We start from the raw sequence: 56926 nt of genomic DNA, 5'->3' as shown, positions 1-56926 counted from the left end.
CCCCGGCCGAGTCCGCGGCCGAGGACGACTGCGTGGCGGGCGTCCTCGCACTCGCCGACGTACTGGAGGGCCTGGCGTGTCGCTGACGACGTACTGGCTGGAGCACGCCTGGCTCGGCGACCGGGCCGAGCCCGGGGTGGTCCTGGAGGTCGGCGCGGACCGGATCGACGCGGTGGTGACGGGGGTCGAGGCCCCGCCGCCGGGTGCCGTCGTCCTGCGCGGCTTCACGATCCCCGGACTCGCGAACGCCCACTCGCACGCCTTCCACCGGGCCCTGCGCGGCACGGTGCAGGTGGGGTCCGGGACCTTCTGGACGTGGCGCGAGGTCATGTACGGGGTCGCCTCCCGGCTGACCCCGGACTCGTACCACGCGCTCGCGCGCGCCGTGTACGCGGAGATGGCGCTCGCCGGCGTCACGTCCGTGGGCGAGTTCCACTACGTGCACCACGCGCCGGACGGCACCCCGTACGCCGACCCCAACGCCATGGGCGAGGCGCTGATCGCGGCGGCCGCCGACGCGGGCATCCGCATCACGCTGCTCGACACGGCGTACCTGTCCGCCGGCTTCGGCGCGGCGCCCGAGCCGCACCAGGTCCGCTTCTCCGACGGCACCGCGGACGCCTGGGCGGAGCGCGTCTCGCGGCTGAAGGAGCGGGACGGCGTACGGCTCGGGGCGGCGATCCACTCCGTACGGGCCGTCCCGGCGGCGCAGCTGTCGACGGTGGCCGACTGGGCGCGCGAGCGCGAGGCACCCCTGCACGTCCACCTGTCCGAGCAGACCGCCGAGAACGAGGCGTGCCTCGCGGCGCACGGCCGCACGCCCACGCAGCTGCTCGCCGAGCACGGGGTGCTCGGGACCCGGACGACGGGCGTCCACAACACGCACCTCACGGACGAGGACGTGGCGCTCATCGGCTCGTCCGCGACCGGCACCTGCATGTGCCCGACGACGGAACGGGACCTCGCCGACGGGATCGGCCCGGCCGTCGCGCTCCAGCGGGCGGGCTCGCCGCTGTCGCTGGGCAGCGACAGCCACGCCGTGATCGACCTGCTGGAGGAGGCGCGGGCCATGGAGCTGAACGAGCGGCTCCGTTCCCGCACCCGCGGCCACTGGACCGCCGCCGCGCTGCTGCGCGCCGCGACCGAGGACGGTCACGCGGCCCTCGGCTGGCACGAGGCCGGCCGCCTGGAGGCGGGCGCGCTCGCCGACTTCGCGACGATCGCGCTGGACTCCGTCCGCACGGTCGGCGCGCTGCCGCGCCTCGCGGCGGAGACGGCGGTCTTCGCGGCGACGGCCTCGGACGTCACGGACGTCGTCGTCGGCGGCCGGCGCGTCGTCCGCGACCGGGCGCACACCCGCATCCCCGAGGCGGCCGCCGCGCTGTCCGAGGCGATCGCCGCGCTCCGCGCCTAGGGGATGTCCGGCGGATCAGGGCCGGGGCCGGCCCTGATCCGCCGGACAACCCCGAGCAGCCCCACGACCGGGGCGGCGCCCACGACGGGGGCGGCGTCCACGGCCCGGGGCGGCCGCCCCCGTCACCACTCACCGAGAGGGACCATGACCACCACGCTCGTCACCAACATCGGACGACTCGTCACCAACGACCCCGCCCTCAGTGACGGTCCCCTCGGGCTCGTCGAACGGGCCGCGTTCGTCGTGGACGGGGAGCGCGTCGTGTGGGTGGGCGCCGCCACCCACGCGCCCGCCGCCGACCACCGCGTCGACGTCGGCGGACGCGCCGTCGTCCCCGGCTTCGTCGACTCGCACTCCCACCTGGTCTTCGCCGGCGACCGCACCGCCGAGTTCAACGCCCGCATGTCCGGGCAGCCCTACGCCGCCGGCGGCATCCGGACCACCGTCGCCGCCACCCGCGCCGCCTCCGACGCCGAGCTGGAGGCCAACCTCACCCGGTACCTCACCGAGGCCCTCCGCCAGGGCACGACGACCTTCGAGACCAAGTCCGGCTACGGCCTCACCACCCACGACGAGGCCCGCGCCCTGCGCATCGCCTCCGCGTACACCGACGAGGTCACCTACCTCGGCGCGCACATCGTGTCCCCCGACTACGCCGACGACCCCGCCGGCTACGTCGCCCTCGTCACCGGCGAGATGCTCGACGCCTGCGCCCCGCACGCCCGCTGGGTCGACGTGTTCTGCGAGAAGGGCGCCTTCGACGGCGACCAGGCCCGCGCGATCCTCACCGCCGGCATGGCCAAGGGCCTGCACCCGCGCGTGCACGCCAACCAGCTCTCGTACGGCCCCGGCGTGCAGCTCGCCGTCGAGCTCGACGCGGCCAGCGCCGACCACTGCACCCACCTCACCGACGCCGACGTCGACGCCCTCGCGAGCGGCAACACCGTCGCCACGCTGCTGCCCGGCGCGGAGTTCTCCACCCGCGCCGCGTGGCCCGACGCCCGCCGGCTCCTCGACGCGGGCGTCACGGTCGCGCTCTCCACGGACTGCAACCCCGGCTCGTCCTTCACCTCCTCCGTGCCCTTCTGCATCGCCCTGGCGGTGCGGGACATGCGGATGACGCCCGACGAGGCGCTCTGGTCCGCCACCGCGGGCGGCGCGGCGGCCCTGCGCCGCACCGACATCGGCCGGCTGAGCCACGGCGCGTACGCGGACTTCGCCGTCCTCGACGCCCCGTCCCACGTCCACCTCGCCTACCGGCCCGGCGTCCCGCTGGTCACGGAGGTCTGGCGCAGGGGCGTGCGCGCGGTCTGAGCGTGATGTCATCGGACGCATGACCAGCCTCACCGAACGCGCCCGGGGCCTCTGGCCGGAGGAACACCGGCCCGGGAACCCGGACGCGAGCACGAGCGCCGCCCTGTCCGGCTTCCTGGAGCAGCTGACCTTCGCCGGCGCCGACGAGATCGTCGCCATGCTCCGGGACCAGGCGCCGTACCTCGTCGACGGCCAGATGTCCGTCTGGGCGCGCAACCTCGCGTACCGGCTCGCGTGCCTGCAGCGCCCGGACGACCCGGAGCTGCTGCGGGCCGCGGGCCAGAGCCTGTATTCCCACGGCCCCGACTGGGACGACATCGCGGAGGAGTTGCAGCGCCGGGCGGACCAACTCGACGGGCAGGGAGAGAAGTCGGAGGCCGGGTAGCCGTCTGCGTGCCTACGATCGCCTCATGGCGATCATCCACCGCACCACCATGTCCCCCACCAAGCTCGAACTGCTCGCGGACTGGCTGCCCCGGCAGCCCTGGTACGAGGCCGGCGGCGGGGCGCCGGAGCCGGTGAAGGCGGGCGGGTTCCGGCTCGACGACCCGGAGGGCGAGGTGGGCATCGAGTTCATGGTGGTCACCGACGCCTCGGCGGCGTACCTCGTCCCCCTGACGTACCGCGGCGCGCCGCTCGAAGGGGCCGCCGGGGAGGCGCTGATCGGCACCTCCGAGCACGGCGTCCTCGGCACCCGCTGGATCTACGACGGCGTCCACGACCCGGTCCTGGCCGCGCAGGTCCTCGCGCTGTTCCGGGGCGAGGCCGAGCCGCAGGCGCAGAGCGAGTCCGACGCCCCCGACCCCACGGTCCTGCGCGCCGGGGCCGAGCTGCCCGCGGCGGCGGCCTTCGCGGACCTGACCGTCTCCCGCCGCCTCACCCCGCTCACCGGGCCGGCCCCGGCCGCCGCCCACGTCACCGCGCCGTGGCGGGCCCCGGACGGCGCCGAGGCGCGCGGCGTGTTCTTCACGGCGGGCTGAGGGAGGCGGGCGGCCGGCTCAGGAGTCCGTGGGCGCCACGGCGCGGATCAGCGTCTCCGCCGCGTCCAGCCGGGCCACCTCCTGCTCCGACAGGTGGGGGTCGGCGGCCCGGCGGGCGAGGGCCTCGGGCAGGTGGGGCAGGACGGGGGCGCCGAGGCGGGCCAGCAGGCCGGTGAGGGCCTCGCGGGCCGGCGCGGCGAGGGGGAGCGGGGCGACGGCGGCCTCCGCCAGGAGGATCGCCGACATCGCCCGGTCCAGGCCCGCCGGGCCCTCGTCCGCGGTGCGCCAGTCGATGACCACCGGGCCCTCCGGGGTGAGCATCACGTTCCCGGGGTGCAGGTCCAGGTGGATCACCGGCGTGGTGGTGTGGAGGCGGTGCAGCAGCTCCGCGCAGAGCGCGCCCGCCTCCCGCGGGGCGACGTCGCCCGCGAGGGCCGCGTCCAGCAGCGACGGGCCCCGCAGGCGCTGCAGGACCAGGTCCGGGCCCTGGGCCCGCAGCACCCGCGGGACGGGGAAGCCCAGCTCGGCCACCCGCCGCATCACGGCGGCCTCCCGTTCGGCGCTGCCGCCGTCGCGGTACCGCCGCAGCGCCCACTCCTCGTCCAGCGCGTGCACGTCGGCCGTCCGTCCGGTCCCTATGAGCATGCGCCGAGCGTAACGGGAGGCTCACTCCTCCAGGGTCAGTCCCTTCCGCAGCCGGCCGAGGGTACGGGCCAGCAGCCGCGAGACGTGCATCTGCGAGATGCCGAGCTCCTCGCCGATCTCGGACTGCGTCATCCCTGCGGTGAAGCGCAGGGAGAGGATCTTCCGGTCGCGGGCGGGCAGCGCCGCGATCATCGGCTTGAGGGACTCGACGTACTCGATGCCCTCCAGGCCGTGGTCCTCGTAGCCGATGCGGTCGGCGAGGGTGCCCTCGGTCTCGTCCTCCTCCGGCTGGGCGTCGAGCGAGCTCGCGGTGTACGCGTTGCTCGCGGCCATGCCCTCGACCACCTCCTCCTGGGAGAGGTTCAGCTCGGCGGCGAGTTCCTCGACGGTGGGCGCGCGGTCCAGCCGCTGGGCGAGTTCGTCGCCGGCCCGGGCCAGATCGAGGCGGAGTTCCTGCAGCCGGCGCGGGACGCGCACGGACCAGGAGGTGTCGCGGAAGAAGCGCTTGATCTCGCCGATGATGGTCGGCATCGCGAACGTCGGGAACTCGACGCCGCGGCTGAGGTCGAAGCGGTCGATGGCCTTGATGAGGCCGATGGTGCCGACCTGGACGATGTCCTCCATCGGTTCGCTGCGGGTGCGGAACCGGGAGGCGGCGAACTTGACCAGGGCGAGGTTGAGTTCGACGAGGGTGTTGCGGACGTAGGCGTACTCGTGGGTGCCCTCTTCCAGCGCTTCGAGCCGGGCGAAGAGGGTCTTCGACAGGGCGCGCGCGTCGAGCGGGTCGATCTGCTCGAACGGCGGGATCTCGTCGAGTCCGGTGATCTCCGCAAGGTCGGCGATCGGCGCGGTCTCGGCGGGATGCGAGGGGGCGGTGGGAGTCGTCGACGGCGCGTGGGGGGAACGCGAGGCGTCGAGCCGGGGTGACATGGTCTCCTCCATCATCGATTCGTTCGCTGCGGTTTGCGGCGCCTCCAAAGCCGGCCGTGTTTCGGATGTTCCCTACAAGCCCTACCGGCTCGAAGGGGGCCGTTGCAAGTCCCAAATGTCGGGATTGGTGCAGTTCATGGCGGAGTCCGGGTGTCGATCGGCGCGGTTGACTTGTATGGTTCTCCGAGCATCAACCGGCATCCGGAGAGCGAGAAGAGGCACGGGCATGGACCGCCAGACCGTGGGCCACGCACGACCGGCCCGGCTTCGGGTCGAGGCACGGACCCTGGGTGTCAGCGAGATCGTGAAACCGGTGGGTGAGCTCGATCACCACACCGCCGAACTGTTGCGCACGCCACTCGAGGGCGCCCTCGACGGGGGCCGCGCACGGCTCGTCGTCGACTGCTCGGCGCTCGAGTTCTGCGACTCCACCGGGCTCAACGTGCTCCTCGCCGCCCGGCTGAGGGCCGAGGCCGAAGGGGGCGGGGTGCATCTGTCCGGGATGCGGCCGGCCGTCGCCCGGGTCTTCGAGATCACCGGCGCGGACGCGGTCTTCACCGTCCACGAGTCGCTGGAGGCGGCGCTCGCCGACTGAGAAAGCGGGTGTTGTCGTGACACGGCGGGGCAGGAGAGCCCCGGTTCCGACTGGTCCCGGTTCGAGGGTCCGGTCTCTTGGTCGATGGGTGAATCGGTGAGGTGAAGCGCTGATGGACACTGCTGCCGGTGCCGGCGACGTCGCCCTGGAGGTGCGCACGCTCGCCCTCGGCGACGTCCCCGGCGTCGTACCGCTCGCCCGCGACTTCGCGCGGCAGGCGCTGCGCGACTGGGGCTGGCTGCCCGCCGCCACCGCCGAACGCCGGGCCGCCGCCGAGGACGTGCTGCTCGTCGTCTCCGAACTGGTCACCAACGCCTGCCTGCACGCCGAGGGCCCCGAGTCGCTCCGGGTCTCCCGCCGTCACAAAGTGCTCCGCCTGGAGGTCGTCGACCGCGGGGCGGGGCAGCCCGCGCCCCGCACCCCGCACCGCGCGGGCCGGCCCGGAGGGCACGGCATGTTCATCGTGCAGCGGCTCTGCCTCGACTGGGGCGTGGAGCGGGTGCCCGGGGCGCCCGGCAAGACGGTGTGGGCGGAGCTCGCCGCTCCGGCCTGAGCCGCCGCCTTTCGGGGCCCGTGTGCGAACGAGGCCCGGGGCTTGTGGAGTTGTCGAGGAGCGCGTCGATACGGCGCGCTCTTTGTCTTCCCTCCATCAGGCCCCGGGCGTACCTTGAGCGCCCAATCTGATGTGCCGTCAGTAACTTCGGCGGCGCGAGCCCGGCGTGAGGGGTGCTCGAAGTGTCCAACCGGAAGAGGACGGCCGCGGCCGCGGCACTGGCCGCGGCGCTGGCGGGCCCGGCGGTGCTGGCGGCCGCCTCCGCCGCGCACGCCGACGTGGTCGACGTGGACTACGGCTGCCAGACGAAGATCGGCCCGAAGAGCGCCGTGTCGCCCGTCGACGTCACCGCCGTGAAGAGCGGCGACGGCTACACGGTCACGATGTCCTTCGACAAGGGCGTCTCCGACAGCCCCATCGAACTGCCCAAGGGCGTGATGAAGCCGCGCGCCGAACTGGTCCTCGGCGGCGCGGACAGCGGCAGCGTGAAGGTGACGGGAGTGCCCAACGCCGAGAAGATACCGCCCAACACCCCCATCAAGATCGGCAAGTTGACGGGCACGTACAAGCCGAAGAAGAGCGGCAAGGTCACCTTCACCGCGGGCGTCCTCGTCGTCCACGCGCTCGGCATGGACGCCGCGACCTGCACCCCCGAGAACAACCCGAAGCCCTCGCTGGAACTGGACGTGACGGCCGCGGGCGGCGGGGGCGGATCGGACGGGGGCGGCTCCGGCGGCCCGGGCGAACTGCCCAGGACCGGCCCGCTCGACTCCGCCATGGCCCTCGGCACCCTCGGCGGCACCGTCCTGCTGACCGGCGCGGCCGGAGTGCTCTGGCTCACCCGGCGCACGGCGCGCTGATGCGCGCGCGGGACGCGGCCGCCCCCGCCGCCGCGCTGCTCTGCCTCGCCGTGCCCGCCCCCGCGGCGGCCGACGCGGGGCCGGCGTGGACCGCGGGGCCGGCCGCCGGACGGCCGTACGTCTACCTGGAGGGCGCGGCGGGCAGCGTGCTGCAGGACACCCTGGCGGTCACCAACCCCGGGACGCGGCCGGTGACCGTACGGCTCACGGGCGCCCCGGCGCCGGGCGGTACGGGGCACGGGGCCGCGGTCCCGCTCGCGCTCGCCGCCCGCGCGGTCACCGTCCCGGCCCGCACCCGCGCCGACGTCCCCTTCGCGGTGACCGTCCCCGCCGACGCCGCGCCCGGCGAGCGGACCGGCACCATCCTGGCCGCCGCCGACGGCCGCGCCCTGCCGGTGCCCGTCCATCTGCGGGTCGCCGGCCCGCGGCTCGCGGCCCTCACCGTGGAACGGGTCCGCGTCGACACGGCCGGAACCGTGCACTACACGCTGGTCAACCGCGGCAACACCGCACTCGCGCCCCGGCTCTCCGTGCACGCCGACGGCGTCCTCGGCACCGTCCTCGACCGCCCCGCCCGCACCCTGCCCCTGACACTGCGCCCCGGCGAGCGGCGGGCGCTGAGCGAGCCCTGGCCCGGCCGGCCCGCCCTCGACGCGGTCACCGTCCGGCTGCGCGTCACCGCCGACGGCGGCGCCCGGGCGACGGGCCGCGCCGACGCGCGGTTCGCCTCGCCCACGGCGCTGGGCCTGCTCGGCGCGGCCCTGCTCGCGGCGGCGGGTGTGGCCGGACGGGCGTGGCGCCGCCGCCGTACCCCGGCCGGACTCCCCGACGAGAAACAGAGCTTGACGGCGACGGGAGCGACCCGATGACACGTTCCCCGCGGGCGGCCGCGCTGCTGCTGGTCCTGGCGGCCCTGGCCGCGTCCCTGCTGCCGGCCGGCACCGCCGCCGCTGCCGCCGCGCCGAAGGTCACCCTCTCGCAGCAGGAGGCCGGCGCGGGCGGCGAGCTCGTCGTCGGCGGGACCGGCTGGAAGCCCGGCGCGCTGCTGATGCTGCTGATCTGCGGGCAGTCCACCCCCGCCGCCGGCCTGACCGGCGGCACCAACTCCTGCGCCAACGCCGACGGCCGCGCCGCCACCGCCGACGCGAAGGGCGCGTTCCGCCAGAAACTGCCCGTCGCCGAACCGCCCGTGCCCTGCCCGTGCGTGGTGCACGTCGCGGGGGTGACGGGCGGCGAACAGGCTTCGGTGGATGTGGCGTTCACGGTCGCCGGGCACCCGACGGAGCCGCTGCCCGCGCGGACCGGCGGCGGCCGGCTGGCCGTGCTCGCCGCCGTACGCCTGGAGGGATCGAGCGGCGTCCTCGTCTGGTTCGGCGCCCCGGCCCAGCGGCGCATCGTCTTCACGGTCGGCAATCTCGGCTCCGGCCCGGTCCGGGACCCCGTCTTCCAGGTCGGCACCGCGCACGGCGTGTTCGCGCCGCAGTACGAGGAACGGCAGTGGCGCGGCACGGTCGCGCCGGGCCGCAAGGCGCTGGTCGAGCTCCCGGTGGAGCTGCCGGCCGGCGCGCACGGCGACTACCGGGTGACCGTGAAGTACGGCGACCGGGTCCTGGTCGAGCAGCCGTGGGGGGTCGGCCGGCCGTGGGGCGTGGTCGTCTTCTGGGTGCTCCTCGCCGTGGTCGTGCCGACGGCGCTGTTCCGCGCGGGCATGGCGGTCGTCGACCGGGCCCGCCCGGCGCGGGCGGCACGGCACCGCGCGACCGAGGCCGTCGCCCCCGAACCCACGGCCCTGCCGTGGTTCACCCCGGACTCCGCACCGTCAGAGAACCCATCCACGACGAAGGGACATGCGTGAGCACGCAACGGAGGGTGAGCGCGGCCGGCGTCGCGCTGATGCTCGGCGGCGCGGGGATCCTGCTGGCCGCCGCCCCTGCCCAGGCCGCCGAGGTCTCGTTCAAGACCGAGTGCGTTCCGCCGGCGATCTCCGGCATGCCGCCGGTGCAGGGCACGACGAAGGTGCAGATCACCGCCCCGGCCGAGGCGAAGGTCGGCGACGAGGTGGAGGTGGTCTGGAAGACCGTCGAGGCGGCGTCCAAGAACCCCGACGTCCTCGACCTGGAGAAGGACACGGTCAAGCCGACCGGCGTGATCAAGGTCGGCGGCGCGGTGACCGCCACGCTGGCCATGGAGGGCCCGCGGCAGAACCCGCCGATCCCGAAGAACAGCCCGATGGTGCTGCCGGACATGAAGGGCACGCTGAAGCTGGAGAAGGCCGGCGAGATCACGCTGACGCCGGACAAGTACACCATCAACGTCTCCAAGCCGATGTCGACGGACACCAAGTGCTCCCCGAAGGAGACGGTCGCGGTCGGCGCGACGATCAAGGTCACGGACGGCGGCGGAGGTGCGACGACCTCGGGCGGCAGCACGAGCGGTTCGAGCACGACGGGCAGCTCGGGCAGCACGACGGCGGGCGGCAGCACCTCCTCCTCCGGCGGAGGCGGCGGAGGAGGCGGAGGGGGCCGGACGGACTTCCCGGGCAAGGAGGTCTCGGTCCAGTTCGCCTGCCAGTCGCCCGGCCCGGCGACCATCACGTCGAAGGTCACGATCGACGCGAAGAAGAACGGCGGGAGCTACGACCTCACCGTCAAGACGGCCAAGGGCGTCATGAACAGCCCCGCCCCGCTCCCGGCGGGCGCGCTGAAACCGTCGATGGCGGTGAAGCTCGGCGGCGCGGACAGCGGCACGGTGAAGGTCGAGGGCCCGGGGAACCCGGCCCCGCTGGAACAGGGCAAGCCGGTGGACCTGCCGGACATGAAGGGCACGTACAAGCCCGGCGCCACCGGCACGTCGACGCTGAGCCCCGGCACGCTGACGATCACGGTGAACCTCGGCGGCTCCCCGATCGTCATCCCCTGCCAGGTGAAGGGCTCGGTCCAGGCGTCCCTGGAGCTGGACACCTCGGAGCAGCCCGGCGGCGCGGCGGGCGGCGGTGACGCGGCGGGCGGCACCACGTCGGGCGGCACCGCCTCCGGCGGCGGCCTGGCCGACACCGGCGCCGAGGACGACGGCGCCCTGCGCGCCCTGGCCCTGGTGGCGGGCACCGTCATCCTCCTCGGCGGCGCCGTCTTCACCTTCACCCCCTGGACCCGCCTGCGGAGGTGACCCGCCCCCGCAACGGCGGAGGGCCGCCGCACCGTACCGGTGCGACGGCCCTCCGGCCCCAGAGGGGGTGCGTCAGTGGACGCCGCCCATGAGGGCCTTGACCTTCTTGCGGTACATGAAGATCGCGACGCCGGCGAGGGCGGCCAGGACGCCCTGGCTGGCGAACCACGCCTGGGTGTCCGTCGGCGCGCCGATGAGCTGGAGGAGGGCGATGACCGAGTCGCCCGCCGTCACGGCGAGGAACCAGACGCCCATCATCTGCGAGGCGTACTTCGCGGGGGCCAGCTTCGTCGTCAGCGACAGGCCGACCGGGGACAGGCAGAGCTCACCCACGGTCTGGATGAAGTACACGCTGACCAGCCACATCGGGGAGACCTTGGTGTCGCCCGCGGCGAGGCCCTGGGCGAGCATCATCACGCCGAAGGAGCCGCCGATGAGCACCAGCGCCGCCGCGAACTTCGACAGCGTGCTCGGCTCCTTGTCGCGCTTGAACAGCGCCACCCACAGCATGGCGAACAGCGGAGCCAGCGCCATCACGAACAGCGGGTTCAGGGACTGGAACCAGCTCTCCGGGAAGCTGAAGCCGAACAGCGTCGACTCCGTGTCGTTCTTCGCGAACAGCGACAGCGTCGAACCGGTCTGGTCGTAGATGCCCCAGAACACGGCCGCGGCGACGAAGAACCAGATGTAGCCGGACATCCGGCCCTGCTCCACCTGCGACAGGTCCTTGTCGCGCTTGATGCGCAGCAGGTACCAGGCCGGCAGGACCAGGCCGAGGATCGTCAGCGGCCACAGCACCCAGTCGATGGTGAAGACGCCGGCCAGGGCGACGATCGCGTACGCCGCGGCGGCGACGCCCAGCCAGATCAGCGCCTTCTTGACGAGAGCGGAGCGCTCGGCGGCGTCCAGCGGCGACGGGACCTTGCTCGACTCCTCGTTCAGGAAGCGGGAGCCGATGAAGTAGAAGATCAGACCGATCGCCATGCCGACACCGGCCATGGCGAAGCCGAGGTGCCAGTTCACCTTCTGGCCGACCCAGCCGATCGTCAGCGGGGCGACGAAGGCACCGAGGTTGATGCCCATGTAGAAGATCGTGAAGCCGCCGTCGCGACGGGGGTCGTTCTTGTCCGGGTACAGGTGGCCGACCATCGTCGAGATGTTGGCCTTCAGCACACCGGAACCGGCCGCGATCAGCGCCAGGCCGATGAAGAACGACGCCTCGGCGGGCACGGCCAGCAGGAAGTGGCCGGCCATGATGATCACACCGGCGACGCCCACGGCCTTGCGGGCGCCCCACACGCGGTCGCCCAGCCAGCCGCCCGGCAGGGCGAGCAGGTAGACCATCGCGTTGTAGACCGAGTAGATCGCGACGGCCGTCGCGTCCTCGAGGCCCAGGCCACCCTCGGCCGCCTTCGTGGACAGGTACAGCACGAGCAGAGCCCGCATGCCGTAGAAGCTGTAGCGCTCCCACATCTCGGTCATGAAGAGAAAGGCCAGGCCCATCGGGTGGCCGAGGAACGTCTTCTCGGAACCCGAGGTTCCGGGAGAAGTCGTCAGGCTGGACGCCATGTCGATCCTTGCTCTGTCGGGACGCGCGCCTTGTGAGCACTGGCGCCCGGTGGGGGAGGCCGGCACCGGAGGGAGACGGATCCCCCGCCGGGATCCACGCCCCGGACGCGCTCGCGCGCCCCGGGACCCGGCCCACAGGTCATTCACATTCCACCAAGGTGGCAGCGCCGCCTTGGGCAGGAAAGAGACCCTTGGCGGGGTTATCTGGCCAAAGGTCCCATCGTCAGAGGTACAGACGTCTCGCCACCATACGACACGACAGTGCCGCATATGGAAGGACTTGAGAGATGGATCACAGGTGACGAAGGAACCAATAGGCAGGTTTCGAAGGTCATCCGCTGGATAAGGCCGCGACTCTTAGGCGTACCCGAGCACCCTCCGGGCCGCCCCGCCCGCGGACTACCATCACCCCATGACCCGTGTACTGCTCGCCGAGGACGACGCATCCATCTCGGAACCGCTGGCGCGCGCCCTGCGGAGAGAGGGGTACGAGGTCGAGGTGCGCGAGGACGGGCCGACCGCGCTCGACGCCGGACTCCAGGGCGGCGTCGACCTGGTCGTCCTCGACCTGGGCCTGCCCGGCATGGACGGCCTGGAGGTCGCCCGCCGGCTCCGCTCCGAGGGCCACACGGTCCCCATCCTGGTGCTCACCGCCCGCGCCGACGAGGTCGACACCGTCGTCGGGCTCGACGCCGGCGCCGACGACTACGTCACCAAGCCCTTCCGGCTCGCCGAACTGCTCGCCCGCGTCCGCGCCCTGCTCCGCCGCGGCGCCGCCGAACCCGTCGTCCCGCCCGCCACCCACGGCGTCCGCATCGACGTCGAGTCGCACCGCGCCTGGATGGGGGACGAGGAGCTCCAGCTCACCGCCAAGGAGTTCGACCTGCTGCGGGTGCTCGTCCGCGACGCCGGCCGGGTCGTCACCCGCGACCAGCTGATGCGCGAGGTCTGGGACACCACCTGGTGGTCCTCCACCAAGACCCTCGACATGCACATCTCCTGGCTCCGCAAGAAGCTCGGCGACGACGCGGCCAACCCGCGCTACATCGCCACCGTCCGCGGCGTCGGCTTCCGCTTCGAGAAGAGCTAGGACCCACGGGCCGTGCGCCGCAGGCTGATCAACTCCACCCTGGCCGTGGTGCTCGTCGTCATCGGCGTCTTCGGGGTCTCCCTCGTCATCGTCGAGGCCCGCACCATCTCCGCCGCCGCCCAGGAGTCCGTGGACGTCGAGGCGCTGCGCCTGGTCTCCATCGTCGACAGCCGGCTCATCGGCGGGGAGCCGGTCAACCCGGACATCCTCGCCGAGCAGAGCGGGGCCCGGCGGTACGCGCTCATCGAGATCCCCGGCCGGCCGGACATCGAGATCGGCGAACGCCCCCGCGGCAGCGTGATCCGCGGCACCGCGACCGGCGAGCGCGGCGAGACCGTCACCGTCGAGGTCTCCCGCTCCGCCATCACCTCCGAGGTCGGCCGCACCCTGCTGATCATCTGCGCGGTCGCCCTGCTCGCCGCGCTCGCCGCCGTCGCCCTCGCCGTACGCCAGGCCAACCGGCTCACCTCCCCGCTCACCGACCTCGCCGAGACCGCCGAGCGGCTCGGCTCCGGCGATCCCCGCCCCCGCCACAAGCGGTACGGCGTCCCCGAGCTCGACCGGGTCGCCGACGTCCTCGACGGCTCCGCCGAGCGCATCGCCCGGATGCTCACCGCCGAACGCCGGCTCGCCGCCGACGCCTCCCACCAGCTGCGCACCCCGCTCACCGCGCTGTCCATGCGCCTGGAGGAGGTGGCGCTCGCCGACGACCTCGACACCGTCAAGGAGGAGGCGCAGATCGCGCTCACCCAGGTCGAGCGGCTCACCGACGTCGTCCAGCGGCTGCTCACGAACTCCCGCGACCCGCGGACCGGCTCCGCCGTCGCCTTCGACCTGGACGAAGTGATCAAGCAGCAGATGGAGGAGTGGCGGCCGGCCTACCGCAGCGCCGGCCGCGCCCTCGTGCACTCCGGCAAGCAGGGCATGCGGGCCGTCGGCACCCCCGGCGCGGTCGCCCAGGTCCTCGCCGCGCTCATCGAGAACTCGCTGATGCACGGCGGCGGCACCGTCGCCCTGCGCACCCGCGTCACCGGCAACCAGTCCGTGATCGAGGTCACCGACGAGGGCCCCGGCGTGCCCGCCGACCTCGGCGCGCGGATCTTCGAGCGGGCCGTCAGCGGCCGCAGCTCCACCGGCATCGGCCTGGCCGTCGCCCGCGACCTCGCCGAGGCCGACGGCGGCCGTCTGGAGCTGCTCCAGCAGCATCCGCCGGTCTTCGCGCTCTTCCTCGGCCGCGAGGTCCGCGGCCGCGCCCAGGAACGCGAACGCCCGGTCCGCTGAGGACCGGGCGTGGGCGTGGGCGGGGCGTCTCTCAGCCGACCCTGTCCGGCTGCGGCCGTACCGCCTGCTTCGGAGTTTTCTCCAGGAACGATTCCGCCGCCTCCACGGCCGCCGCCGCGACCGGCTCGGGCTCCGGCAGCGCCCGGAACACCCACGTCCGGTAGGACCAGAAGCGGAACAGCGTCGCGACGCCGATGCCGAAGAACTTGAAGAAGTTGCTCTGCAGCGGGCTGTCCCAGTGGAAGCCGTACGTCGCCACGAACAGCACCCCGTTCTGGATCACCAGCCCGATCGCGCTGAAGACGAAGAACAGCGTGACCTCGCGGGCCCGCCCGCTCTTGTCGCGGTCCCGGTAGGTGAAGTACCGGAAGCCCACGTAGTTGAAGGCGATGGCCACGACCGTCGCGACGATGCTCGCCCGGACCACGGGCAGGTCCGTGAAGTGGCGGACGAGGTTGAAGACGCCGAGGTCCACCAGGAGCCCGACACCGCCCACCGCGCCGAACTTCGCGAACTCACGGGTGAGCCGGTCGAGCCGCACCCGCAGTGCGCTTCGTTCACTCATGGTGATCGCTCAGCCCCGTTCGTTCGGTTTCGTCAACCCAGCCATGCTAACGAGCCGCACGAGTGACCGCCCGAGGACACCGCAATGACCCCCGATCGCCCCGCCGGGGCTGTCGTAAACCACAGGGGGACGGTGCTTCCCCGCTCGGCGGATACCCTAAGAGGGTGACGTTCCCGGTAGTCGGCATGGTCGGTGGCGGACAGCTCGCTCGTATGACACACGAGGCAGGCATCCCCCTCGGCATCAGGTTCAAGCTCCTCAGTGACACTCCCCAGGACTCGGCGGCCCAGGTGGTGAGCGACGTCGTCATCGGCGACTATCGCGACCTGGACACGCTGCGTGACTTCGCGCGCGGCTGCGACGTGATCACCTTCGATCACGAGCACGTGCCCGCGGAGCACCTGCGCGCCCTGGAGGCGGACGGCGTCGTCGTCCGCCCCGGGCTCGACGCCCTGGTGCACGCCCAGGACAAGGGGGTGATGCGCGCCAGGCTCGACGCGATCGGCGCGCCCAGCCCGCGGCACCGCATCGTGGCCGACCCGGCCGACGCGGCCGCGTTCGCCGCCGAGGTCGGAGGCTTCCCCGTCATTCTGAAGACCGTGCGCGGCGGCTACGACGGCAAGGGCGTGTGGTTCGTCCGCTCCGAGGCGGACGCCCACGAGCCGTTCAAGGCCGGGGTGCCGGTGCTCGCCGAGGAGAAGGTCGACTACGTCCGCGAGCTCGCGGCCAACATCGTCCGCTCCCCGCACGGCCAGGCCGTCGCCTACCCGGTGGTCGAGTCCCAGCAGGTCGACGGCGTCTGCGACACCGTCATCGCCCCCGCCCCCGGGCTCTCGGACGAGCTGGCCGGCGAGGCGCAGGAGCTGGCGCTGCGGATCGGCAAGGAGCTCGGCGTCGTCGGCCACCTCGCCGTCGAGCTGTTCGAGACCTCCGACGGCCGGATCCTCGTGAACGAGCTGGCCATGCGGCCGCACAACTCCGGCCACTGGACCCAGGACGGCGCGATCACCTCGCAGTTCGCCAACCACGTCCGGGCCGTCCTCGACCTGCCGCTGGGCGACCCCCGCCCGCGCGCGAAGTGGACGGTCATGTGCAATGTCCTGGGCGGCGACTACCCGGACATGTACACGGCCTACCTGCACTGCATGGCCCGGGACCCGCAGCTCAAGATCCACATGTATGGCAAGGACGTGAAGCCCGGCCGCAAGGTGGGGCACGTCAACACCTACGGCGACGACCTGGACGACGTGCTGGAGCGCGCGCGTCACGCCGCCGGCTATCTGCGAGGAACGATCGTTGAGTAATCCGCTCATTGGCATCGTCATGGGGTCGGACTCCGACTGGCCCGTCATGGAGGCCGCGGCGCAGGCCCTGGACGAGTTCGAGATCCCGTACGAGGTCGACGTCGTCTCCGCCCACCGGATGCCGCGCGAGATGATCGCGTACGGCGAGGAGGCGGCCGGCCGCGGTCTGAAGGCGATCATCGCGGGCGCCGGCGGCGCGGCCCACCTGCCGGGCATGCTCGCCTCCGTCACGCCGCTGCCGGTGATCGGCGTCCCGGTGCCGCTGAAGTACCTCGATGGCATGGACTCGCTGCTGTCGATCGTGCAGATGCCGGCCGGTGTGCCGGTCGCCACGGTCTCGGTCGGCGGCGCGCGCAACGCGGGCCTGCTCGCCGCCCGGATCCTCGCCGCGCACGACGCCGACCTGCTGGCCCGGATGCGCGAGTTCCAGCAGGAGCTGAACGACCAGGCGACGGAGAAGGGCAAGCGGCTGCGGGCGAAGGTCGACGGCTCGAACGCGTTCGGCTTCGCGAAGTGACCGCGGCGGACGGCCCGTCGGCGTACCTGGACGAGGCGCGGGAGCTGCTGGCCGCGCACCCGGTGGCCGACGGCCACAACGACCTGCCCTGGGCGCTGCGGGAGCATGTCCGCTACGACCTGGACCGGCTGGACATCGCCCGTGACCAGGCCGGGAAGCTGCACACCGACCTCGGCCGGCTGCGGGCCGGCGGGGTCGGCGCGCAGTTCTGGTCGGTGTACGTGCGCTCCGACCTCGCGGGGGACCGCGCGGTCAGCGCGACGCTGGAGCAGATCGACGTCGTCGACCAGCTCCTCGTGCGGTACGCCGGCGATCTCGCGCCGGCGCTCACCGCCGACGACATGGAGGCGGCGCGGGCGGGCGGCCGGATCGCCTCGCTCAAGGGCGCCGAGGGCGGCCACTCCATCAACGACTCCCTCGCCACCCTGCGGGCGCTGTACGCGCTGGGCGTGCGCTACATGACGCTCACGCACAACGACAACATCGCCTGGGCGGACTCGGCGACGGACGTCCCGGCCGTCGGCGGCCTGTCGGCCTTCGGCCGCGAGGTCGTCCGCGAGATGAACCGGCTCGGGATGCTGGTCGACCTCTCGCACGTGGCCGCGACGACGATGCGCGACGCGCTGGCCACGACCGAGGCGCCCGTGCTGTTCTCGCACTCCTCGGCCCGCGCGGTCTGCGACCACCCGCGGAACGTCCCGGACGACGTCCTGGAGGCGCTGCCGGCGAACGGCGGCGTGGCGATGGCGACCTTCGTCCCGAAGTTCGTGCTGCCGGCGGCGATGGAGTGGACGGCCGCCGCGGACGAGAACCTGCGGGCGCACGGGCTGCACCCCCTCGACACCACGGCGGAGGCGATGCGGCTCCACGCGGCGTTCGAGGAGGCCCACCCGCGCCCGGTGGCGACCGTCGCGACGATCGCCGACCACCTCGACCACATGCGCGAGGCGGCCGGCGTCGACCACATCGGCATCGGCGGCGACTACGACGGCACGGCGTTCACGCCGGAGGGCCTGGAGGATGTCTCCGGGTACCCGAACCTGATCGCCGAACTGCTGCGGCGCGGCTGGTCGCGGTCCGACCTGGCCAAGCTGACGTGGGGCAACGCGGTGCGGGTGCTGCGGGACGCGGAGGCGGTGGCCCGGGACGTCCGCACCCGGCGCGGCCCGTCGAACGCGACGATCGAGCAGCTGGACGGCACCACGGCGTAGGCCGGCGGGGGTACCCGAACGGACCGGCCCACCGCGCCGGTGCGGGGGCACGGTGCCACGGTGGGCGGTCTGCGCGCCGTGGCGGGGCCGGAGGCGGTCGGCCCGGTCAGGCCGACGGGCGGCCCATGGCGCGGTACGTCCAGCCCGCCTCGCGCCAGCGGACCGGGTCCAGCGTGTTGCGGCCGTCCAGGACGACCCGGGACGAGGCGACCTCGCCCAGCTCCGCCGGGTCCAGGTCGCGGAACTCGCTCCACTCCGTCAGGTGCAGCACGACGTCCGCGCCGCGCACCGCCTCCAGCGCCGAGTCCGCGTAGACCAGCGTCGGGAACAGCCGGCGGGCGTTCTCCATGCCCTTCGGGTCGTACACGGTCACCTGGCCGCCCTGCAGCTGGATCTGACCGGCCACGTTCAGCGCGGGCGAGTCGCGGACGTCGTCGGAGTCCGGCTTGAAGGTCGCGCCGAGCACCGCCACCCGCTTGCCGAGGAACGAGTCGACGCCGAGCGCCTCACGGGTCATGGAGACCATCTGGGCGCGCCGCCGCATGTTGATCGAGTCGATCTCGCGCAGGAAGGTCAGCGCCTGGTCCGCGCCCAGCTCGCCGGCCCGCGCCATGAACGCGCGGATGTCCTTCGGCAGGCAGCCGCCGCCGAAGCCGATGCCGGCGCGCAGGAACTTCGCGCCGATCCGCTCGTCGTGGCCGATCGCCTCCGCCAGCTTGGCGACGTCGCCGCCGGCGGCCTCGCAGACCTCCGCCATCGCGTTGATGAAGGAGATCTTGGTGGCGAGGAAGGAGTTCGCCGCCGTCTTCACCAGCTCCGCCGTCGGATAGTCCGTCACCACGAACGGCGAGCCCTCCGACACGGGCCCCGCGTACACCTCGCGCAGCAGCTTCTCCGCGCGCTCGCTGCGCACGCCGACCACGATCCGGTCCGGGTGCAGCGTGTCGTCCACGGCGAAGCCCTCGCGCAGGAACTCCGGGTTCCAGGCCAGGTCCACGCCCTCCGGCAGCAGCGCGGAGAGCCGCTCCGCGGAGCCCACCGGCACCGTCGACTTGCCGACGACCAGCGAGCCGCCGCGGACCACGGGGGCCAGGGAGGCGAAGGCGGCGTCCACGTACGACATGTCGCAGGCGTACTCGCCGTGCTTCTGCGGCGTGTTCACGCAGACGAAGTGGACGTCGCCGAAGGCGCCGACCTCCTCCCAGGAGGTGGTGAAGCGCAGTCGGCCGGTCGAGCCCTCGATCCCCGCGACGTGCTTCGCGAGCAGTTCCTCGAGACCGGGCTCGTACATCGGCACCCGGCCGGACGACAGCAGCTCGATCTTCTCGGGGACGACGTCGAGCCCGAGGACCTCGAAGCCCAGTTCCGCCATCGCCGCTGCGTGCGTGGCGCCGAGGTAGCCGGTGCCGATCACGGTGATCTTGAGGGCCATGCGGGGACTCCAGTACGTCGGGCGGAATGCCTGCCCGAGCATAGTCGGGCCCTGGCCCGGGACCCCGCCACGCCCTACCATTTGAGTTACTTAACGGTAGTTAGCAAGTGGGAGTGACTGAGCGTGGCTGGTTCCGCTGATTTCGACCTGTACCGGCCGTCGGAGGAGCACGACATGCTCCGGGAGACGGTCCGTTCGCTCGCGGAGGCGAAGATCGCCCCGTTCGCGGCGGAGGTGGACGAGGAGGGCCGGTTCCCGCAGGAGGCCCTGGACGCGCTGGTCGCGTCCGACCTGCACGCCGTGCACGTCCCGGAGACCTACGGCGGCGCCGGCGCGGACGCCCTGGCCACCGTGATCGTGATCGAGGAGGTCGCCCGCGCCTGCGGTTCGTCCTCGCTGATCCCCGCGGTGAACAAGCTCGGCTCGCTGCCGGTGATCCTGTCCGGCTCGGAGGAGCTGAAGCACAAGTACCTCGCCCCCCTCGCCGCGGGCGAGGCGATGTTCTCCTACTGCCTGTCCGAGCCGGACGCCGGCTCCGACGCGGCGGGCATGAAGACCCGCGCGGTGCGCGACGGCGACTTCTGGGTGCTGAACGGCGTGAAGCGGTGGATCACCAACGCGGGCGTGTCGCAGTACTACACCGTGATGGCCGTCACCGACCCGGAGAAGCGGTCGAAGGGCATCAGCGCGTTCGTGGTGGAGAAGGACGACGAGGGCGTGTCGTTCGGCGCGCCGGAGAAGAAGCTCGGCATCAAGGGCTCCCCGACCCGCGAGGTCTACCTCGACAACGTCCGCATCCCGGCCGACCGGATGATCGGCGCCGAGGGCACCGGCTTCGCCACCGCGATGAAGACCCTGGACCACACCCGCATCACCATCGCCGCCCAGGCCATCGGCATCGCCCAGGGCGCCCTCGACTACGCCAAGGGCTACGTCACCGAGCGCAAGCAGTTCGGCAAGCCGATCGCCGACTTCCAGGGCGTGCAGTTCATGCTCGCCGACATGGCCATGAAGCTGGAGGCCGCCCGCCAGCTCACCTACGCCGCGGCCGCGAAGTCCGAGCGCGTCGACGGCGACCTGACCTTCTTCGGCGCCGCCGCCAAGTGCTTCGCCTCCGACGTCGCCATGGAGGTCACCACTGACGCCGTCCAGCTCCTCGGCGGCTACGGCTACACCCGCGACTACCCCGTCGAGCGCATGATGCGCGACGCCAAGATCACCCAGATCTACGAAGGCACCAACCAGGTCCAGCGCATCGTCATGGCCCGCAACCTCCCGTGACGGAAACGGGCCCGCCGAAGGATCGGCGGGCCCTTTCGATCAGGTGACGCGGGGTCAGCGGTTCGACGTCACCGTCACCGGCTCGTCGTTCTGGATCTGCGAGACCAGCTGCTTCACCTTCGGCATGTCCCACTTCAGGGAGCCCTGCGGCGCGCTGCCCGAGATCGGGATGTTCATGGACTTGCCGTCGCCGCCGCTGATCCCCTTCATCGCGAAGAACATCTTCGCGAGGTCGTACAGCGACATGTCCTTGTCCACGATCAGCGTGTCCAGGCCCGCGCCGAGCGTCGGGTACAGCGTGAACGGGTTCAGGATCGTGCCGGGCGTCGCGGCCTGGTTGGCCAGCGCGGAGAGGAACTTCTGCTGGTTCTTCGTCCGCGCGAGGTCCGACTCGGCGAAGGCGTACCGGGTGCGGACGAACGCCAGCGCCTGCTCGCCGTTCAGGGTCTGCTTGCCCGCCTGGAAGTCCGCGCCGGACTTCTTGTCCTTGAAGCCCTTCTCGATGTTCATCTCGACACCGCCGAGCGCGTCCACGATGTTCGCGAAGCCGGCGAAGCCGATCTCCGCGTAGTGGTCGATGCGCAGCCCGGTGTTGTACTCGACGGTCCGCACCAGCAGCTCGGGGCCGTCCATCGCGTACGCCGCGTTCAGCTTGGAGCCGCCGCGGGCCTTGTACGTCCTGCCCGACTCGGAGCCGACGAACGAGGGGATCGTCACCCACGAGTCGCGCGGCAGCGAGACCATCGTGTTCCCGCTGGAGCAGGCGGCGAGGATCATCATCGAGTCGGTCCGCTTGCCCTCGGCGGAGCCGGTGTGCAGCTTCTTCTTCTCCTCGGCGGACATGCCCTCACGGCTGTCCGAGCCGACGATCAGATACGTGGTGCAGTCGCCCTCCTCGGGGCGCTCGATGACCTTGGCGAGGTCGACCTCGCCCCGGAGCTTCGAGCTCGCCCAGGCGTACGTGCCGATGCCGTACGCCAGCACCGCGACGACGAGGACGATCGAGCCGACCTTGATCCGGCGGCGCCAGTCCGGCGCGGGGCGGCCGTAGCCGTCGTCGTACGGCTCGCGCGGCGGCGGTACGGTGCCGCGGCCCCCGCCCTGCGGGCTGCCGTAGACCTGGCCGGTGCTGTACCCCGAGTCGTACCCGGAGGCCTGCGCCTGCGTGTAGTTCGGGTTGTACCCCTGGCCCGGCTGCTGCGGGGGCACCGGCGGACGCTGCCGCTGCCGCTGCACGTGACGCATCACACGCGGGCCCTCGGGCTCGTCACCTGCGCTGCCGTGGCCGTAACCGCCTTGCCAGTCATTCATGCGCAACAGTGTGCCGTTCGCCCAGGCGGCGCCGACAGGCCGGGTGGACAATCGCACCGGCCCTGTTGCCAAGCTGATGCAAAGGTGACCGGGCCGAGGCACGCCGCAAAGCTCGGCATAAGGTGGACGACATGACAGATCAGGGCGATATCCCGGGCAAGCCCACCGCCGCGTCGCGGACCACGCTCAGCCACATCATGACCAGCCACGACACCAACCTCCTGGGCACCGTGCACGGCGGTGTGATCATGAAGCTGGTCGACGACGCCGCCGGGGCCGTCGCCGGCCGCCACTCGGGCGGCCCGGCCGTCACCGCCTCCATGGACGAGATGGTCTTCCTGGAGCCGGTCCGCGTCGGTGACCTCGTCCATGTGAAGGCGCAGGTCAACTGGACCGGCCGGTCCTCCATGGAGGTCGGCGTCAAGGTGCTCGCGGAGCGCTGGAACGAGTCCACGCCGGCCCAGCAGGTGGGCTCCGCGTACCTGGTCTTCGCCGCCGTCGACGCGGACGGCAAGCCGCGGCCGGTGCCGCCGGTGATCCCCGAGACGGACCGGGACCGGCGCCGCTACCAGGAGGCCCAGATCCGCCGCACCCACCGCCTGGCCCGCCGCCGCGCCATCAAGGAGCTCCGCGAGGCCCGCGCGGCCGAGGGCTACGAGGACTGAACCGTCCCCTTCCGAGCCGCCCGGCGGGACCTGCCCGCCCGGCGGGACGGTCTACCCGCAGACGACCTGGTCCCCGGTGACCGCGTCGAACTGCCCGCTCTGCGTCTGCTCCGGCCGTACGGGCGTCACGCCCTTGTAGTCCGCCCCCGCGGTCACCCGCATAGTCCGCCCCTGCCCCGGCACCGCCTTGAGCTGCGCCCCCGGCAGCGCCGCCGCCAGGGACTTCGCCGAGCGGTCCCAGCGGGGGTCGTACGTGATCAGGGTGCGCCGCAGCGCGGGGCCGGTGCCGTTCTGCGGGGCCCCGGTGGTGTCGAAGCCGGTGCCCCGCAGCGCCGCGTCCACCTTGCGCCCGAGCCCGTCGGTCTTCGTCCCGTTGTAGACCTGCACCCGGATCTGCCGCGGCGGCACGTCCACCACGACCCGCCGCACCGCGGGCCCGCGGTGCGGGGCGAGCGGCTTGTCCTCCCGCAGCGCCCGGAACAGCCCGCTCGCCTTCTTCGCGTCCCACTTCACCGTCGAGCCGATCCCCTTCACCGGGAAGCTCACGTCCCCCACCGGCACCGAGACGAACTCCGACGAGGCCGGACCGAAGCCCCGCATCGCCTTCGCCAGGGCCACCATGCGGTCCGCGCCGAAGCCCTGGTCGGCCCGGACCGAGCCGAGCACGCTCGTGGTCACCTCCCGGAACCGCACCGGGTTCAGCAGCACCCCGTTGCTCGTGATCCGGTGGATGAGCGCCGCCACGAACCGCTGCTGGCGCTGCATCCGGCCCAGGTCCGCCGCCCCGTCGACATGCCGTGAGCGCACGTACTGCAGCGCCTGCCCGCCGCTCAGCCGGTGCCGGCCCGCGGCCAGGTTCAGCCCGGTGTACGAGTCCTTCACCGGCTTCGCGGTGCAGATCTCCACCCCGCCGACCGCGTCCACCGTCTTCATGAAGCTGGTGAAGTCGACCTCCAGATAGTGGTCGATCTTCACCCCGGTCATGTTCTCGACCGTCCGCACGGTCAGCGCCGGCCCGCCCTCCGCGTACGCGGCGTTCAGCTTCACCGGATGCGCGTCGTGGTGCCGGCCGGTCGTCGCGTCGACGTGCTCGGGCATCTCCGCGTACGAGTCGCGCGGCAGGCTCACCACACTGACGCGCTCGCGGTCCTCGGACAGGTGCACCAGCATCACGGTGTCGGTGCAGTGGCAGGGTGCCCCGCCGAGCCGGTACTTCTCCTTCTCCGCCGGGGTGATCTTCTCCCGTCCGTCCGTGCCCACGACCAGCACGTTCATCCCGTGCCCGGCCTGCGGCCGGTTCTTCATGTCCTTGAACGGGTCGACCCGGTCGATCCCCGTGTCGAGGCCCGTCATCAGGGCGTGCCCGATGCCGCCCGCTCCCAGCACCAGCACCGACAGGGCGGTGGCCACCCGCATCCCCCAGCGGGGCCGCTCTTCCCGTCTGACGCGGCGGGCCGGGGCGGGACGGCGGCCGGCCGGCCGGGGACGGGGCGGGCGGGGCGGTGTGGGCACCGGGGACACCTCCGCGGGGGTGAGGGAGAGCGAGAGAACCGTAGGCCCATACGATCAGCGACAGCGGGTGCCGCACCCGGCGGCGCGCGACCATGTCCCCCGTTCGCGGTAACGTGGCGGGCGATGAATGCCACGCCCGTCTCCGTGATCATGCCGGTCCTCAACGAGGAGCGGCACCTGCGCGACTCGGTCCGTCACATCCTCCAGCAGGAGTACGACGGCGAGATGGAGGTGGTGATCGCGCTCGGGCCGTCCACGGACCGCACCGACGAGATCGCCGCCGAGCTCGTCCGCGAGGACCCCCGCGTGCACACCGTGCCCAATCCCACGGGCCGTACGCCCGCCGCGCTGAACGCGGCGATCAAGGCGTCCCGTCACCCGATCGTGGTGCGCGTCGACGGTCACGGCATGCTCTCCCCGGACTACATCGCCACCGCCGTCCGGCTCCTGGAGGAGACCGGCGCGCAGAACGTCGGCGGCATCATGCACGCCGAGGGCGAGAACGACTGGGAGCACGCCGTCGCCGCCGCCATGACCTCGAAGATCGGCGTGGGCAACGCGGCCTTCCACACCGGGGGCGAGGCCGGCCCGGCCGAGACCGTGTACCTCGGCGTCTTCCGCCGGGAGGCCCTGGAGCAGCAGGGCGGCTACAACGAGGAGTTCATCCGCGCCCAGGACTGGGAGCTGAACTTCCGCATCCGTGAGGCGGGCGGCCTGATCTGGTTCTCGCCCGAGCTGCGCGTCCAGTACCGGCCCCGGCCGAACGTGCGCGCGCTGGCGAAGCAGTACAAGGACTACGGCCGCTGGCGGCACGTGGTGGCCCGCTACCACCAGGGCTCCATCAACCTCCGCTACCTGGCCCCGCCGACCGCGGTCTGCGCCATCGCGGCCGGCCTCGTGACCGGCGTCACGCTCAGCCCGCTCGGCTTCGTGATCCCGGCCGGCTACCTCGCCGCGATCACCGCCGGCTCGATTCCGGCGGGCAAGGGCCTCCCGCTGAAGGCCCGTCTGCAGATCCCGGTGGCCCTGGCCACCATGCACATGTCCTGGGGCTTCGGCTTCCTCACCAGCCCCCGCTCCCTGGCCCGGAAGGTCATCGCCAGCCGCCGCCCGGCGGTCAGGGCGACGACCGTCTGAGCCACGGCCGACGCGACGAGGCCGCCCGGTGCGTCACGCACCGGGCGGCCTCGTCGTGTTCCGGGAGGGGCCGGGTCAGCTCTTGCCGTCCCAGCGGTAGACCGAGTAGACCGGCATGCAGTGCTTCTCGTCGGCCCGGACCACGTCCGAACCCTCCGGCAGGTCGCCGGCCTCCGTCTTCGCCGGCTTGAACACGGCGCCCTCGCGCCAGTCCTGGCCGACCACCACGGTGATCCCCTCGGCCGCGGCGTCCGCGCGGACGGCCGTCGCCGGCAGACCGAGCGCCGTGGCGACCGACACCGCGTCGGCCTTCCCCTGCTCGCCCTCGGCCTTCGGGTACTTGACCACCGAGTCCTTGCGCGGCTCCGCGCCCTGCGAGGACCTCGCCTTCGTGAAGCCCTTGCCCTGCAGGGTCTCCGAGATGCTGCGGGCCCGGCCGCCGATCGGGGCCTCGGTGTCGGAGCCGGTGCCGTTGACGACCGTCACGCCGATCGAGCCCGGCGCGGCCGCCGTCGGTCCCGGCTTCGCGGAGGGGGAGGGGGACGGCTTGGCGTCCTTCGGGTCGCCGTTCTTGTCGAAGGCGACGTCCTCGCGGAGCATGCGGAAGATCTTGTCCGCGGCGCTGGGGACGAGCTGGAGCTTGTTGCGGTCGATCCGGGACTCGACGGTCGGCACCGTGGCCGTCGTCATCCGGTTCAGCTTCACGTTCTTGAGCTGCATCGACAGGTCGAACAGGCCCTTCACGGAGGCGATCTCGTCCGAGACCTGCAGCGCCTTGGTCGCCGTCTCGGCGAGGCTGAGCAGCTGGCCGGTGTCGGACCAGGCGTTCTGCTTCTGCAGCTTCTCGAACATGCCGTTCATGTACATGTGCTGGGCCTTGGCCCGGCCTTGGTCGTTGCCCCAGGCGTGCCGGGTGCGCAGCCACTGCAGGGCCTGCTCGCCCTTGATCTCGGTGGTGCCTTCCTTCAGCTTCAGGCCCGAACCGCCGGGCACCTGCCGGGTCGGCTTGTCGTGGACGCCGGTCTCCACACAGACCGGGACGCCGCCGACCTCGTCCGCCATCGCGACCACACCGGCGAAGTCGATCATCATCCAGTGGTCGATGTAGACGCCGGTCAGCGTCTCCCAGGTGGTGAGGGTGCAGCCCGGACCGCCGCGTCCCAGCGTCTCGTTGATCGGCCGGTTGCTCGTCGACGGGTAGGTGTTGCCCTCGTCGTCCTTGCACTTCGGGATCGTGACGATCGTGTCGCGGGGGATCGTGACGGCGGAGGCGTTCTTCCGGTCGGCCGAGATGTGCAGCAGCATCTGCACGTCCGCGAGCGGCTTCTGGTCACGGAGGTTCTTGCCGCCGCCCAGCTTGACGTTCTTCGGGTCCTTCCGGCTGTCCGAGCCGATCAGCAGGATGTTCAGCGGGGTGTTGCCCAGGGCGTTCGGCGCGGCCTTCTTCACGCCGCTGTCGCCGCCGCTGCGGCCGCCGGAGCGCAGGTTGCTGTTGAGGTGCTCGTAGTACCAGTAGCCCGCGCCGGCGGTGCCGAGTATGAGCAGCGACACCGTGGCCGCCGTCCACTTCAGCACCTTGCCCTTGCCGGACTTCTTGGCACGGCGGCGCGGACCGCCGCGGCGGTGGCCCGGGCCGCTGCCCGCGTCGCCCGAACCGCCGCCGTCGCCGGAACCCGGCCGTACGCGCAGGCCCATCGTGCCCGCGTCCTCGTACAGGCTGTCGTCCCAGCCGTGTTCACGGGCGCGCGGAACGCGCTCTCGCGCTCCCTCCCCACGCACGCTGCTCTGTCCCACCCCTGGGCCCCCCTCGGATACTCAGATGCGGCCGTCGGCCCGGAACATCCGGGTCACGAGGCGCACACCTTCTTGTCGGCTTCTACCTTGTCGATGTCCGGCACCTTCGCCGGCCCGGTGAGGGGCACCCCCGCGCCCTTGAAGTCAGAGCCGAGAATCAGCGTCATCGGTTCCCTCTCACCGGCCTCCTGCGTCCCCTGCTTGAGCGCCGCCGCGGGCAGGCCCATCAGGTCCGCCAGCTTCCGTGCCTGGTCGGCCTGGTTCGGGGCGTACTCCAGCGTCGTCGTGACCTGCTTCTGCGGTGCGTTGCTCTTGTTCGTGGAGCGGAACACCCCCGCGTCGTTCTGCAGCCAGTTGATCGTGTTCTGCGCCGCGCCGCGGATGCCGCTGCCGTTGTAGACGTCCACCCGCACCTGCGACGCCTCGGCGCGCGGTCCCTTCAGGAGCGCGGCCTGGGCGTTCGCCTGCGCGTTCTTGGCGTCCTTCTCCTTCTTCTTCACCTCGGTGAGCGAGGTGTCGGACTTCAGCAGCGCGAAAAGCTGCGGCGCCTTCGTCGGATGCGGGACGACCGTCGCCTTGATCTTCTCGTTCGGGTTGTCGATGACCGGCAGCGTGGCGAACGTGATGTTCTTCGGGTCGATCGGGGTGAGTTCCTTCGCCAGGTCCGAGAGCTTGGCGATGCTCCCTATGCCGGTGTCGACGGTCAGCGCGTTGGTGGCCGCCTCGGCGAGCCCGTACAGCTTGGTCGGGCTGGTCAGCGTCTCGTCCGACTTCATCTGACGGATCATCGAACTCAGGAACTGCTGCTGGATCTTGATGCGGTCCAGGTCGCTCTCGTTGCCGAAGCTGTGCCGGGTCCGGACGAAGGCCAGGGCCTGTTCGCCCATGACGACGGACTCGCCCTTCGGCAGGTTCAGCTTGGAGTCCTTGTCCTTGACCGGCTTGGCCACGCAGACCTTCACGCCGCCGACGGCCGTCGTCATCTCCTTGACGGCGTTGAAGTCGGCCATCATGAAGTGGTCCACGGTCAGCCCGGTCAGCTCGGTGACCGTGCGCATCGTGCAGCCGGGGTCGCGGCCCGCCTGGCCGAGGCTGGTGTTGAACCGGACGTCCGTCTCGCCGGGGATGACCTTCGTGCCGTCCGCGGTCTTGGTCTCGCAGTCCGGGATGTTCGTCTTCAGGTCGCGCGGGATCGACATCGCCGTCGCGTTGGTGCGGTCCGCGGAGACGTGGAACAGGATCGTGGTGTCGGCGTGCCCGGGGCTGTTCTTGTCGCCGTAGCCCTGGTTGCCGGAGCCGGTGCGCTTGTCGGTGCCGATCAGCAGGATGTTGAAGGCCTTGCCCTTCTTGAACCCGCCGCCGCTCGCCCCGGCCACGTCGACCGTCTTGATGTTCCCGTTGAAGTGCTCGTACAGCGCGTACGCGCCCACGGCGCCCGCGGCGACGACGAAGGCCGTCACGCCGCCGGTCCACATCAGGGCCTTCTTGCGGCGGGACTTCGCCGGGCGGCGCTTGCGGCGGCCCGCCGGGCCTTCGCCGCCGTGGCCACGGCCCTGGCCCTCCGCGACCCGCCGTCGGCGCTGCCCGGGTACGGGTGCGGCCTCGGTGGCGCCGGAGCGGCGCTCGCCGTCAGGGGCGCGGCCGGCGGCTCTGGGGCTCGGCGGGGTGGTGCCGCGCGGACGCGAGACGGGTGCCGACTGCCCAGCGGAACGGTCCAGTCGCAGTTCGTAGTTGCCGGTGCGCGGGTTGAGCACCCACTGGTCGGCGGGGTCGATCTCGTCCGCCCGTCCACGGCTGTGCGCGTCCACGGTTGCCTGAGTCCTCCGTCGGTGCCACGCGGCGCCTCCCCCGGCAGGCGCTCGATTTCTTTCGATCTCTCCGTGCGCGACACGCGGTCGCAGCACCGGATCGCGTCACACTATCCGCCCAGTTCAGCGCGGGGCGACGTCCGTGACAAATTCCACGCACCTTACAAGCGGGCAATTCGCTCAAACACCGTTTCCTGCGAGAGCGGGTTTGGGTGGCGCTTTACCTGACCGCCGGAGCGTGACCGGGCGGTCACCTCACGAGCACACGCCCTCGGCCGCGTTGCGTCCCGAGAACGTGGGGGTCGGCTCGGCCTCCGGTTCGTCCTCCTTGTACCGTCCGTCGTCGCTCTCCGCGTCCGGGACGACCTCCACGGGCAGGTCCTCGCGCAGCCGCTTGAACAAGGCGTTCGCGGCAGGCTGCACCAGTTCGTCCCGGTTCGGGTCGTACGCGTACGGGCGCCGCGGCACCGTGAGGAACTGCACCTTCTCCGTCGGCACGCTGCGCATCGAGCGGGCCAGGTCGTACAGGTCCCGCAGCGAGTCGAGCCCCGGATCGGTGGTGAGCGCCTTGGTCGCCGCGTCCAGGACCGGGTACAGCTTCGCCGGGTTCAGCAGGACGCCGTTGCTCTGCACCTTGTTGACCAGCGCGCCGAGGAACTGCTGCTGCCGGTCCATGCGTTCGGTGTCGCTGCCGTTGCCCAGCGACTTGCGGGCCCGTACGAAGCCCAGCGCCTGCTCGCCGCGGAGCGTGTGCCGGCCGGCCGGCAGCTTCAGATGGGCGTCCGGGTCGTTCACCGGCTCCTTCAGGCAGACCTCGACGCCGTCCACGGCGTCGACCATCTTCTTGAAGCCGCGGAAGTCCACCACCATGTGATGGTCGACCCGGATCCCGGTCAGCCGCTCCAGGGTGCGGATGGTGCAGGCGGTGCCGCCGAACTCGTACGCCCAGTTGAACTGCGCGAACTGCTCACGGGTGCGTGTGCCGTCCGCCGTGCGGCAGCTCGGGATCCGCACCATCAGGTCGCGCGGCACCGACACCGCCGTGGCGCTGGTCCGGCCCGCCGCCAGGTGCAGCAGGATCGTGGTGTCCGAGCGCTGCGTCCCCTTGTCCCGGCCGTACTTGCGGTTGCCGCTGCCGGCGCGGGTGTCGGAGCCGATCATCAGGATGTTCCGCGCCCCGAGCGCCCCCGGGCGGGGGCGCTCCTTCTCGTACCGGCGCAGTTCCGCCTCGGCGGAGGTGTCGGTCGTGATGTTGGAGTCCAGCTTGCGGTACAGCCACCAGCCGGTGGCGGCCGCGACCAGCACGACCACCGAGCAGCCGACGGCCGTCCACCGTGGCCAGCGCCGCTTCGGCGTGCCGTCGCCCGGCTCCCCGTCGCCCGCCGGACCGTCCGGCTCGGCGGGGGTGGGGGTGCCTGCGCTGTCCGTCACGTCTGCGGTCCCGTCCGTCGAGGGGGTCAAAGGCGCGTACCCGCCGATCATCCACCTGCGTCGACGCCCGGGCCCGGGGACTCGGCGCGTCGCTGCGCCGGACGGGTGGCGGAAGGGGCATGCCCGTGCGGTCGGCCGTGACGGTGGCCGTTCGCTCGGTCGGCCGTGACGGTGGCCGTTCGCTCAGTCGGCCGTGGCGGTGACCCGCTCGCTCTCCACCCGCTTCGCGAGCCCGTCCGCGTCCAGCCGGTCCAGGTGCCGGCAGAGCACGACCGAGCCGCCGGCCGCCAGCGGCGCGTACAGCCCGGCGGAGACGCCCTCCCAGGAGTCGTACCCGCGGCCCGTCAGCAGCCGCGCCCCGGGGGCGAGGCCGAGGGTCTCCGCGTCGGCGCGGGCCCGCTCCACGAGCTGGGCCCCCGTCAGCTCCAGGCCCGACACGGCCAGCGCGGGCGCGTCCGGATCGACCGGGACGTACGGGGCGAACCGGTCGCCCTGGCTCGGCACCTCCACCGCGTAGTCCGCGTACCCGGCGGGCGGGATCCGGAAGCGCCGGCCCAGCGGCTCCAGCGAGAGCGCGATCCGGTCCCCGGAGCAGGCCAGGCCCGCGTCGAACCGGCCCGGACCGGCGACGACGTGATCGGCGGCGGCGGGGTCGCCGTCCAGGTCGGCGATCACGCCGACGGACGAGCAGGCGAGCAGCCATACGGCGGTCTGCCAGTGGGCCGGCAGCAGCAGGGCCAGCCGTTCGCCGGGCTCGGCGCCCAGTTCGTCCTGGAGCAGATTGGCCGTCTTCGCCACCCAATTGGCGAAGGTGGCCACGGACAATTCGACGCGCTCACCGGTGGCGTCGTCGTAGAAGGTGACCAAGGGGCGGGCCGGGTCCGCGGCGAGCGCGGATCGCAGCAGGTCCGCGGGGGTGCGATCGGTGGCGTTCACCCGCGCAAGGGTACGCGGGCGCGCCCCGGCGACACCGCCGTACCGGTGACCGGGTCCTCCGGTCGGACCGACGGGCCGTCAGTTTCCGGGGCTCGTCCCGGCGCGCGGAACGCCGGCGGGCTCCGCACCATCGCACCATGCGTGCCTACCTTGCTACCTCCATCGGCGTCGTGTGTACGGCCGCCCTCGTCCTTCCCCTCGCGCCCGCGGCCGGAGCCGCGGCCCCGCCCCCGACCGACCCGCTCGCCTCGCGCTCCGCGCCCGCGGACGACACCCGCGCCGCGGGGGACACCCGCGCCGCGGGGGACACCCAGTCGCTTCCGCTCGACGTCCTCGGCAACGCCCGCGCGGCCGGCTCCGCCGCCGTGCGGGGCCTGACCCGACGGGACGTCAGACCGTTCTCGCTGGTCGGCGTCGTCTGGGACGACGCCGGGGCCGAACTGCACGGCAGCGTCCAGGTCCGGACGCGCGCCGCCGACGACGGGTCCTGGTCCACCTGGCAGGACGTGGAGACCCACGCCGACGGAGCCGACCCGGGCACGGAGGGCCGCGCCGACGGGCCGGTGCGCGGGGCGACCGCCCCGCTGTGGGTGGGCGACTCGGACGGCGTCGAGATCCGCGTCCGCGCGGAGGGCCGGGCCCCGCTGCCGGAGGGCCTGCGGCTGGAACTGGTCGACCCGGGCGAGGACACGACCGCCGGCGGGGCCTCGGACAGGTCCCTGGCCTTGGGCGCGCCGGAAGGCACGGTGCTCCCGGCGCTGCCCCGCCGTCAGACCGAGGCGGAGTACGCGGCGGAGTCCGCGGGCCGGTACGCGTACGAGACCGACCACGAGCGGGAGGCCGCCCTCCCCGAGGCGGCGCTGCGCGCGCGGCCGTACATCGGGCCGCGTCCCCGGATCGTCACGCGGAAGGGCTGGGGCGCGAACGAGAAGCTCCGCGAGAAGAAGTTCGTGTACACGAAGAAGGTGAAGGCCGCCTTCGTGCACCACAGCGCGACCGGCAACAACTACAGCTGCCGGCAGGCCCCCTCCGTGCTGCGCAGCATCTACCGCTACCACGTCGTGAGCCTGGGCTGGCGGGACTTCGGCTACAACTTCGCCGTCGACAAGTGCGGAAACATCTACGAAGGCCGCGCCGGCGGCGTGACCCGGGCCGTCCTGGGCGCCCACACCCGCGGTTTCAACACCGACAGCATGGGCATCGCCGTCCTCGGCACCTTCGGGTCGAGCAATCCGCCGGCGGCCGCGACCAACGCGGTGGCCCGCCTGACGGCCTGGAAGCTCGGGCTCTTCGGGGCGAACCCGAAGGGCAAGACCACTCTGACGTCCGGCGGTGGCAACCGGTACAGGAAGGGGACGAAGGTCAGACTGAACGTCATCTCCGGGCACCGCGACGGCTTCGCCACCACGTGCCCGGGGGCCCGGCTGTACAAGAAGCTCGGAACCACCCGGACCGCGTCCGCGAAGTACCAGGGGCGTGTCTGATACACCCCATACGGTCATCGGTCCGATCATCTGCATAAACTGACCGGTCACATCGCAGGACCAGCGGTGTGACCGGCCCGAGCAGGAAGCAGAGACGACTGGTGACAGAAGCGATCCTTCTCGTCGGCGGCAAAGGGACCCGGCTGCGGCCGCTGACGGTGAACACGCCGAAGCCGATGATCCCGGCGGCGGGAGTGCCCTTCCTCACCCACCAGCTGGCCCGGGCCCGCGCGGCCGGCGTGGAGCACGTCGTCATGGCGACCTCGTACCTGGCCGAGGTCTTCGAGCCGTACTTCGGCGACGGCTCGGCGCTGGGACTCAGCCTGGAGTACGTCACCGAGGAGGAGCCCCTCGGCACCGGCGGCGCGATCCGCAACGTGGCGTCCCGCCTGCACTCCGGCCCGGACGACCCGGTCCTGATCTTCAACGGCGACATCCTCACCGGCCTGGACATCCGCGCCCTGGTCGCCACGCACGCCTCCTCCGGCGCGGACGTGTCGCTGCACCTGACGCGGGTGGCGGACCCGCGGGCCTTCGGCCTGGTGCCGACGGACCCGACCGGCCGCGTCACGGCGTTCCTGGAGAAGCCGCAGACACCGGAGGAGATCGTCACCGACCAGATCAACGCGGGCGCGTACGTGTTCCGGCGCTCGGTCATCGACACGATCCCCACCGGCCGGCCGGTCTCCGTCGAGCGCGAGACCTTCCCCGGCCTGCTCGCCGAGGGCGCGCACCTGCAGGGCATGGTCGACTCCACGTACTGGCTCGACCTCGGCACCCCGCAGGCCTTCGTCCGCGGCTCCGCCGACCTGGTCCTGGGCCGCGCCCCGTCGCCCGCGGTGCCGGGCCGCTGCGGCGACCGGCTGGTCCTGCCGTCGGCGCGGGTCGCCCCGGACGCCAAGCTGACGGGCGGCACCGTGGTCGGCGAGGACGCCGTGGTGGGCGCGGGCGCCCGGATCAGCGGCAGCACGATCCTGGCGGGCGCGGTGGTGGAACCCGGCGCGGTCATCACCGACTCCCTGGTCGGCGCCGGCGCCCGCATCGGCGCCCGCACGCTGCTGACCGGCGCGGTGATCGGCGACGGCGCGGAGGTCGGCGCCGACAACGAACTCCGCGACGGCGTCCGCATCTGGTGCGACACGACCCTCCCGGCGGGCGCGGTCCGCTTCTCGTCCGACCAGTAGCGTTCTCGTCGGAGCAGTGCCGCGGCGGCCCGCCCCTGACGGGTGACGGGCCTCACGGGCGGCGGAGCCGGGCGGGGCGCGCGGCTACGCTCGTACGCATGGCCGGCCGCTTCGCTCCCCGTACCCCCTCCACGCGCACCACCGTGCGCGGCGGGCACGTGCCCGTACCCGGAGGGGCGCGGAGCCTGGACCTGGAGCACGGCCTCGACCTCGGGCTCACCCTCGGGCCCCTGCGCCGCGGTCCCGGCGACCCGACGTTCCGCGTCACCCCGGACGGCTCCGTCTGGCGGGCCAGCCGGACACCGGACGGCCCCGGCACGCTCCGCGTCGCCCTGCGCGCCGGCGCGGTCGAGGCGCAGGCATGGGGCCCCGGCGCGAGCTGGCTGCTCGACGGGCTCCCGGCCCTCCTCGGCGCGCACGACGACCCGGCGGCCTTCGTCCCCCGCCACCGCCTCCTCGCCGCCTCCCAGCGCCGCCGCCCCGGTCTGCGGCTGACGCGGACCGGCCTTGTCCTGGAGTCCCTGATCCCGTCCGTCCTGGAGCAGAAGGTCACGACGGACGAGGCGTACCGCGCCTGGCGCCTGCTCGTCCGCCGGTTCGGCGAACCGGCCCCCGGCCCCGTCCCGGACGGCATGCACGTGATGCCCGAGCCGCGGACCTGGCGGCAGATCCCGTCCTGGGAGTGGCACCGCGCCAACGTCGACGACAAGCGCGCGTCGACGATCCTGCGCGCCGTGCGCGTCGCCGGCCGCCTGGAAGAGGCCGCGGGCATGGAGCCGCGGCAGGCCCAGGACCGCCTCGAACTCGTCCCCGGCATCGGCCCGTGGACCTCCGCCGAGACGGTGCAGCGCAGCAACGGCGCCCCCGACGCCGTCACCGTCGGCGATCTGCACCTGCCCGGCATCGTCGGCTACGCCCTCGCGGGCGACCGCCACGCCGACGACGCCGCGATGCTCGAACTCCTCGCCCCCTACGCCGGCCAGCGGCACCGCGCCGCCCGGCTGATCCTGCTCAGCGGCCGCGTCCCGCCCCGCCGGGCGCCCCGGATGACGCCCGGCGACATCGTGGCCCTGTAGGCCGTGCTCGGGGACGCCCGGCTAGCGGACCTCGACGAACGCGTCCGCCGACCTGGCCGGCCGCTCCTTCGGCGGGGCGGCCGGATGACCGATGGCGACCGCGCCCATGGGGTCCCACTCCGCGGGCAGCCCGAGGACGTCCCGTACGACGTCGCGGCAGAACATCGTGGACGACACCCACGCGGAGCCGAGCCGCTCGCCCGCCAGCGCCACCAGGAAGTTCTGCACCCCCGCGCCCGCCGCGACCACGAACATCTCCCGCTCGGCGGCGTCGCGGCGCGGATCGCCGTAGTGGTGCGCGCCGTCCATGACCAGGCACGGCACCGCGAGATACGGCGCGTTGCGCAGCACGTCACCGCGCCGCACCCGCTTCGCGATCGACTCCTCCGACCTGCCGTCCCGCCGCAGGTCCGCGATCCACGCCTCCCGCATCGCGTCGAGCAGCCGGAGCCGCGCGGACTCCGACTCCAGGAGCACGAACCGCCACGGCGTCGTGTGGTGCGGCGCCGGCGCGGTGACGGCCGCCGCGACGGCCCGGCGCACCGCGCCCGGGTCGACCGGCCGGTCCGTGAACTCCCGCACGGTGCGCCGCAGCGTCACCGCCTCCCGCACCGCCTCGGACGTCCCGAGCCGGAACATGTCGTCGGCGGCGTCGCGCACCAGCGCCGCCGCGCCTGAGTCGTCGTCGCCGTCCACGACGTGCGGCAGGCCCCGCACCACGGCGACCGGCCGCCCGGCCGCCTTGCCCTTCACCAGGTCGCCCGCCGCGGCCAGTTCGTCCGCGGTGGCGACGACGGTCGCGCTGAGCGGGTTCCCGTAGGCGTCGGTCCCGCCGCGCAGGTCGTCCAGGACGCGCACGCCCGCCGCTCCGATCGCCACGTCGGTGAGCCCGCTGCGCCACGGCCGCCCGAAGGTGTCCGTGACGACGACGCCGACGTCCACGCCGAGCGCCTCGCGCAGCCCCTCGCGGATGCCGCGCGCCGAGGCGTCCGGGTCGGCCGGCAGCAACAGCACCGTCCCGGCCGGGGTGTTGGAGGCGTCCACGCCGGCCGCCGCCATCACCAGGCCCTGCCGGTTCTGGACGATCCGGAGCGTGCCGCGCCGGGCCACCACGCGCACGGTCTCCGCGTCGATGGCCTCCTCGCGGTCGTCCGCGGCGAGGATCCGTCCCTCCGCCTTGCTGACGATCTTGGACGTGACGAGGACGACGTCCCCGTCCGCCAGGTCCGGTGCCGCGGCGGCGATCAGCTTGGCGACGTCGTCGCCCGGACGCACCTCGGGCAGCCCGTCGAGGGCCCACACGCGGTACTCGGCCGGCGCCGCGGGCCCGGGGAGCGCCGCCGTCACCCGCGGACCTCGTCCGCCAGCGCCAGCGCCTCACGGGCCATCGCGGCCGTGGCCTCGACGTCCGTCATCATCAGCGGCACCGCGCGGCAGCGGATCCCCGCCGCCTCCACCCGCGCCACCGCGCCCTCGTCGACGGTGTCGACGAGCCAGCCGTCGAGCAGCCCGGAGCCGTAGTGCTCGGCCACCGCCGCGGCCGTCGCCTCGACGCCCACCGCGGCCAGCACCTTGTCCGCCATCCCGCGCACGGGCGCGTCGCCCACGATCGGCGAGAGACCCACCACGGGCACGCCCGCGGCGGCGATCGCCTCGCGGATCCCGGGGACGGCGAGGATCGTGCCGATGGAGACGACGGGGTTCGACGGCGGGAAGAGGATCACGTCGGCCGCGGCGATCGCCTCGAGCACGCCCGGCGCCGGCTTCGCCTGCTCGGCGCCGACGGGCACGACCGCCTGCGCGTCCACGGAGGCGCGCAGCTTCACCCAGTACTCCTGGAAGTGCACCGCCCGCCGCTCGCCGTCGATCTCGATCGCGACGTGCGTCTCCACGCGGTCGTCGGACATCGGCAGCAGCCGCACGCCCGGCTGCCAGCGGGCGCAGAGCGCCTCCGTGACGGCGCTCAGCGGGTAGCCGGCGCCCAGCATCTGCGTGCGGACGATGTGGGTGGCGAAGTCCCGGTCGCCGAGGCCGAACCACTCCGGCCCGACGCCGTACGCGGCGAGCTCCTCCTTGACGTGGAAGGTCTCGTCGGCCCGTCCCCAGCCCTGCTCCTCGTTGATGCCACCGCCGAGGGTGTACATCACCGTGTCGAGGTCGGGGCAGACCTTCAGCCCGAACAGATGGATGTCGTCACCGGTGTTGCCGATGACCGTGATGTCGGCGTCCGGAGCGGCCTGCTGGAGACCGCGCAGGAAGCGGGCACCACCGATGCCGCCGGCGAGAACCACAATGCGCATGAGCACAGTCTGTCAGCCGAAGGCTGATCGTTTGAGGGGTGGTGGCCGGGCGGCGGGAGGGCTGTCAGGCGGAGACGGTGTCCTCGGTCGCCGGGGAGCACTGGGCGCGGAGCTCGGCCTGATCGTCGCGGTCGTACGGCGCGTGCATCGGCATCTCGGTCAGGCCCGGGTAGTAGACGTGCAGGCTGACCGCCGGTTCGAGGGAGTCGTTGACGACCTCGTGCACGTACCCGGGGGCGAAGACGCGCTGCGCGCCCTCGGCCAGGGTGCGCCGGCCCCGCTCCGTACGTTCCGTCAGTTCGCCCTGCAGGACGGTCAGGAGACCGGAGGAGCGGCCGTGGTCGTGCAGCCCGCTGCCCTGGCCGGGGACCCAGGACAGCAGCCAGACCTCGTAGCCCGGCCCCGTGCGCAGCCGGTGGTACCAGCGGGTGGTGGCGTCGTAGCGGACGAGGTGGGCCCACTGGGCGCGGTCGGCGGCGAGCTCGCGGGCGAGGCCGGCGAACTCGGCCACGGTGGTGGGGTGCTCCTTGGCGGGCTGGAGCAGGTGCGGGACCTCAAGGATGTCGCCGGCGATCTGAAGGTCGCTGTCGCTGTTCATGGGTGCGGTGGTTCCTCGGCAGAACGTGCGGGGGAGTGCGGTGCGGTGCGAAGAGATACGTCGACGCGCGCGAGGCGAGGGCGTCGGAAGGGTCGCTGGAGCGCGGGGGCATCAACAGCTGGAACAGCAACAGCAACAGCGCGCCTGGACAGCGCGGCGGAACCCACGGGCGTGGGTCGCGGAGAGCGCTGAGGTCGCTGGCATGCCATCAAAGGTGGCGGGCCGCGTCCCGACTGTCAACTCAATGACCGATTTGGCGGCAATGTTTCACCTCATCCGGTTACTCCGTCCGGAGAAAGGTTTGTGCAGCCCGAGGGCGGGACACATGGCGCAGCAGCCGTGCTCGTAAACGCGGCGGGGGCTCCGTGATCGGACTGTGATCCGGATCGCTTCCGTGGCTGGATCGCAACAAGATCCACGTCGGGGACGTCCTTCTTCCCGAGAGGGCGCGGCGCCGCCAAGGCGGTGGGCTGTGTCATGGTTTTTGGCGATTTGAACACTTTCCGCATAGCCTTGGTTCCGCAGAGTGAATACGGGGCCCAATAGCAGATCTCGGCTTGACTCGCGCGGAGCTACGAACTTGTAATTTCACTCGTGTCGTTCGGCCGAAAGGCGACGGCAACGCACGGGGACGCAATGACGGACGAGGGGCGCACATGACCGAGTTGTTCCAGGAACTGCTGGTCGAGGACGCGGACGACGAACTCGGCTGGCAGGAGCGCGCACTGTGCGCCCAGACCGATCCCGAGTCCTTCTTCCCCGAGAAGGGCGGCTCGACCCGGGAGGCCAAGAAGGTCTGCCTGGCCTGCGAGGTCCGCTCCGAGTGCCTCGAGTACGCCCTCCAGAACGACGAACGCTTCGGTATCTGGGGCGGCCTGTCCGAGCGGGAGCGCCGCCGGCTGAAGAAGGCCGCCGTCTAGCGCGGCCGCACCCGGTCCGACAGCGCCGCCGTTCCGGACCGCCGTACGCGTCGTACGGGACTCGTCGTCACGGGACCGTCGTACGCGTCGTGCGAGACCGCCGACCAGGGTCGCCGTCCGCCGCCCGTGCCTGTGCACGGGCGGCGGACGTTTTCGTCCGGCTTCGCCCGCCTTCGTTCAACAGGCCTTGTCCACAGGGCTTTGTCCACAGGCTGCGACCCCGGATCTCCGCAGCCGTTAGTGTGGGCCTCCGTCCGAGAGCTCCCCACGCCCCCCGCGGGCGACCCCCGGTGCCGGAGGGCCCGTACCTCGATGTCCGCAACTCCCGAGTTTCCGCGCCACGTCGTCACCGCCGTGCTCGTCTCCCACGACGGCGCACGCTGGCTGCCCGACGTCCTCGCCGGGCTGCTCGCCCAGGAGCGCCCCGTCCAGAACGTCATCGCCGCCGACACCGGCAGCGCCGACGAGTGCGCCCGCCTGCTGGCCGAGTCGCTCGGCGACGACCGGGTGCTCCACCTGGCCCGCCGCACCGGCTTCGGCGCCGCCGTCGAGGAGGCCGCGCGCACCGCGCCCGTCCTCGGCCCGGAGGAACTCCCGTACCTCAAGCGCCCCAGCGGCTGGGACCCGGTCAGCCGGACCTGGCGCGACGACGCGTACCAGCTGCCCGAACTGCCGCACGGCGAACCGGTGCAGTGGCTCTGGCTGCTCCACGACGACTCCGCCCCCGCCCCGGACGCCCTCGCCGAACTCCTGCGCGTCGCCGACGCCGACGCGTACGCGGCCGTCGTCGGCCCCAAGCTGCGCGGCTGGTACGACCGCAGGCAGCTGCTCGAGGTCGGCGTCTCCATCGCCCGCAGCGGCCGCCGCTGGACCGGCCTGGACCGCCGCGAGCAGGACCAGGGCCAGCACGACCAGGTCCGCTCCGTCCTGTCCGTCTCCTCCGCCGGCATGCTGATCCGGCGCGACGTCTTCGAGCAGCTCGGCGGCTTCGACCGCCGGCTGCCCCTGATGCGCGACGACGTCGACCTGTGCTGGCGCGCCCACGCCGCCGGCCACAGCGTCCTCGTCGCCCCCGACGCCGTCATGCGGCACGCCGAGGCCGCCGCCCGCGAGCGCCGCACCGTCGACTGCGCCGGCCGCTCGGCGGCCAGCCCGTACCGCGTCGACAAGTCCGGCGCCGTCTACACGCTGCTCGCCAACACCCGCGGCGCCGCCCTGCCGTACGTCCTGCTCCGGCTGGTCGTCGGCACCCTGCTGCGCACCCTGACGCACCTCGTGGCCAAGGCCCCCGGCCAGGCCGTCGACGAGGTCATGGGCCTCTTCGCCGTGCTGCTGCGGCCCGAGCGGATCCTCGCCGCCCGCAGCCGCCGCAAGAACCCCCAGGTCGCCGCGAGCGAACTGAAGGCCCTCTTCCCCGCGCCCGGCGCCACCGTCCGCGCCACCGTCGAACAGGCGGTGTCGAACTTCGGCGGCTCCGACGCCGACTCCGGCGGCTCCCGGCACGGCGTCGTCGAGTCCGGGCCCGGCGGCGACGACGCCGACTACCTGGAGATCGAGCAGTTCGCCCGGCTCAAGAAGATCGCCCGCAAGCCCGGCCCGGTCCTCTTCGCCCTGCTCCTCCTCGTCTCCCTCGTCGCCTGCCGCGGCCTGTTCGCCGGCGGCGCGCTCGCCGGCGGCGCCCTGCTGCCAGCGCCCGACTCGGTCGGCGAGCTGTGGAGCCGGTACGCCGACGCCTGGCACCCCCTCGGCACCGGCGGCACCCAGACCGCCCCGCCGTACCTCGCCGTGCTCGCGGCGCTCTCCGCCCTGTTCCTCGGCTCCACCGGCTTCGCCCTGACCCTGCTGCTCGTCTGCTCGGTCCCGCTCGCCGGCTTCACCGCGTACTTCGCCTCCCGGCCGCTCGTCGAGTCCCGGCTGCTGCGCGCCTGGGGCGCCATCGCGTACGCCTTCCTGCCCGCCGTCACCGGAGCGCTCGCCACCGGCCGGCTCGGCACGGCCGTGCTCGCGATCGTGCTCCCGCTGATCGCCCGCGCCGCCGTCGCCGCCCACGGCCTGGCCCGGCCCGACCGCGGCAGCTGGCGCGCCACCTGGGCGTACACCTTCCTGCTGACGTTCACCATGGCGTTCACGCCGATCGTCTGGCCGATCGCCGTCGTCCTGGGCCTCGGCGTGCTGGTGCTGCGCCGCTCCGACCTCGTCGCGTACGGGCTGCGCTTCCTCGCCGCAGTCGGCACCCCGCTGCTGGTCCTCGCGCCCTGGTCGCTCACCCTGCTGACCGACCCCGGCGCCTTCCTGCGCGAGCCCGGCCTCGACCTCGGGCCCGGCGCGGCCTCCGCGCTCGACCTGCTCGCGCTCAGCCCCGGCGGCGCCGGCACGTTCGGCGGGCTGCTGCTGATCGGCATCGTGCTCGCCGGCCTGTCCGGTCTGCTGCGCGAGGAGCGCCGGCTCGCCGCCCGCGCCGCCTGGGCCGCCGCCCTCGCGGGCCTGCTCTTCGCCGCGCTCGCCAACGGTTCCGGCTGGGCCGGCCCGGCCACCCTCGTCTACGGCGCGGCCCTGCTCGCCGCCGGCATGATCGGCGCCGAAGGCGGCCGGACCCGCGTCGCCGAGCACGGCTTCGGCTGGAGGCAGCCCGTCGCGGCCCTCGTCGCGCTGGCCGCCGCGCTCGGCCCGCTGGCCGCCGCCGTCGGCTGGATGATCGGCGGCGCCGACGGCCCGCTGACCCGGCGCGACCCGGTGCAGGTCCCGGCCTTCGTGGCCGAGGAGTCCGGCACCCGCGACCAGCCCCGCACCCTCGTCCTCGGCGGCACCTCGCCCGGCGAGGTCCGGTACGCCCTGGTCCGCGGCTCCGGCGGGGTCCTCGGCGACGCCGAGCTGGCCGCGACCGGCGGCGGCGACCCGCGCCTCGACAAGGTCGTCGCCCACCTCGTCGCCGGCTCCGGCGCCGACCAGACCGACCAGCTCAGCGGCTTCGCGATCCGCTACGTCCTCGTCCGCGACGGCGCACCGCGCCAGATGAGCCGCGTCCTCGACGCCACCCCGGGTCTCAGCCGGCTGAGCCAGATCGACGGCAGCGCCCTGTGGCGGGTCGACCGCCAGGTCGCCCGCGCCACGATCGTCCCGCCCGCCCGCGGCGACGTGCCCGTCGAGCCCATGCCGGTCGCCTCCGACCGGGTCGAGGCCCACACGGAGATCCCCTCCGGCCCGGCCGGCCGCGTCCTGCGCATCGCCGACCGCGCCGACGACGGCTGGACGGCCACCCTCGACGGCAAGGAGCTGAAGAAGACCACCGTCGACGGCTGGGCCCAGGGCTTCGAACTGCCCGCCGAGGGCGGCCGGCTCGACCTCACGTACGACGCGCCGGTCACCCACGGCGTGTGGGTGTGGACGCAGGCCTTCCTCGCCGTCGTCCTGCTCGTGCTCGCGCTGCCCGGCCGTCGCCGCGAGCTCGACGACGACCTGCCCGACGAGGAGGTCGTCATCCCCGCCCAGGCGATGGAGGGCGACGGCCGCCGCGCCCGCCGGCTGCGCGCCGCCGCCGAGGCCGAGGCCGCCGCCGCGGCGGCCCAGGCGCCGGCCGAGGCGGAGCCCGAGCCGGTCCCGGTCCCCGCGCAGCCGGAGCCGTACACGGACCCGTACGGCGGACAGCAGCAGCCCTACGACCCGTACGCCGGGCAGACCTACGCCGACCCGTACGCCCAGCAGCCCTACGGCGACCAGCAGGGCTACGACCCGTACGCGCAGCAGCAGCCCTACGCGGACCCTTACGCCCAGCAGCCCTACGGCGACCCGCAGGCGTACGACCCGTACGGCCAGCAGCAGCACCAGCAGCAGTACGACGCGTACGGCCGGCCTTACGGGTACGGCCACGAGACCGAGCAGCGTCCCGACGGGAGCAGCAACCAGTGAAGCGCACGACCCTCTCCCTGATCGCGGCCGCCACCGCCCTCGCCGCCGTCACCGGCTTCGCCGCCCTCACCGCCCCGGACGGCACGAAGCAGGCCACGCTCGCCCTGCCGCTGGGCCTGCCCGTCGAGCGCAGCAGCCTGCTCTGCCCCGCGCCCAGCAGCTCCGAGGTCGCCGAGACCGTCTACACCTCCTACACCCCGGCCGCGAAGACCGGCGCCGCGCCGGGCAAGGGCGACGCCGAGAAGGCCCCCGACAAGGCGGAGCTCCTCCCGTCCACCGTCGCCCTCGTCGAGACCGACCCCAAGAAGGCCGCCGACGCGGCGAAGAAGCCCGCCCCCGGCAAGCCCACGCTCACCCTCACCAAGCCCGGCACGCCCGTCACCGCCGAGGCGAACGGCGGCGCCGCCCCCGCCCTCGTCGGCACCGCGACCGGCACTCTCGCCCCCGGCTGGACCACCCAGCAGACCACCGTCGTCCCGGCCGGCGGCGCCCGCGGCCTGCTCGGCGTCACCTGCACCGCGCCCGACACCGACGTCTGGTTCCCGGCCGCCTCCACGGCCAAGGGACGCCAGGACTACGTCCACCTCACCAACCCCGACGACACCGCCGCCGTCGCCGACATCGAGCTGTACGGGCCCGCCGGCAAGCTGAAGTCGGTGCTGACGGAGGGCATCTCCGTCCCGGCCCGCTCCAGCGTCCCGGTCCTGCTCTCCACGCTGACCGCCGAGCCGCCCACCGCCGACGTGACCGTGCACGTGACCACCCGTACGGGACGGGTCGGCGCGGTCGTCCGGGCCGCCGACGACAAGATCGGCAGCGACTGGCTGCCGTCCTCCGCCGACCCCGCCCCGACCGTCGTGCTGCCCGGCATCCCCGGCGACGCGACCGGTGTCCGGCTCGTCGCCTACGCGCCCGGCGAGGACGACGCCGAGCTGAAGGTCGAGTTCGTCGGCGCGTCCGGCACGATCGTCCCGGCCGGCGGGGAGTCCCTGACGGTGAAGTCCGGCATGACCGCCGCCCTGGACCTGCCGAACCTCACCCGCGGCGAGGCCGGCGCCCTGCGCCTCACCCCGGCCGACCCCAAGCGGCCGACGCCGGTCGTGGCGGCGCTGCGCGTGGTGCGCGGCAAGGGGGCCGACCAGGAGCTCGGCTTCGTGCAGGCCACCGCACCGCTCACCACCCGCGGCACCGCCGCCGACAACCGCGCGTCCGGCTCGACGCTCCTCCTGACCGCACCGGGCGAGTCCGCCCAGGTGAAGGTGACCGCCTCGGCGGGCAGCGGCGGCGGGCAGAGCGTCACGAAGACGGTCACGGTCAAGAGCGGCACCACCACCGCGTTCACGCCGCCGGTCCCGTCCGGGCTGAAGGGCGGTTACGCCCTGACGGTCGAGCGCGTCTCCGGCGGGGCGGTGCACGCGGCCCGGCTGCTGGCGCTGCCGGAGGACGGGGTCCCGATGTTCACGATCCAGACGATCGCCGACGACCGGGGCACGGTCGAGGTCCCGACCGCCCGCCAGGACCTGTCGGTCCTCGACGACTGACCCCGCCGGGGAGCGGGCGGGTCAGTCCTGCCCGTACCGCGGGTCGACCGACTCGGGGGAGAGGCCGAGGAGATCGGCGACCTGCTCCACGACCACCTCGTGGACCAGCGTCGCCCGCTCGTCGCGGCTCTTCGTGCGGATCTCCACCGGCCGCCGGTAGATGACGACCCGGGCGGGCCCGTCCTTCTTCGCGGGCACCGAGACGCCCAGCGGGACGGTGTCCTCCCGGACGTCCGGCGGTACCTCCATCACCAGGAACTCGACGTCGACCAACTGGGGGAAGCGCCGCTCCAGGCGCTCCACCGAGTCCAGGACCAGATCGCGGAAGGTGTCGGCGCGGCTCGACGACAGCGGCACCTGCGGCGGCGCGACAGGCCCCCGCATGCCGCGGCCGTGGCGGTCGCGCCGGCGGATCCGCGGCTCGGACGGTCGGGGCGGCACAGAACTGTCCATCACTCACGCAGGGTAGCCCTGAACGGCCCGCCCGGGCCTTCTCCGGCGCCCGGAAGCCACCGGCGTGCGCCGTCCGCGCCCGTGCGCCGGTGCCCGACCGCCCCGTACGCCGGGGTCACCCCCGCCCTCGCGAGACTGTCGATAGTTGAACATTCCGGCCACGCATGCGCGCGAAACGACGCGTCCCCGCGATCGGCTCCCCGGCCCTCGTTGACCGGTTTTCCCACCCTCGCTGTCCGGATCCCGTCCTGCCCCCGATCGGCCTCCCCGCCTCCCGCGCAGGTCAGCCGGGCCGCGCGGAACGGCCCCGTGGCGGACGTCACAGCGCGACACGGGGGAGTGACCTGGTGGAGAGTCGTCGCGGCCCGCTCAAGAGTGCGGTACCGTCCAACGTCGTGAGCCCTGTACGTCGCTGTTCGCGCACCGCGTGCGGCCGCCCTGCCGTCGCGACGCTGACGTACGTCTACGCCGACTCGACTGCGGTCCTCGGCCCGCTCGCCACCTACGCCGAGCCCCATTGCTACGACCTGTGCGCCGAGCACAGCGAGCGCCTCACCGCGCCCCGTGGCTGGGAGGTCGTCCGGCTCTCCGACGGCTCCGCCCCCACCCGCCCCAGCGGCGACGACCTGGAGGCCCTGGCCAACGCCGTGCGCGAGGCGGCCCGCCCGCAGGAGCGCGCGGCCGAGGCGGGCGGCGGCAAGGGCGGCCGCGGCAGCGACCCGATCGAGGTGGGCCGCCGGGGCCACCTGCGGGTACTCCGCTCCCCGGACAACTGACCCGCCCTTTCCGGTGCGTACCACCCCTTCCGTCCCCACTGGCCCGAAGCCGCTCTGCCGGGGTCCGGGCGACGGCGGGTAGTTTGGGCGTTCCGTACACGCGCCGCACACGCGTGCAGGTGAAACCTCAGGAAGGTGAGTCCGTGGCTGCTGATCTCTCGCAGATCGTGAAGGCGTACGACGTCCGCGGAGTGGTCCCCGACCAGTGGGGCGAGGAGCTCGCCGAACTCTTCGGCGCGGCCTTCGTCCAGGTGACGGGCGCGGACGGGATCGTCGTCGGCCATGACATGCGTCCCTCGTCGCCCGGCCTGGCCGGCGCGTTCGCCCGCGGCGCCGCGGGCCGCGGCGCGGACGTGACCCTGATCGGCCTGTGCTCGACCGACCAGCTCTACTTCGCCTCCGGGCAGCTCTCGCTGCCGGGCGCGATGTTCACCGCCTCGCACAACCCGGCCCAGTACAACGGCATCAAGATGTGCCGCGCCGGCGCCGCCCCCGTCGGCCAGGACACCGGCCTCTCCGAGATCCGCGCCCTCGTCGAGCGCTGGACCGAGGAGGGCGCGCCGCAGCCCGCCGGGCGGACCGGCACGATCAGCGAGCGGGACACCCTCGCCGACTACGCCGCGTACCTGAAGTCGCTGGTCGACCTCACCCGGATCCGCCCGCTCAAGGTCGTGGTGGACGCCGGCAACGGCATGGGCGGCCACACCGTCCCCACCGTCCTGGACGGGCTGCCGCTGGAGCTCGTCCCGATGTACTTCGAGCTCGACGGCACCTTCCCGAACCACGAGGCCAACCCGCTCGACCCGAAGAACCTCGTCGACCTCCAGGCCCGCGTCCAGACCGAGGGCGCGGACCTGGGTCTCGCCTTCGACGGCGACGCCGACCGCTGCTTCGTCGTCGACGAGCACGGCGTGCCGGTCTCCCCGTCGGCGATCACCGCGCTGGTCGCCGCGCGCGAGCTGGCCAAGGCGCCGGGCGGGACGATCATCCACAACCTGATCACCTCGTGGTCCGTGCCGGAGGTGGTGCGCGAGAACGGCGGCACGCCCGTGCGCACGCGGGTGGGCCACTCCTTCATCAAGGAGGAGATGGCGAAGACCGGCGCGATCTTCGGCGGCGAGCACTCGGCGCACTACTACTTCAAGGACTTCTGGAACGCCGACACCGGCATGCTCGCCGCGCTGCACGTGCTCGCCGCGCTCGGTGCCCAGGAGGGCCCGCTGTCCGAGCTGGTCGCCGCGTACGACCGCTACGCCGCCTCCGGCGAGATCAACTCCACCGTCGCCGACCAGAAGGCCCGGATGGCCGCGGTCCGGCAGGCGTACGAGGGCCAGGAGGGCATCACCCTCGACGAGCTGGACGGCCTGACCGTGACGGCCACCGACTGGTGGTTCAACCTGCGCGCCTCCAACACCGAGCCCCTGCTCCGCCTGAACGTCGAGGCCCGCGACCCGAACACGGTCGAACAGCTCACCGAACAGGTCCTCGGCATGGTCCGCGCCACGGACTGAGCCCCCACGGGCCCGCGACGAATCCCATCCGGCCCACGGCGGCGGCCACCGCGCACGAGACGGCGGCGGCTGCCGCGCACGAGACGGCGGCGGCCACCGCGCACGAGACGGCGGAGGCTGCCGCGCCCGGGGCGGCGGGGACCACCGCGCACGAGGCAGCGGGCCTTCCGGTCCCGGGGCGGAAGCCACCCGGTCCCGGGCGGCGGAGGTCCCCGGCCCCCGGACGGTGGGGTGCCGGGGCCGGGCGGCGGGAGGTTGCCCCGGCCCGTCCTCCCGGGCGTGCCGTCCGGGCCGCGCGGGAGGTTCCCCGGCGGTAGGCTGACCTGGCCCGACGCGGCGCCGACGGGGCGCCGCCGGGGCGGCGACGGTACGCACACCGCCCGTCCGCACACCGTCTGTTCGAAGGGACACCCCATGCCGCTCGAAGCCGGCCTCCTGGAGATCCTGGCCTGCCCGGCCTGCCACGCTCCGCTGAACGACCGCACCGCGGAGGAGACCCCCGAGCTGGTCTGCACCGGCGCCGACTGCGGCCTCGCCTACCCGGTCCGCGACGGCATCCCCGTCCTCCTCGTCGACGAGGCCCGCCGCCCGGCGTAGGCCGCACCCGGCGCCGGCGGCCGGGCACCGCCGCCGCTCCGCCGCACCGCGACCGGACGGGGGCCGGGCACCCCGGCCCTCCTCGCACCCGTTTCCCGGAGGCACCATGCTGGACGAGACCCTGCTCGACGCCCCGGAGGCCCTCGCCCGCGCCGACCGCCGCGGGCTCCTGCGCGCCGCCGCCGAGGCCGGCGCCCGGGTCCGGACCGCCGCCCGGCACGCCGCCGAGGCCGGCATCGCCGACCTGCGTCCCGACGGCCGCCCCCGCACCGTGCTCGTCGCCGGCCCCGGCACCGCCGCCGTCGGCGTCGCCGACCTCGTCGGCACCCTCGCCGGCGCGGCCGCCCCCGTGATCCGGCTGCGGCCCACCGGCGTCGCGCCCGCCGCCGGCGCCCTGCGCTGGGAACTCCCCGGCTGGGCCGGCTCCCTCGACCTCCTGCTCATCCCCACCACCGACGGCGCCGAGCCGGGCCTCGCGCTCCTCGCCCAGCAGGCGTACCGGCGCGGCGTCACCGTCGTCGCCGTCGCCCCGCAGCGCTCGCCGCTCGCCGAGTCCGTCGTCGCCGCCCGCGGCCTGGTCGTCCCGCTGGCGATCGCCCCGCACGCGATGTACGACGAGGAGATCCTCGCCGCCAGCACCGCCTCGCTCTGGGCCCTGTTCACCCCGCTCCTCGCGCTCCTCGACCGGGTCGGCCTGCTCACCGCCCCGCCCGAGGCCCTGGAGCGGGTCGCCGACCGGCTCGACCGCACCGCCGAACGCTGCGGGCCCGCCGTCGCCACGTACGACAACCCGGCCAAGACCCTCGCCGCCGAGCTCGCCGACTCGCTGCCGCTGATCTGGACCGAGGGCGAGACCGCCGGACCCATCGGCCGCCGCTTCGCCGCCGTGCTCGCCGAGCTCGCCGGGCTGCCCGCGCTCGCCGCCGAACTGCCCGAGGCGCTGCCCTCGCACGGCGTGCTGCTCGCCGGCGACTACGCCGCCGGGGCCGACCCCGACGACTTCTTCCGCGACCGCGTCGACGAGCCCCAGGCCCTGCACGCCCGCGTCGTCCTGCTCCGCGACCGCCCCGCCGGCGGTCTGACCGCCGCCCCCGCCGCCCGCGAACTCGCCCTCAGCCACGACACCCCCATCAGCGAACTCGAGCCCACGCTCGACGCCGGCGACGGCAACGAGAACGGCATGGGGAACGGCGGCGCGGGCGAAGGGCCCGACAACGCCACCGGGACGGAGCGAGGCGGCAACGGCACCGCCGGCTCCGACGAGGCCGCCACGCTCGAAGCGCTCGCCGAACTGCTCGCCGTGACGGATTTCGCGGCCGTTTACCTGTCGCTCGCCTCGGCCGTGGACGCTGCCGGAATCACCGGGGCAACCGAACCGCCGACCCGGGCGTCTGACCGGCCGACGACCGGCGCCGACAGCGACAGTGACACCGACGTCGCCACCGGCACCGGCACAGGCACTGACGCCGGCACCGACGCCGACTCCGACTCCCACGGCGGCTCGTGACCGTCCCGAGCCCTGCCCGACGCACCGAGCACGCTGGAGCACCCGATGGACCGCCTCGCCAACACCGTCCGCCCCTACGCCTGGGGCTCCACGACGGCCATCCCGGAACTGCTCGGCACGCCCCCCACGGGTGAACCGCAGGCCGAGCTGTGGATGGGCGCCCACCCCGGCGCCCCCTCGGTCACCCTGCGCGGCCCGCTCAACGAGGTCATCGCCGACGACCCCGTACGCGAACTCGGCGCCGCCGTCGTCGACCGGTTCGGCCCCCGGCTGCCGTTCCTGTTCAAGGTCCTCGCCGCCGGCGCCCCGCTCTCCCTCCAGGTCCACCCCGACCTCGCGCAGGCCCGGGCCGGATACGCCGCCGAAGAGGCCGCCGGCATCCCCTTCGACGCCCCGCACCGCAACTACAAGGACGGCCACCACAAGCCCGAACTGCTCTGCGCCCTCACGCCGTTCGACGGTCTCTGCGGCTTCCGCGCCCCCGCCGAAGCCGCCGACGTCCTCGCCGCGCTCGACGTCGACTCGCTCAAGCCCTACGTCGACCTCCTGCACGCCCACCCCGAAGAGGCCGCGCTGCGCGAGGTCCTGACCGCGCTGCTGTCCGCCGAACCCGAGGAGATCGCGCACACCGTCACCGAGGCCGCGGCCGCCGCCGCCCGCCTCGGCGGCGCCCACGCCCCGTACGCCGAACTCGCCCACCACTTCCCCGGCGACCCCGGCGTCCTCGCCGCCACGCTGCTCAACCCCGTCCGGCTCCAGCCCGGCGAGGCCATCTTCCTCGGCGCCGGCGTCCCCCACGCCTACCTCCGCGGACTCGGCGTCGAGATCATGGCCAACTCCGACAACGTGCTGCGCTGCGGGCTCACCCCCAAGCACGTCGACGTCCCCGAACTCCTGCGCGTCGTCCGCTTCGAGCCCGGCGAGCCCCGCGTCCTGCGCCCGGAGGCCGGGCCCTCCGGCGAGGAGCTGTACGACACCCCCATCGACGAGTTCCGGCTCTCCCGGTACGTGCGCGCCCAGGGCGCCGCGCCCACCGACCTCACCACCGCGGGTCCGCAGATCCTGCTCGCCACCGCCGGCCGGCCCAAGGCGGGCGACCTCACCCTCGAGCCCGGGGAATCGGTCTTCGTTCCGGCCGGGGAAAAGACCGAACTGTCCGGTACGGGAACGGTCTTCCGCGCCACCGTCGCCGCCTGAGGTAAAAAGGTGCGGCCGAACAGAGGCTGACCGGGGCTCACCGGGCTCCGGCCGGAACCGACGAAGGGAACACGTACACCCATGAGCGCGTCAGGCGGAACCAAGGCGATCGTGGCGGCACTCGCCGCCAATCTCGCGATCGCCGTAGCCAAGTTCGTGGCGTTCCTCTTCAGTGGTTCGTCGTCGATGCTGGCCGAGAGCGTCCACTCGGTCGCCGACTCCGGCAACCAGGGACTGCTGCTGCTCGGCGGCAAGAAGGCCCAGCGCGAGGCCACGCCGCAGCACCCGTTCGGCTACGGCCGCGAGCGCTACATCTACGCCTTCCTCGTCTCCATCGTGCTCTTCTCCGTCGGCGGCATGTTCGCCCTCTACGAGGGCTACGAGAAGATCAAGCACCCGCACGAGATCGAGCACTGGTATTGGCCGGTCGGCGTCCTGGTCTTCGCGATCATCGCCGAGACCTTCTCCTTCCGCACCGCCATCAAGGAGTCGAACGCGATCCGCGGCTCGCTCTCCTGGAAGGAGTTCGTCCGCCGCGCCAAGGCCCCCGAGCTCCCCGTCGTCCTCCTGGAGGACCTCGGCGCGCTGGTCGGTCTGATCCTCGCCCTCGGCGGCGTCGGCCTCGCCCTCCTCACCGGCAACGGCGTCTGGGACGGCATCGGCACCCTGTGCATCGGCGCCCTGCTCATCCTGATCGCGATCGTCCTCGCTGCCGAGACCAAGTCGCTGCTGCTCGGCGAGGCCGCCGGCATCGACGACGTCCAGAAGATCGAGAAGGCCGTCGTCGACGGCGAGACCGTCACCCGCCTCATCCACATGCGCACGCTGCACCTCGGCCCCGAGGAGCTGCTCGTCGCCGCCAAGATCGCGGTCCGGCACGACGACACCGCCGCCCAGGTCGCCACCGCCATCGACGCTGCCGAGCAGCGCATCCGCGCCGCCGTGCCGATCGCCCGGGTGATCTACCTGGAGCCGGACGTCTACAGCGAGGCCGCCGCCGACGCCGGCCCCGACCCGGCCGCCACCCCCGGCGGGCCCGCCCCGGCCGCGGACCACTGACGCATCCCGCGTCCCACGCACCACTCGTGTCCGTGACGCGCACCGCTCACCAGGACCCGAACCCCAGCCTCACGGCCGAGGCCCCACGGACCGGAAACGGCACCGGGGGCCTCTCCCTTTTCCCCGTCGCTGCGCCGGTCGGTGTAGATTCGAGGCTGCCAGACGTCGCTGCTGATGGCGGTCGGGCGGCCCGCACGGGCCGACCGAGGGAGAGAGGGCCTCCGACGACTGCACCGCGGGTTTTCCCGGGCATTCGTATGCCCGATGCCGCGGTGCCGGCGTGCCCGAACGAGCCTCGAAACCGAACCACGAGGAGCAGCTCCGTCATGACGACTGCCGTCAACCAGGACTTCAAGGTCGCCGACCTCTCGCTGGCCGCCTTCGGCCGCAAGGAGATCACCCTCGCCGAGCACGAGATGCCCGGCCTGATGTCGATCCGCAAGGAGTACGCGGACCAGCAGCCGCTCGCCGGCGCCCGCATCACCGGCTCCCTGCACATGACCGTGCAGACCGCCGTCCTCATCGAGACCCTGGTCGCCCTCGGCGCCGAGGTCCGCTGGGCCTCCTGCAACATCTTCTCCACCCAGGACCACGCCGCCGCGGCCATCGCCGTCGGCCCGAACGGCACCCCGGAGAACCCCCAGGGCGTCCCGGTCTTCGCCTGGAAGGGCGAGACCCTGGAGGAGTACTGGTGGTGCACCGAGCAGGCTCTGACCTGGCCGAACACGCCCACCGGCGGTCCGAACATGATCCTCGACGACGGTGGTGACGCCACCCTGCTCGTCCACAAGGGCGTCGAGTTCGAGAAGGCCGGCTCGGCCCCGGACCCGTCCACCGCGGACAGCGAGGAGTACGGCCACATCCTCCGTCTCCTCAACCGCACCCTCGCCGAGAGCCCGCAGAAGTGGACCCAGCTGGCGTCCGACATCCGAGGCGTCACCGAGGAGACCACCACCGGCGTCCACCGTCTCTACGAGATGATGCAGGCCGGCACCCTCCTCTTCCCGGCGATCAACGTGAACGACGCCGTCACCAAGTCGAAGTTCGACAACAAGTACGGCTGCCGCCACTCCCTGATCGACGGCATCAACCGCGCCACCGACGTCCTCATCGGCGGCAAGACGGCCGTCGTCTGCGGCTACGGCGACGTCGGCAAGGGCTGCGCCGAGTCCCTCCGCGGCCAGGGCGCCCGCGTGATCATCACCGAGATCGACCCGATCTGCGCCCTGCAGGCGGCGATGGACGGCTACCAGGTCACCACGCTCGACGAGGTCGTCGAGACGGCCGACATCTTCATCACGACCACCGGCAACAAGGACATCATCATGGCCTCGGACATGGCCAAGATGAAGCACCAGGCGATCGTCGGCAACATCGGCCACTTCGACAACGAGATCGACATGGCCGGCCTCGCCAAGATCCCCGGCATCGTCAAGGACGAGGTCAAGCCGCAGGTCCACACCTGGACCTTCCCCGACGGCAAGGTCCTGATCGTGCTGTCCGAGGGCCGTCTGCTGAACCTCGGCAACGCGACCGGCCACCCGTCCTTCGTCATGTCGAACTCGTTCGCGGACCAGACCCTGGCCCAGATCGAGCTCTTCACGAAGCCGGAGCAGTACCCGACCGACGTCTACACGCTGCCGAAGCACCTCGACGAGAAGGTCGCCCGCCTCCACCTCGACGCCCTCGGCGTCAAGCTGACGACCCTCCGCCCGGAGCAGGCCGCGTACATCGGCGTCAAGGTCGAGGGCCCGTACAAGCCGGACCACTACCGCTACTGACGTACCGGCGCCGCGCGTCCGTGCACGGACGCGCGGGCGCCCGGTCCACCCGTGACGGAACAGGCAGGCCCCCGCACCCCCGTGCCGGGGGCCTGCTCCGTCCCGTTCACCGCCGCGGCCCCCGTACGCCGCCGTCCCCCCGCCCCAGGAAGCACCCCGAGGACCAGGACCCGGACCCATGCCCCGCGGCCGCTATTCGCTCTACGATCCGCACGATCACACCCCCCTCGGCAACGAGCACTTCCACTGCGCGCCCGGCCCCTCCGGCTGGCGCTACGTCTCCCAGATCACCACCCCCTCCGGCGACCACGCCGGCTCCGTCGACCTGGCCGTCGACGAACTGGGCCGCCCCATCCGCCTCGAACTCCACGCCCTGAGCTGGCAGGTCCGCGGAGCCGCCCTCGACGGCGTCACGTGGGTCCGTACGGACCCCACCGGAACCCACGCCACCGAAGGCAATGTGCGCGCCCACGCCTTCACCGGCACGTCCCCGGCGTTCCTCGTCGCGATCAGTCGTCTGCTGCGTCTCACCCCCGGCTCCCCCGCGACCCGCGTACGGCTGGTCGCCTTCACGGATCCGGTCCTCGCCCCCCTCACGGTCGACCAGTCCTGGGCCCTGCTGAAAAGTGAAGCGCACGCCACTGACAACGGGGTGCTGACCGTGGACGAGTACCAGGTCAGCGCCCTGGACACGGGGGAGCAGCACACCGTCCACCTCGCCGGCGACGTGGTCCTCGCGGCCCCCGGCATCGAACTCGAGGACCTCGACACCCCGCCGTCGGTCTTCCCCGACGACCCCCGCTGACCAGCCCGCCGACTAGGCGGGCGGAGCGAAGCCGGTGGCGGGGGGCGGGGGAGGGGTGGAGGGGGACACGGGCGGGACCACGGCGGGAGGGGCAGGCCGGGCCGCGGCCTGCGGGACGGTTTCCGGTACGGGCGAGGCCACGCCCTGGGGTACCGGCCGGCCCACGGCCTGCGGCGCGGACGGGGCCACGGCCTGCGGCGCGGACGGGGCCACCGCCTGGCCGGCCGCCGGCGACGTCCCGCCTCCGACGCCGTCCCCCACCCGCGGAGCCGTCGCGAACGCCCGGCGCGCGTCCCGCGCCTGCCGCTCGGCCACGACCCCGGCCAGGAAGGCGTCCGCGGGCACCCCGGCCGGGGGAGGGGTACCGGTCCGGGCGACGAGATCGTTCGCGAGCCGTTCCGCCAGCGCCCGCCCGACCTGCGGGTCCAGCTGGCGCGAACGCGTCAGGTACTGCCGTATCGCCAGCCACAGCTCCTCCGGCACCGCCGAGAGGTCGAGCTGCGTGAACCGCCCGACGAGCCACGGCGGCGGAGGAGGCACGGGCACGGCCCTCGCCGCGGACATGCGCTCCCGCACCACCAGCGTCCCGGCGAACACGTCACCGAGCCGCCGACCGCGCGCCGACACGAGCGAGGCGATGCAGGCGACGATCCCGATGGTCATCGTGATCTCCACGACGCCCATCGCCCCGCGCACCAGCGCGTGCCGGAACCGGATCGGCCCGCCGTCGTCCCGTACGACGCGCAGCCCGCAGGCCAGCTTCCCGAGCGACCGTCCGCGCGTCAGCGTCTCCACGGCGATCGGCGCCCCGACGAGCACCAGCAGGAACGAGGCGATCGCCATCGCCGTCTGCGCCGCGTCGTCCAGCGACGACGTCGCCACCGCGAGTCCCACCGAGACCAGCAGGTAGGCGACCCACACCACGACGAGGTCGATGAACACCGCCAGCGCCCGGCTCGGCAACCTCGCCGGCTGCAGCCCGAGAACGACGGCGTCCCCCGTCACAACCCCACTCACGTGCCCACCCTTCGTCGACCTTCTCGTCCCCACCGAACGCCAGTCTGCCAAGCTGGCCCGCAGCGCGCCGCAGTAGTACGGACCCGTCCGCACCCAGTGCCTGGAGCAGCAGCCGATCATGGACCTCGACGTCTACGTCACCGCCCACCGTGCCGAGTGGGAACGCCTCGACCACCTCGTGAGCCGAGGCGGCAAGCTCACCGGAGCCGAGGCCGACGAACTCGTCGCCCTTTACCAGCGCACCGCCACCCACCTCTCGCTCATCCAGTCCGGCTCACCGGACCCGATGCTCACGGCCCGGCTGACCCAGCTGGTCGCGCGCGCCCGCGCCACCGTCACCGGAACCCGCCGCGCCTCCTGGCGCGACGCCCTGCACTTCTTCACCGCCGGTTTCCCCGCCGCGATCTACCGCTCGCGCCGCTGGTGGATACCGACGGCCCTGCTCTCCACGCTCGTCGCCGTGATCATCGGCTGGTGGATCGCCGCCCACCCGGAGGTCCAGGCGACGATCGGAGCGCCGGCGGAGCTGCGCGAGATGACCCGCCCCGGCGGCCAGTACGAGACGTACTACTCGAGCCACCCGGCGGCCTCGTTCGCCGCCCAGGTGTGGACGAACAACGCCCAGGCCGCCGCCGTCTGCCTGGTCCTCGGCGCGTTCCTCGGCATCCCGGTGCTCTGGATCCTCTTCCTCAACATGCTGAACCTGGGCGTCGGCATCGGCCTGATGTCCGCGGCCGGCCGCCTGGACGTCTTCCTGGGCCTGATCCTTCCGCACGGCCTGCTCGAACTGACCGCCGTCTTCGTCGCCGCCGGTACCGGCCTGCGCCTGGGCTGGACCGTCATCGACCCCGGGCCCACGACCCGCCGCGCCGCCCTCGCCCAGCAGGGCCGCGCGGCCCTCGGCATGGCCCTCGGCCTGGCACTGGTCCTGTTCGTCTCCGGCCTGATCGAAGGCTTCGTCACCCCGTCGGGACTGCCGACCTGGGCCCGCATCACCATCGGCGTCGTCGCCGAGCTGGCCTTCCTGGCGTACGTCTACGTGCTCGGCGGCCGCGCCGCCCGCGCCGGCGAGACGGGCGACATCGACCTCTCGGACCGCAACGCCGAGCTCCCGACCGCGGCCTGATGTGCGCAGCACCCCGCTGAGCTGCTAGTCTCCTCTTCGCCGCCAGGACTGTTGACACGGTCCCAGCGGGGAGGTAGATTCTAACGGTTGCCTCGGACAGGACATGGCCGAGGATCAGCTAGTATCTCTCTCGCTCCGGTCCGGAATTAAGTTTCCGCGGAGCCACCCCGAACCTTATCCGGATCACGAAGCCGATTAGCTCGGCGGAAATGCTTCTGATAAAGTCGGGAAAGCCGGAAGGGCCCCAAGCGAAAGCGAAGGGACCGGAAAGCAGCCGAAAGGCACCGAGGAAATCGGATCGGAAAGATCTGATAGAGTCGGAAACGCAAGACCGAAGGGAAAAGCCCGGAGGAAAGCCCGAGAGGGTGAGTACGAAGGAAGCGTCCGTTCCTTGAGAACTCAACAGCGTGCCAAAAATCAACGCCAGATTAGTTGATACCCCGTCCATCTTCGGATGGTCGAGGTTCCTTTGAAGTCCTACTGGCCCATGCGGCAGGTAGGCAATTACACAGCGAGGACGCTGTGAACGACCGGTCCTATTCCGACCGATCGTTCCGCTCAACGCGAGTGTCACCGGATCACCGGTAAACATTCACGGAGAGTTTGATCCTGGCTCAGGACGAACGCTGGCGGCGTGCTTAACACATGCAAGTCGAACGATGAACCTCCTTCGGGAGGGGATTAGTGGCGAACGGGTGAGTAACACGTGGGCAATCTGCCCTTCACTCTGGGACAAGCCCTGGAAACGGGGTCTAATACCGGATACGACCTGGGAAGGCATCTTCCCG

The 56926-nt window shown here is 73.0% G+C and carries 50 protein-coding genes and 1 rRNA gene (2 of these 51 only partly in view); 35 read left to right on the top strand and 16 right to left on the bottom strand.

Going from position 1 to position 56926, the window contains the following annotated elements:
- The 5 genes from ACNJ93_RS12285 to ACNJ93_RS12265 all read left to right on the top strand — a co-directional run.
- Nucleotides 1–86 carry the 3' end of an allantoate amidohydrolase gene (locus ACNJ93_RS12285; protein ID WP_418961383.1) on the top strand. The gene continues 1117 nt to the left of window position 1, outside the view, so 86 of the gene's 1203 nt are visible here — the last part of the coding sequence; its start codon lies beyond the left edge, outside the window; the stop codon is at nt 84–86.
- Nucleotides 77–1414, top strand: coding sequence for a formimidoylglutamate deiminase (locus ACNJ93_RS12280; RefSeq protein WP_418957424.1), 1338 nt, complete (start codon nt 77–79; stop codon nt 1412–1414). Before ACNJ93_RS12285 ends, ACNJ93_RS12280 begins: the two co-directional genes overlap by 10 nt.
- 144 nt (nt 1415–1558) lie before the next feature.
- Nucleotides 1559–2728 (top strand): imidazolonepropionase, encoded by a 1170-nt coding sequence (gene hutI / locus ACNJ93_RS12275; RefSeq protein WP_418957423.1) that lies wholly within the window; start codon nt 1559–1561, stop codon nt 2726–2728.
- Between the two features lie 19 nt (nt 2729–2747).
- Nucleotides 2748–3113 carry a hypothetical protein gene (locus tag ACNJ93_RS12270; protein ID WP_418957422.1) on the top strand — a complete coding sequence of 122 codons (366 nt, stop codon included), beginning with the start codon at nt 2748–2750 and terminating at the stop codon, nt 3111–3113.
- A 25-nt stretch (nt 3114–3138) separates the two neighbouring features.
- Nucleotides 3139–3708: a maltokinase N-terminal cap-like domain-containing protein gene (locus tag ACNJ93_RS12265; RefSeq protein WP_418957421.1), complete on the top strand. Its 570-nt coding sequence runs from the start codon at nt 3139–3141 to the stop codon at nt 3706–3708.
- 18 nt (nt 3709–3726) lie between these two features.
- Here ACNJ93_RS12265 and ACNJ93_RS12260 read toward each other — a convergent pair whose 3' ends face one another.
- Together ACNJ93_RS12260 and ACNJ93_RS12255 are read right to left on the bottom strand one after the other, a co-directional pair.
- Nucleotides 3727–4353, bottom strand: coding sequence for a phosphotransferase (locus tag ACNJ93_RS12260; protein ID WP_418957420.1), 627 nt, complete (start codon nt 4351–4353; stop codon nt 3727–3729).
- A 21-nt stretch (nt 4354–4374) separates the two neighbouring features.
- The gene (locus ACNJ93_RS12255) at nt 4375–5283 is read right to left on the bottom strand and encodes an RNA polymerase sigma factor SigF (protein WP_418957419.1); all 909 of its coding nucleotides are present in this window, start codon (nt 5281–5283) and stop codon (nt 4375–4377) included.
- Between the two features lie 226 nt (nt 5284–5509).
- Between ACNJ93_RS12255 and ACNJ93_RS12250 the strand changes: the two genes are divergently transcribed.
- From ACNJ93_RS12250 to ACNJ93_RS12225, 6 genes are all read left to right on the top strand, one after another.
- Nucleotides 5510–5878 carry an STAS domain-containing protein gene (locus tag ACNJ93_RS12250; protein WP_418957418.1) on the top strand — a complete coding sequence of 123 codons (369 nt, stop codon included), beginning with the start codon at nt 5510–5512 and terminating at the stop codon, nt 5876–5878.
- A gap of 112 nt (nt 5879–5990) precedes the next feature.
- Nucleotides 5991–6431, top strand: coding sequence for an ATP-binding protein (locus ACNJ93_RS12245; RefSeq protein WP_418957417.1), 441 nt, complete (start codon nt 5991–5993; stop codon nt 6429–6431).
- Between the two features lie 182 nt (nt 6432–6613).
- Nucleotides 6614–7291 (top strand): peptidase, encoded by a 678-nt coding sequence (locus ACNJ93_RS12240; protein ID WP_418957416.1) that lies wholly within the window; start codon nt 6614–6616, stop codon nt 7289–7291.
- Nucleotides 7291–8160, top strand: a complete 870-nt coding sequence (locus tag ACNJ93_RS12235; RefSeq protein ID WP_418957415.1) for a hypothetical protein — start codon at nt 7291–7293, stop codon at nt 8158–8160. Before ACNJ93_RS12240 ends, ACNJ93_RS12235 begins: the two co-directional genes overlap by 1 nt.
- Nucleotides 8157–9146 carry a hypothetical protein gene (locus ACNJ93_RS12230; RefSeq protein ID WP_418957414.1) on the top strand — a complete coding sequence of 330 codons (990 nt, stop codon included), beginning with the start codon at nt 8157–8159 and terminating at the stop codon, nt 9144–9146. The genes ACNJ93_RS12235 and ACNJ93_RS12230 overlap by 4 nt, the downstream gene beginning before the upstream one ends.
- A gap of 14 nt (nt 9147–9160) precedes the next feature.
- Entirely contained in the window at nt 9161–10456 is a 1296-nt protein-coding gene (locus ACNJ93_RS12225; RefSeq protein ID WP_418961382.1) for a hypothetical protein, read from the top strand.
- Between the two features lie 72 nt (nt 10457–10528).
- Here the strand turns inward: ACNJ93_RS12225 and ACNJ93_RS12220 are convergent, their stop codons facing one another.
- Entirely contained in the window at nt 10529–12025 is a 1497-nt protein-coding gene (locus ACNJ93_RS12220) for a peptide MFS transporter (protein WP_418957413.1), read from the bottom strand.
- A gap of 412 nt (nt 12026–12437) precedes the next feature.
- Here ACNJ93_RS12220 and ACNJ93_RS12215 point away from each other — a divergent pair, with 412 nt between their 5' ends.
- Nucleotides 12438–13115, top strand: a complete 678-nt coding sequence (locus ACNJ93_RS12215) for a response regulator transcription factor (RefSeq protein WP_418957412.1) — start codon at nt 12438–12440, stop codon at nt 13113–13115.
- A 12-nt stretch (nt 13116–13127) separates the two neighbouring features.
- Nucleotides 13128–14396 (top strand): ATP-binding protein, encoded by a 1269-nt coding sequence (locus ACNJ93_RS12210; RefSeq protein WP_418957411.1) that lies wholly within the window; start codon nt 13128–13130, stop codon nt 14394–14396.
- Nucleotides 14397–14427: 31 nt separating this feature from the next.
- Here the strand turns inward: ACNJ93_RS12210 and ACNJ93_RS12205 are convergent, their stop codons facing one another.
- Nucleotides 14428–14961: a GtrA family protein gene (locus ACNJ93_RS12205; RefSeq protein WP_418957410.1), complete on the bottom strand. Its 534-nt coding sequence runs from the start codon at nt 14959–14961 to the stop codon at nt 14428–14430.
- A gap of 164 nt (nt 14962–15125) precedes the next feature.
- Here ACNJ93_RS12205 and ACNJ93_RS12200 point away from each other — a divergent pair, with 164 nt between their 5' ends.
- Genes ACNJ93_RS12200 through ACNJ93_RS12190 form a run of 3 tightly spaced genes read left to right on the top strand, consistent with a single transcriptional unit; the run spans nt 15126 to nt 17993 of the window.
- Nucleotides 15126–16265 (top strand): 5-(carboxyamino)imidazole ribonucleotide synthase, encoded by a 1140-nt coding sequence (locus tag ACNJ93_RS12200; protein WP_418957409.1) that lies wholly within the window; start codon nt 15126–15128, stop codon nt 16263–16265.
- A 19-nt stretch (nt 16266–16284) separates the two neighbouring features.
- Nucleotides 16285–16782, top strand: a complete 498-nt coding sequence (gene purE / locus ACNJ93_RS12195; RefSeq protein ID WP_418961381.1) for a 5-(carboxyamino)imidazole ribonucleotide mutase — start codon at nt 16285–16287, stop codon at nt 16780–16782.
- Entirely contained in the window at nt 16779–17993 is a 1215-nt protein-coding gene (locus ACNJ93_RS12190) for a dipeptidase (protein WP_418957408.1), read from the top strand. The genes purE and ACNJ93_RS12190 overlap by 4 nt, the downstream gene beginning before the upstream one ends.
- 106 nt (nt 17994–18099) lie before the next feature.
- On the opposite strand, the gene ACNJ93_RS12185 is transcribed toward ACNJ93_RS12190, so the two are convergent.
- Nucleotides 18100–19425, bottom strand: a complete 1326-nt coding sequence (locus tag ACNJ93_RS12185) for a UDP-glucose dehydrogenase family protein (protein WP_418957407.1) — start codon at nt 19423–19425, stop codon at nt 18100–18102.
- Nucleotides 19426–19548: 123 nt separating this feature from the next.
- Here ACNJ93_RS12185 and ACNJ93_RS12180 point away from each other — a divergent pair, with 123 nt between their 5' ends.
- Nucleotides 19549–20706 carry an acyl-CoA dehydrogenase gene (locus tag ACNJ93_RS12180; protein ID WP_418957406.1) on the top strand — a complete coding sequence of 386 codons (1158 nt, stop codon included), beginning with the start codon at nt 19549–19551 and terminating at the stop codon, nt 20704–20706.
- Between the two features lie 54 nt (nt 20707–20760).
- On the opposite strand, the gene ACNJ93_RS12175 is transcribed toward ACNJ93_RS12180, so the two are convergent.
- Nucleotides 20761–22017 carry an LCP family protein gene (locus ACNJ93_RS12175; RefSeq protein ID WP_418957405.1) on the bottom strand — a complete coding sequence of 419 codons (1257 nt, stop codon included), beginning with the start codon at nt 22015–22017 and terminating at the stop codon, nt 20761–20763.
- A 131-nt stretch (nt 22018–22148) separates the two neighbouring features.
- Here ACNJ93_RS12175 and ACNJ93_RS12170 point away from each other — a divergent pair, with 131 nt between their 5' ends.
- Complete coding sequence (locus ACNJ93_RS12170; RefSeq protein ID WP_418957404.1) at nt 22149–22682, top strand: acyl-CoA thioesterase; 534 nt, start codon at nt 22149–22151, stop codon at nt 22680–22682.
- Nucleotides 22683–22733: 51 nt separating this feature from the next.
- Here the strand turns inward: ACNJ93_RS12170 and ACNJ93_RS12165 are convergent, their stop codons facing one another.
- On the bottom strand, nt 22734–24098 hold the full coding sequence (locus tag ACNJ93_RS12165; RefSeq protein ID WP_418961380.1) for an LCP family protein: 1365 nt from the start codon (nt 24096–24098) through the stop codon (nt 22734–22736).
- Nucleotides 24099–24317: 219 nt separating this feature from the next.
- Between ACNJ93_RS12165 and ACNJ93_RS12160 the strand changes: the two genes are divergently transcribed.
- On the top strand, nt 24318–25331 hold the full coding sequence (locus ACNJ93_RS12160; protein WP_418957403.1) for a glycosyltransferase family 2 protein: 1014 nt from the start codon (nt 24318–24320) through the stop codon (nt 25329–25331).
- A 75-nt stretch (nt 25332–25406) separates the two neighbouring features.
- On the opposite strand, the gene ACNJ93_RS12155 is transcribed toward ACNJ93_RS12160, so the two are convergent.
- From ACNJ93_RS12155 to ACNJ93_RS12140, 4 genes are all read right to left on the bottom strand, one after another.
- Nucleotides 25407–27125 carry an LCP family protein gene (locus ACNJ93_RS12155; protein WP_418957402.1) on the bottom strand — a complete coding sequence of 573 codons (1719 nt, stop codon included), beginning with the start codon at nt 27123–27125 and terminating at the stop codon, nt 25407–25409.
- Nucleotides 27126–27178: 53 nt separating this feature from the next.
- Complete coding sequence (locus tag ACNJ93_RS12150; RefSeq protein WP_418957401.1) at nt 27179–28933, bottom strand: LCP family protein; 1755 nt, start codon at nt 28931–28933, stop codon at nt 27179–27181.
- Between the two features lie 255 nt (nt 28934–29188).
- Nucleotides 29189–30415 carry an LCP family protein gene (locus ACNJ93_RS12145; RefSeq protein WP_418957400.1) on the bottom strand — a complete coding sequence of 409 codons (1227 nt, stop codon included), beginning with the start codon at nt 30413–30415 and terminating at the stop codon, nt 29189–29191.
- Between the two features lie 132 nt (nt 30416–30547).
- The gene (locus ACNJ93_RS12140; RefSeq protein ID WP_418957399.1) at nt 30548–31300 is read right to left on the bottom strand and encodes a TIGR03089 family protein; all 753 of its coding nucleotides are present in this window, start codon (nt 31298–31300) and stop codon (nt 30548–30550) included.
- Between the two features lie 137 nt (nt 31301–31437).
- On the opposite strand from ACNJ93_RS12140, the gene ACNJ93_RS12135 reads away from it, so the two are divergent.
- The 3 genes from ACNJ93_RS12135 (at nt 31438) to ACNJ93_RS12125 (ending at nt 35044) form a co-directional block, all read left to right on the top strand.
- Nucleotides 31438–32784, top strand: coding sequence for a peptidoglycan recognition protein (locus ACNJ93_RS12135; protein WP_418957398.1), 1347 nt, complete (start codon nt 31438–31440; stop codon nt 32782–32784).
- Nucleotides 32785–32885: 101 nt separating this feature from the next.
- Complete coding sequence (locus ACNJ93_RS12130) at nt 32886–33968, top strand: sugar phosphate nucleotidyltransferase (protein ID WP_418957397.1); 1083 nt, start codon at nt 32886–32888, stop codon at nt 33966–33968.
- A gap of 98 nt (nt 33969–34066) precedes the next feature.
- Nucleotides 34067–35044 (top strand): DNA-3-methyladenine glycosylase family protein, encoded by a 978-nt coding sequence (locus tag ACNJ93_RS12125; protein ID WP_418957396.1) that lies wholly within the window; start codon nt 34067–34069, stop codon nt 35042–35044.
- 21 nt (nt 35045–35065) lie between these two features.
- Here ACNJ93_RS12125 and ACNJ93_RS12120 read toward each other — a convergent pair whose 3' ends face one another.
- The 3 genes from ACNJ93_RS12120 to ACNJ93_RS12110 all read right to left on the bottom strand — a co-directional run bounded on the left by ACNJ93_RS12120 (nt 35066) and on the right by ACNJ93_RS12110 (nt 37942).
- Nucleotides 35066–36391 carry a coenzyme F420-0:L-glutamate ligase gene (locus tag ACNJ93_RS12120; protein ID WP_418957395.1) on the bottom strand — a complete coding sequence of 442 codons (1326 nt, stop codon included), beginning with the start codon at nt 36389–36391 and terminating at the stop codon, nt 35066–35068.
- Nucleotides 36388–37344, bottom strand: coding sequence for a 2-phospho-L-lactate transferase (cofD, locus tag ACNJ93_RS12115; protein WP_418957394.1), 957 nt, complete (start codon nt 37342–37344; stop codon nt 36388–36390). Before cofD ends, ACNJ93_RS12120 begins: the two co-directional genes overlap by 4 nt.
- A gap of 64 nt (nt 37345–37408) precedes the next feature.
- The gene (locus tag ACNJ93_RS12110) at nt 37409–37942 is read right to left on the bottom strand and encodes a cysteine dioxygenase (RefSeq protein WP_418957393.1); all 534 of its coding nucleotides are present in this window, start codon (nt 37940–37942) and stop codon (nt 37409–37411) included.
- Nucleotides 37943–38598: 656 nt separating this feature from the next.
- Between ACNJ93_RS12110 and ACNJ93_RS12105 the strand changes: the two genes are divergently transcribed.
- The 3 genes from ACNJ93_RS12105 (at nt 38599) to ACNJ93_RS12095 (ending at nt 44309) form a co-directional block, all read left to right on the top strand.
- The gene (locus ACNJ93_RS12105; protein ID WP_318106492.1) at nt 38599–38862 is read left to right on the top strand and encodes a WhiB family transcriptional regulator; all 264 of its coding nucleotides are present in this window, start codon (nt 38599–38601) and stop codon (nt 38860–38862) included.
- Between the two features lie 312 nt (nt 38863–39174).
- The gene (locus ACNJ93_RS12100) at nt 39175–42768 is read left to right on the top strand and encodes a glycosyltransferase family 2 protein (RefSeq protein WP_418957392.1); all 3594 of its coding nucleotides are present in this window, start codon (nt 39175–39177) and stop codon (nt 42766–42768) included.
- On the top strand, nt 42765–44309 hold the full coding sequence (locus tag ACNJ93_RS12095) for a DUF5719 family protein (protein ID WP_418957391.1): 1545 nt from the start codon (nt 42765–42767) through the stop codon (nt 44307–44309). Before ACNJ93_RS12100 ends, ACNJ93_RS12095 begins: the two co-directional genes overlap by 4 nt.
- A 21-nt stretch (nt 44310–44330) precedes the next feature.
- Here ACNJ93_RS12095 and ACNJ93_RS12090 read toward each other — a convergent pair whose 3' ends face one another.
- Nucleotides 44331–44762 (bottom strand): metallopeptidase family protein, encoded by a 432-nt coding sequence (locus ACNJ93_RS12090; RefSeq protein ID WP_418961379.1) that lies wholly within the window; start codon nt 44760–44762, stop codon nt 44331–44333.
- A 347-nt stretch (nt 44763–45109) separates the two neighbouring features.
- Here ACNJ93_RS12090 and ACNJ93_RS12085 point away from each other — a divergent pair, with 347 nt between their 5' ends.
- From ACNJ93_RS12085 to ACNJ93_RS12050, 8 genes are all read left to right on the top strand, one after another.
- Nucleotides 45110–45538 (top strand): DUF3499 domain-containing protein, encoded by a 429-nt coding sequence (locus ACNJ93_RS12085; protein ID WP_418957390.1) that lies wholly within the window; start codon nt 45110–45112, stop codon nt 45536–45538.
- A 143-nt stretch (nt 45539–45681) separates the two neighbouring features.
- Complete coding sequence (locus ACNJ93_RS12080; RefSeq protein WP_418957389.1) at nt 45682–47049, top strand: phosphomannomutase/phosphoglucomutase; 1368 nt, start codon at nt 45682–45684, stop codon at nt 47047–47049.
- 414 nt (nt 47050–47463) lie between these two features.
- Nucleotides 47464–47646, top strand: coding sequence for a Trm112 family protein (locus ACNJ93_RS12075; RefSeq protein ID WP_418957388.1), 183 nt, complete (start codon nt 47464–47466; stop codon nt 47644–47646).
- A 106-nt stretch (nt 47647–47752) separates the two neighbouring features.
- A complete protein-coding gene (locus ACNJ93_RS12070) occupies nt 47753–49153 on the top strand; it encodes an SIS domain-containing protein (RefSeq protein ID WP_418957387.1) in 1401 nt (466 codons plus the stop codon).
- Nucleotides 49154–49198: 45 nt separating this feature from the next.
- On the top strand, nt 49199–50350 hold the full coding sequence (gene manA, locus ACNJ93_RS12065; protein ID WP_418957386.1) for a mannose-6-phosphate isomerase, class I: 1152 nt from the start codon (nt 49199–49201) through the stop codon (nt 50348–50350).
- A gap of 81 nt (nt 50351–50431) precedes the next feature.
- Nucleotides 50432–51409 carry a cation diffusion facilitator family transporter gene (locus ACNJ93_RS12060; protein ID WP_418957385.1) on the top strand — a complete coding sequence of 326 codons (978 nt, stop codon included), beginning with the start codon at nt 50432–50434 and terminating at the stop codon, nt 51407–51409.
- 326 nt (nt 51410–51735) lie between these two features.
- On the top strand, nt 51736–53190 hold the full coding sequence (gene ahcY / locus ACNJ93_RS12055; RefSeq protein WP_418957384.1) for an adenosylhomocysteinase: 1455 nt from the start codon (nt 51736–51738) through the stop codon (nt 53188–53190).
- Between the two features lie 178 nt (nt 53191–53368).
- The gene (locus ACNJ93_RS12050) at nt 53369–53995 is read left to right on the top strand and encodes a hypothetical protein (protein ID WP_418957383.1); all 627 of its coding nucleotides are present in this window, start codon (nt 53369–53371) and stop codon (nt 53993–53995) included.
- Between the two features lie 12 nt (nt 53996–54007).
- Here ACNJ93_RS12050 and ACNJ93_RS12045 read toward each other — a convergent pair whose 3' ends face one another.
- The gene (locus tag ACNJ93_RS12045) at nt 54008–55012 is read right to left on the bottom strand and encodes an RDD family protein (RefSeq protein ID WP_418957382.1); all 1005 of its coding nucleotides are present in this window, start codon (nt 55010–55012) and stop codon (nt 54008–54010) included.
- A 118-nt stretch (nt 55013–55130) separates the two neighbouring features.
- On the opposite strand from ACNJ93_RS12045, the gene ACNJ93_RS12040 reads away from it, so the two are divergent.
- Nucleotides 55131–56138 (top strand): stage II sporulation protein M, encoded by a 1008-nt coding sequence (locus ACNJ93_RS12040; protein ID WP_418957381.1) that lies wholly within the window; start codon nt 55131–55133, stop codon nt 56136–56138.
- 591 nt (nt 56139–56729) lie between these two features.
- Nucleotides 56730–56926, top strand: a 16S ribosomal RNA gene (locus ACNJ93_RS12035); it runs 1329 nt beyond the window's last position.

Source organism: Streptomyces tritici (assembly GCF_048500665.1).
GTDB classification, from domain to species: domain Bacteria; phylum Actinomycetota; class Actinomycetes; order Streptomycetales; family Streptomycetaceae; genus Streptomyces; species Streptomyces tritici.
This window is presented reverse-complemented; position numbering and strand designations above follow the sequence as displayed.

Excerpts from the sequence above, each read along its gene's own strand:
- hutI (WP_418957423.1), top strand. The coding sequence starts at position 1,559 with ATGACCACCACGCTCGTCACCAACATCGGACGACTCGTCACCAACGAC.
- ACNJ93_RS12270 (WP_418957422.1), top strand. The coding sequence starts at position 2,748 with ATGACCAGCCTCACCGAACGCGCCCGGGGCCTCTGGCCGGAGGAACAC.
- ACNJ93_RS12265 (WP_418957421.1), top strand. The coding sequence starts at position 3,139 with ATGGCGATCATCCACCGCACCACCATGTCCCCCACCAAGCTCGAACTG.
- ACNJ93_RS12260 (WP_418957420.1), bottom strand. The coding sequence starts at position 4,353 with ATGCTCATAGGGACCGGACGGACGGCCGACGTGCACGCGCTGGACGAG.
- ACNJ93_RS12255 (WP_418957419.1), bottom strand. The coding sequence starts at position 5,283 with ATGTCACCCCGGCTCGACGCCTCGCGTTCCCCCCACGCGCCGTCGACG.
- ACNJ93_RS12250 (WP_418957418.1), top strand. The coding sequence starts at position 5,510 with ATGGACCGCCAGACCGTGGGCCACGCACGACCGGCCCGGCTTCGGGTC.
- ACNJ93_RS12245 (WP_418957417.1), top strand. The coding sequence starts at position 5,991 with ATGGACACTGCTGCCGGTGCCGGCGACGTCGCCCTGGAGGTGCGCACG.
- ACNJ93_RS12235 (WP_418957415.1), top strand. The coding sequence starts at position 7,291 with ATGCGCGCGCGGGACGCGGCCGCCCCCGCCGCCGCGCTGCTCTGCCTC.
- ACNJ93_RS12230 (WP_418957414.1), top strand. The coding sequence starts at position 8,157 with ATGACACGTTCCCCGCGGGCGGCCGCGCTGCTGCTGGTCCTGGCGGCC.
- ACNJ93_RS12220 (WP_418957413.1), bottom strand. The coding sequence starts at position 12,025 with ATGGCGTCCAGCCTGACGACTTCTCCCGGAACCTCGGGTTCCGAGAAG.
- ACNJ93_RS12215 (WP_418957412.1), top strand. The coding sequence starts at position 12,438 with ATGACCCGTGTACTGCTCGCCGAGGACGACGCATCCATCTCGGAACCG.
- ACNJ93_RS12205 (WP_418957410.1), bottom strand. The coding sequence starts at position 14,961 with ATGAGTGAACGAAGCGCACTGCGGGTGCGGCTCGACCGGCTCACCCGT.
- purE (WP_418961381.1), top strand. The coding sequence starts at position 16,285 with ATGGGGTCGGACTCCGACTGGCCCGTCATGGAGGCCGCGGCGCAGGCC.
- ACNJ93_RS12185 (WP_418957407.1), bottom strand. The coding sequence starts at position 19,425 with ATGGCCCTCAAGATCACCGTGATCGGCACCGGCTACCTCGGCGCCACG.
- ACNJ93_RS12175 (WP_418957405.1), bottom strand. The coding sequence starts at position 22,017 with ATGAATGACTGGCAAGGCGGTTACGGCCACGGCAGCGCAGGTGACGAG.
- ACNJ93_RS12170 (WP_418957404.1), top strand. The coding sequence starts at position 22,149 with ATGACAGATCAGGGCGATATCCCGGGCAAGCCCACCGCCGCGTCGCGG.
- ACNJ93_RS12165 (WP_418961380.1), bottom strand. The coding sequence starts at position 24,098 with ATGCGGGTGGCCACCGCCCTGTCGGTGCTGGTGCTGGGAGCGGGCGGC.
- ACNJ93_RS12160 (WP_418957403.1), top strand. The coding sequence starts at position 24,318 with ATGAATGCCACGCCCGTCTCCGTGATCATGCCGGTCCTCAACGAGGAG.
- ACNJ93_RS12145 (WP_418957400.1), bottom strand. The coding sequence starts at position 30,415 with ATGATCGGCGGGTACGCGCCTTTGACCCCCTCGACGGACGGGACCGCA.
- ACNJ93_RS12135 (WP_418957398.1), top strand. The coding sequence starts at position 31,438 with ATGCGTGCCTACCTTGCTACCTCCATCGGCGTCGTGTGTACGGCCGCC.
- ACNJ93_RS12125 (WP_418957396.1), top strand. The coding sequence starts at position 34,067 with ATGGCCGGCCGCTTCGCTCCCCGTACCCCCTCCACGCGCACCACCGTG.
- cofD (WP_418957394.1), bottom strand. The coding sequence starts at position 37,344 with ATGCGCATTGTGGTTCTCGCCGGCGGCATCGGTGGTGCCCGCTTCCTG.
- ACNJ93_RS12110 (WP_418957393.1), bottom strand. The coding sequence starts at position 37,942 with ATGAACAGCGACAGCGACCTTCAGATCGCCGGCGACATCCTTGAGGTC.
- ACNJ93_RS12105 (WP_318106492.1), top strand. The coding sequence starts at position 38,599 with ATGACCGAGTTGTTCCAGGAACTGCTGGTCGAGGACGCGGACGACGAA.
- ACNJ93_RS12100 (WP_418957392.1), top strand. The coding sequence starts at position 39,175 with ATGTCCGCAACTCCCGAGTTTCCGCGCCACGTCGTCACCGCCGTGCTC.
- ACNJ93_RS12090 (WP_418961379.1), bottom strand. The coding sequence starts at position 44,762 with ATGGACAGTTCTGTGCCGCCCCGACCGTCCGAGCCGCGGATCCGCCGG.
- ACNJ93_RS12075 (WP_418957388.1), top strand. The coding sequence starts at position 47,464 with ATGCCGCTCGAAGCCGGCCTCCTGGAGATCCTGGCCTGCCCGGCCTGC.
- ACNJ93_RS12070 (WP_418957387.1), top strand. The coding sequence starts at position 47,753 with ATGCTGGACGAGACCCTGCTCGACGCCCCGGAGGCCCTCGCCCGCGCC.
- manA (WP_418957386.1), top strand. The coding sequence starts at position 49,199 with ATGGACCGCCTCGCCAACACCGTCCGCCCCTACGCCTGGGGCTCCACG.
- ACNJ93_RS12060 (WP_418957385.1), top strand. The coding sequence starts at position 50,432 with ATGAGCGCGTCAGGCGGAACCAAGGCGATCGTGGCGGCACTCGCCGCC.
- ahcY (WP_418957384.1), top strand. The coding sequence starts at position 51,736 with ATGACGACTGCCGTCAACCAGGACTTCAAGGTCGCCGACCTCTCGCTG.
- ACNJ93_RS12050 (WP_418957383.1), top strand. The coding sequence starts at position 53,369 with ATGCCCCGCGGCCGCTATTCGCTCTACGATCCGCACGATCACACCCCC.
- ACNJ93_RS12040 (WP_418957381.1), top strand. The coding sequence starts at position 55,131 with ATGGACCTCGACGTCTACGTCACCGCCCACCGTGCCGAGTGGGAACGC.